The 56301-nt window shown below is 74.3% G+C and carries 55 protein-coding genes and 3 tRNA genes (2 of these 58 running past the window's edge); 20 read left to right on the top strand and 38 right to left on the bottom strand.

Translation table 11 applies throughout. The annotated features are described in order from the left end of the window. The 5 genes from EV384_RS11765 to tnpB all read left to right on the top strand — a co-directional run. Nucleotides 1–1477, top strand: the 3' portion of a protein-coding gene (locus tag EV384_RS11765; protein ID WP_130332875.1) for an MDR family MFS transporter. 143 nt of this gene lie to the left of the window's left edge; 1477 of the gene's 1620 nt are visible here — the last part of the coding sequence; its start codon lies off the left edge, out of view; its stop codon occupies nucleotides 1475–1477. A gap of 4 nt (nucleotides 1478–1481) precedes the next feature. After that, the gene (locus EV384_RS11760; protein ID WP_130332873.1) at nucleotides 1482–1973 is read left to right on the top strand and encodes a universal stress protein; all 492 of its coding nucleotides are present in this window, start codon (nucleotides 1482–1484) and stop codon (nucleotides 1971–1973) included. 43 nt (nucleotides 1974–2016) lie between these two features. Then, nucleotides 2017–2547 (top strand): DinB family protein, encoded by a 531-nt coding sequence (locus EV384_RS11755; protein WP_130332871.1) that lies wholly within the window; start codon nucleotides 2017–2019, stop codon nucleotides 2545–2547. Nucleotides 2548–2655: 108 nt separating this feature from the next. After that, the gene (locus EV384_RS11750; RefSeq protein WP_130332869.1) at nucleotides 2656–3237 is read left to right on the top strand and encodes an IS607 family transposase; all 582 of its coding nucleotides are present in this window, start codon (nucleotides 2656–2658) and stop codon (nucleotides 3235–3237) included. Nucleotides 3238–3242: 5 nt separating this feature from the next. Further along, nucleotides 3243–4589 carry an IS607 family element RNA-guided endonuclease TnpB gene (gene tnpB, locus EV384_RS11745; RefSeq protein WP_130340453.1) on the top strand — a complete coding sequence of 449 codons (1347 nt, stop codon included), beginning with the start codon at nucleotides 3243–3245 and terminating at the stop codon, nucleotides 4587–4589. 59 nt (nucleotides 4590–4648) lie between these two features. Here the strand turns inward: tnpB and EV384_RS11740 are convergent, their stop codons facing one another. From EV384_RS11740 to EV384_RS11730, 3 genes are all read right to left on the bottom strand, one after another. Continuing rightward, nucleotides 4649–5269, bottom strand: a complete 621-nt coding sequence (locus tag EV384_RS11740; RefSeq protein ID WP_130332867.1) for an HAD family hydrolase — start codon at nucleotides 5267–5269, stop codon at nucleotides 4649–4651. Beyond that, nucleotides 5269–8880: a chromosome segregation protein SMC gene (gene smc, locus EV384_RS11735; RefSeq protein WP_130332865.1), complete on the bottom strand. Its 3612-nt coding sequence runs from the start codon at nucleotides 8878–8880 to the stop codon at nucleotides 5269–5271. The genes EV384_RS11740 and smc overlap by 1 nt, the downstream gene beginning before the upstream one ends. A 319-nt stretch (nucleotides 8881–9199) precedes the next feature. Beyond that, nucleotides 9200–9394 (bottom strand): hypothetical protein, encoded by a 195-nt coding sequence (locus EV384_RS11730; RefSeq protein WP_089010688.1) that lies wholly within the window; start codon nucleotides 9392–9394, stop codon nucleotides 9200–9202. Between the two features lie 372 nt (nucleotides 9395–9766). On the opposite strand from EV384_RS11730, the gene EV384_RS11725 reads away from it, so the two are divergent. Continuing rightward, on the top strand, nucleotides 9767–10909 hold the full coding sequence (locus EV384_RS11725; protein ID WP_130332863.1) for a CAP domain-containing protein: 1143 nt from the start codon (nucleotides 9767–9769) through the stop codon (nucleotides 10907–10909). A gap of 110 nt (nucleotides 10910–11019) precedes the next feature. Next, nucleotides 11020–11889, top strand: a complete 870-nt coding sequence (locus EV384_RS11720; protein WP_130332861.1) for an endo alpha-1,4 polygalactosaminidase — start codon at nucleotides 11020–11022, stop codon at nucleotides 11887–11889. 75 nt (nucleotides 11890–11964) lie between these two features. Here EV384_RS11720 and EV384_RS11715 read toward each other — a convergent pair whose 3' ends face one another. From EV384_RS11715 to rsmD, 9 genes are all read right to left on the bottom strand, one after another. After that, nucleotides 11965–14184 (bottom strand): MMPL family transporter, encoded by a 2220-nt coding sequence (locus tag EV384_RS11715; RefSeq protein WP_130332859.1) that lies wholly within the window; start codon nucleotides 14182–14184, stop codon nucleotides 11965–11967. A gap of 234 nt (nucleotides 14185–14418) precedes the next feature. Next, nucleotides 14419–15276: a bifunctional DNA-formamidopyrimidine glycosylase/DNA-(apurinic or apyrimidinic site) lyase gene (mutM, locus tag EV384_RS11710; RefSeq protein ID WP_130332857.1), complete on the bottom strand. Its 858-nt coding sequence runs from the start codon at nucleotides 15274–15276 to the stop codon at nucleotides 14419–14421. After that, a complete protein-coding gene (rnc, locus tag EV384_RS11705) occupies nucleotides 15269–16060 on the bottom strand; it encodes a ribonuclease III (protein WP_130332855.1) in 792 nt (263 codons plus the stop codon). The genes mutM and rnc overlap by 8 nt, the downstream gene beginning before the upstream one ends. Then, nucleotides 16057–17028, bottom strand: a complete 972-nt coding sequence (locus EV384_RS11700) for a phosphate acyltransferase PlsX (protein ID WP_130332853.1) — start codon at nucleotides 17026–17028, stop codon at nucleotides 16057–16059. Before EV384_RS11700 ends, rnc begins: the two co-directional genes overlap by 4 nt. A 111-nt stretch (nucleotides 17029–17139) precedes the next feature. Next, a complete protein-coding gene (rpmF, locus tag EV384_RS11695; RefSeq protein WP_088646032.1) occupies nucleotides 17140–17313 on the bottom strand; it encodes a 50S ribosomal protein L32 in 174 nt (57 codons plus the stop codon). A 5-nt stretch (nucleotides 17314–17318) separates the two neighbouring features. Continuing rightward, nucleotides 17319–17882, bottom strand: a complete 564-nt coding sequence (locus EV384_RS11690; protein WP_130332851.1) for a YceD family protein — start codon at nucleotides 17880–17882, stop codon at nucleotides 17319–17321. Nucleotides 17883–17991: 109 nt separating this feature from the next. Further along, the gene (locus EV384_RS11685; protein ID WP_130332849.1) at nucleotides 17992–18489 is read right to left on the bottom strand and encodes an SPFH domain-containing protein; all 498 of its coding nucleotides are present in this window, start codon (nucleotides 18487–18489) and stop codon (nucleotides 17992–17994) included. A 148-nt stretch (nucleotides 18490–18637) separates the two neighbouring features. Then, nucleotides 18638–19126 (bottom strand): pantetheine-phosphate adenylyltransferase, encoded by a 489-nt coding sequence (gene coaD, locus EV384_RS11680; protein WP_130332847.1) that lies wholly within the window; start codon nucleotides 19124–19126, stop codon nucleotides 18638–18640. Continuing rightward, nucleotides 19123–19686 carry a 16S rRNA (guanine(966)-N(2))-methyltransferase RsmD gene (rsmD, locus tag EV384_RS11675; RefSeq protein WP_130332845.1) on the bottom strand — a complete coding sequence of 188 codons (564 nt, stop codon included), beginning with the start codon at nucleotides 19684–19686 and terminating at the stop codon, nucleotides 19123–19125. Before rsmD ends, coaD begins: the two co-directional genes overlap by 4 nt. Before the next feature lie 353 nt (nucleotides 19687–20039). Here rsmD and EV384_RS11670 point away from each other — a divergent pair, with 353 nt between their 5' ends. Then, nucleotides 20040–21164: an LPXTG cell wall anchor domain-containing protein gene (locus EV384_RS11670; RefSeq protein WP_242624020.1), complete on the top strand. Its 1125-nt coding sequence runs from the start codon at nucleotides 20040–20042 to the stop codon at nucleotides 21162–21164. A gap of 548 nt (nucleotides 21165–21712) precedes the next feature. On the opposite strand, the gene recG is transcribed toward EV384_RS11670, so the two are convergent. After that, the gene (recG, locus tag EV384_RS11665) at nucleotides 21713–23914 is read right to left on the bottom strand and encodes an ATP-dependent DNA helicase RecG (protein ID WP_130332841.1); all 2202 of its coding nucleotides are present in this window, start codon (nucleotides 23912–23914) and stop codon (nucleotides 21713–21715) included. Beyond that, nucleotides 23911–25533, bottom strand: a complete 1623-nt coding sequence (locus tag EV384_RS11660; protein ID WP_130332839.1) for a DAK2 domain-containing protein — start codon at nucleotides 25531–25533, stop codon at nucleotides 23911–23913. The genes recG and EV384_RS11660 overlap by 4 nt, the downstream gene beginning before the upstream one ends. Before the next feature lie 236 nt (nucleotides 25534–25769). Here EV384_RS11660 and rpmB point away from each other — a divergent pair, with 236 nt between their 5' ends. Beyond that, a complete protein-coding gene (rpmB, locus tag EV384_RS11655) occupies nucleotides 25770–25961 on the top strand; it encodes a 50S ribosomal protein L28 (RefSeq protein ID WP_013284551.1) in 192 nt (63 codons plus the stop codon). Between the two features lie 135 nt (nucleotides 25962–26096). Here rpmB and EV384_RS11650 read toward each other — a convergent pair whose 3' ends face one another. From EV384_RS11650 to EV384_RS11635, 4 genes are all read right to left on the bottom strand, one after another. Beyond that, nucleotides 26097–26564 carry a GNAT family N-acetyltransferase gene (locus tag EV384_RS11650; protein WP_130332837.1) on the bottom strand — a complete coding sequence of 156 codons (468 nt, stop codon included), beginning with the start codon at nucleotides 26562–26564 and terminating at the stop codon, nucleotides 26097–26099. 63 nt (nucleotides 26565–26627) lie between these two features. Further along, a complete protein-coding gene (locus EV384_RS11645; protein ID WP_130332835.1) occupies nucleotides 26628–27596 on the bottom strand; it encodes a hypothetical protein in 969 nt (322 codons plus the stop codon). Then, nucleotides 27593–28126 carry an RNA polymerase sigma factor gene (locus EV384_RS11640; protein WP_207232295.1) on the bottom strand — a complete coding sequence of 178 codons (534 nt, stop codon included), beginning with the start codon at nucleotides 28124–28126 and terminating at the stop codon, nucleotides 27593–27595. The genes EV384_RS11645 and EV384_RS11640 overlap by 4 nt, the downstream gene beginning before the upstream one ends. A 55-nt stretch (nucleotides 28127–28181) precedes the next feature. Next, on the bottom strand, nucleotides 28182–29138 hold the full coding sequence (locus EV384_RS11635) for a thiamine-phosphate kinase (RefSeq protein ID WP_130332830.1): 957 nt from the start codon (nucleotides 29136–29138) through the stop codon (nucleotides 28182–28184). Nucleotides 29139–29312: 174 nt separating this feature from the next. On the opposite strand from EV384_RS11635, the gene EV384_RS11630 reads away from it, so the two are divergent. Next, nucleotides 29313–29546, top strand: coding sequence for an Lrp/AsnC ligand binding domain-containing protein (locus EV384_RS11630; protein ID WP_130332828.1), 234 nt, complete (start codon nucleotides 29313–29315; stop codon nucleotides 29544–29546). Continuing rightward, nucleotides 29547–30173, top strand: a complete 627-nt coding sequence (locus tag EV384_RS11625; RefSeq protein WP_165439920.1) for a DUF3515 family protein — start codon at nucleotides 29547–29549, stop codon at nucleotides 30171–30173. A gap of 111 nt (nucleotides 30174–30284) precedes the next feature. On the opposite strand, the gene EV384_RS11620 is transcribed toward EV384_RS11625, so the two are convergent. Further along, nucleotides 30285–31388: a D-alanine--D-alanine ligase family protein gene (locus EV384_RS11620; protein WP_130332826.1), complete on the bottom strand. Its 1104-nt coding sequence runs from the start codon at nucleotides 31386–31388 to the stop codon at nucleotides 30285–30287. Between the two features lie 392 nt (nucleotides 31389–31780). On the opposite strand from EV384_RS11620, the gene EV384_RS11615 reads away from it, so the two are divergent. Continuing rightward, the gene (locus EV384_RS11615; protein WP_130332824.1) at nucleotides 31781–32776 is read left to right on the top strand and encodes a tetratricopeptide repeat protein; all 996 of its coding nucleotides are present in this window, start codon (nucleotides 31781–31783) and stop codon (nucleotides 32774–32776) included. 32 nt (nucleotides 32777–32808) lie between these two features. Then, nucleotides 32809–34059, top strand: coding sequence for an ATP-binding protein (locus EV384_RS11610; RefSeq protein ID WP_130332822.1), 1251 nt, complete (start codon nucleotides 32809–32811; stop codon nucleotides 34057–34059). Nucleotides 34060–34168: 109 nt separating this feature from the next. On the opposite strand, the gene EV384_RS11605 is transcribed toward EV384_RS11610, so the two are convergent. The 5 genes from EV384_RS11605 to EV384_RS11585 all read right to left on the bottom strand — a co-directional run bounded on the left by EV384_RS11605 (nucleotide 34169) and on the right by EV384_RS11585 (nucleotide 39350). Then, a complete protein-coding gene (locus EV384_RS11605) occupies nucleotides 34169–35224 on the bottom strand; it encodes an ROK family protein (RefSeq protein ID WP_130332820.1) in 1056 nt (351 codons plus the stop codon). A gap of 201 nt (nucleotides 35225–35425) precedes the next feature. Further along, a complete protein-coding gene (locus tag EV384_RS11600; RefSeq protein ID WP_130332818.1) occupies nucleotides 35426–36217 on the bottom strand; it encodes a putative protein N(5)-glutamine methyltransferase in 792 nt (263 codons plus the stop codon). A 161-nt stretch (nucleotides 36218–36378) separates the two neighbouring features. After that, nucleotides 36379–37533 carry a cystathionine gamma-lyase gene (locus EV384_RS11595; protein WP_130332816.1) on the bottom strand — a complete coding sequence of 385 codons (1155 nt, stop codon included), beginning with the start codon at nucleotides 37531–37533 and terminating at the stop codon, nucleotides 36379–36381. 7 nt (nucleotides 37534–37540) lie between these two features. Beyond that, on the bottom strand, nucleotides 37541–38548 hold the full coding sequence (locus EV384_RS11590) for an NAD(P)H-dependent glycerol-3-phosphate dehydrogenase (protein WP_130332814.1): 1008 nt from the start codon (nucleotides 38546–38548) through the stop codon (nucleotides 37541–37543). 76 nt (nucleotides 38549–38624) lie between these two features. Next, nucleotides 38625–39350 carry a lysophospholipid acyltransferase family protein gene (locus EV384_RS11585; protein ID WP_130332812.1) on the bottom strand — a complete coding sequence of 242 codons (726 nt, stop codon included), beginning with the start codon at nucleotides 39348–39350 and terminating at the stop codon, nucleotides 38625–38627. A gap of 114 nt (nucleotides 39351–39464) precedes the next feature. Here EV384_RS11585 and cofC point away from each other — a divergent pair, with 114 nt between their 5' ends. From cofC to EV384_RS11565, 4 genes are read left to right on the top strand one after another with little or no spacing between them, the layout of a single operon-like run. Beyond that, a complete protein-coding gene (gene cofC, locus EV384_RS11580) occupies nucleotides 39465–40112 on the top strand; it encodes a 2-phospho-L-lactate guanylyltransferase (protein ID WP_207232294.1) in 648 nt (215 codons plus the stop codon). A gap of 23 nt (nucleotides 40113–40135) precedes the next feature. Beyond that, a complete protein-coding gene (locus EV384_RS11575; protein WP_130332808.1) occupies nucleotides 40136–40333 on the top strand; it encodes a cold-shock protein in 198 nt (65 codons plus the stop codon). A 53-nt stretch (nucleotides 40334–40386) separates the two neighbouring features. After that, nucleotides 40387–42696, top strand: coding sequence for an RNA degradosome polyphosphate kinase (locus EV384_RS11570; RefSeq protein WP_130332806.1), 2310 nt, complete (start codon nucleotides 40387–40389; stop codon nucleotides 42694–42696). Between the two features lie 40 nt (nucleotides 42697–42736). After that, the gene (locus EV384_RS11565) at nucleotides 42737–43618 is read left to right on the top strand and encodes an NUDIX hydrolase (protein WP_130332804.1); all 882 of its coding nucleotides are present in this window, start codon (nucleotides 42737–42739) and stop codon (nucleotides 43616–43618) included. A gap of 15 nt (nucleotides 43619–43633) precedes the next feature. Here EV384_RS11565 and EV384_RS37055 read toward each other — a convergent pair whose 3' ends face one another. From EV384_RS37055 to leuC, 4 genes are all read right to left on the bottom strand, one after another. Further along, complete coding sequence (locus tag EV384_RS37055) at nucleotides 43634–44191, bottom strand: endonuclease/exonuclease/phosphatase family protein (protein ID WP_341273627.1); 558 nt, start codon at nucleotides 44189–44191, stop codon at nucleotides 43634–43636. An 893-nt stretch (nucleotides 44192–45084) separates the two neighbouring features. Further along, complete coding sequence (locus EV384_RS11550; RefSeq protein ID WP_130332798.1) at nucleotides 45085–45753, bottom strand: HU family DNA-binding protein; 669 nt, start codon at nucleotides 45751–45753, stop codon at nucleotides 45085–45087. Between the two features lie 172 nt (nucleotides 45754–45925). Further along, the gene (gene leuD / locus EV384_RS11545) at nucleotides 45926–46513 is read right to left on the bottom strand and encodes a 3-isopropylmalate dehydratase small subunit (protein ID WP_130332796.1); all 588 of its coding nucleotides are present in this window, start codon (nucleotides 46511–46513) and stop codon (nucleotides 45926–45928) included. Nucleotides 46514–46530: 17 nt separating this feature from the next. Further along, the gene (gene leuC, locus EV384_RS11540; protein WP_130332794.1) at nucleotides 46531–47973 is read right to left on the bottom strand and encodes a 3-isopropylmalate dehydratase large subunit; all 1443 of its coding nucleotides are present in this window, start codon (nucleotides 47971–47973) and stop codon (nucleotides 46531–46533) included. A gap of 49 nt (nucleotides 47974–48022) precedes the next feature. Between leuC and EV384_RS11535 the strand changes: the two genes are divergently transcribed. Next, complete coding sequence (locus EV384_RS11535) at nucleotides 48023–48709, top strand: IclR family transcriptional regulator (RefSeq protein WP_013284529.1); 687 nt, start codon at nucleotides 48023–48025, stop codon at nucleotides 48707–48709. A gap of 91 nt (nucleotides 48710–48800) precedes the next feature. Here the strand turns inward: EV384_RS11535 and EV384_RS11530 are convergent. The 4 genes from EV384_RS11530 to EV384_RS11515 all read right to left on the bottom strand — a co-directional run bounded on the left by EV384_RS11530 (nucleotide 48801) and on the right by EV384_RS11515 (nucleotide 50228). Next, nucleotides 48801–48873 (bottom strand) — tRNA-Glu (locus EV384_RS11530). Between the two features lie 162 nt (nucleotides 48874–49035). Continuing rightward, nucleotides 49036–49108 (bottom strand) — tRNA-Glu (locus EV384_RS11525). A 138-nt stretch (nucleotides 49109–49246) separates the two neighbouring features. Continuing rightward, nucleotides 49247–49318 (bottom strand) — tRNA-Gln (locus EV384_RS11520). 106 nt (nucleotides 49319–49424) lie between these two features. Further along, entirely contained in the window at nucleotides 49425–50228 is an 804-nt protein-coding gene (locus EV384_RS11515; protein WP_130332792.1) for a fumarylacetoacetate hydrolase family protein, read from the bottom strand. A gap of 182 nt (nucleotides 50229–50410) precedes the next feature. Between EV384_RS11515 and EV384_RS11510 the strand changes: the two genes are divergently transcribed. After that, nucleotides 50411–51778 (top strand): hypothetical protein, encoded by a 1368-nt coding sequence (locus tag EV384_RS11510; RefSeq protein ID WP_130332790.1) that lies wholly within the window; start codon nucleotides 50411–50413, stop codon nucleotides 51776–51778. Between the two features lie 34 nt (nucleotides 51779–51812). Continuing rightward, a complete protein-coding gene (locus EV384_RS11505; RefSeq protein WP_130332788.1) occupies nucleotides 51813–52679 on the top strand; it encodes a 3-methyladenine DNA glycosylase in 867 nt (288 codons plus the stop codon). A 12-nt stretch (nucleotides 52680–52691) separates the two neighbouring features. On the opposite strand, the gene EV384_RS11500 is transcribed toward EV384_RS11505, so the two are convergent. The 6 genes from EV384_RS11500 to EV384_RS11475 form a co-directional block, all read right to left on the bottom strand. Then, nucleotides 52692–53279 carry a TetR/AcrR family transcriptional regulator gene (locus EV384_RS11500; protein ID WP_130332786.1) on the bottom strand — a complete coding sequence of 196 codons (588 nt, stop codon included), beginning with the start codon at nucleotides 53277–53279 and terminating at the stop codon, nucleotides 52692–52694. A 41-nt stretch (nucleotides 53280–53320) separates the two neighbouring features. Continuing rightward, entirely contained in the window at nucleotides 53321–54343 is a 1023-nt protein-coding gene (locus EV384_RS11495) for an aldo/keto reductase (RefSeq protein WP_242624019.1), read from the bottom strand. An 80-nt stretch (nucleotides 54344–54423) separates the two neighbouring features. Then, nucleotides 54424–54996 (bottom strand): GNAT family N-acetyltransferase, encoded by a 573-nt coding sequence (locus tag EV384_RS11490; RefSeq protein WP_242624018.1) that lies wholly within the window; start codon nucleotides 54994–54996, stop codon nucleotides 54424–54426. Between the two features lie 49 nt (nucleotides 54997–55045). Continuing rightward, nucleotides 55046–55471, bottom strand: coding sequence for an alternative ribosome rescue aminoacyl-tRNA hydrolase ArfB (arfB, locus tag EV384_RS11485; RefSeq protein WP_130332782.1), 426 nt, complete (start codon nucleotides 55469–55471; stop codon nucleotides 55046–55048). A gap of 9 nt (nucleotides 55472–55480) precedes the next feature. Continuing rightward, nucleotides 55481–55783: a hypothetical protein gene (locus tag EV384_RS11480; RefSeq protein WP_130332780.1), complete on the bottom strand. Its 303-nt coding sequence runs from the start codon at nucleotides 55781–55783 to the stop codon at nucleotides 55481–55483. A gap of 126 nt (nucleotides 55784–55909) precedes the next feature. Then, nucleotides 55910–56301, bottom strand: the 3' end of a protein-coding gene (locus EV384_RS11475) for a S1C family serine protease (RefSeq protein WP_130332778.1). The gene runs 466 nt beyond the window's last position; 392 of the gene's 858 nt are visible here — the last part of the coding sequence; the start codon falls outside the window, past its right edge; it ends in the stop codon at nucleotides 55910–55912.

Below are 56301 nucleotides of genomic sequence, written 5' to 3'. Positions count from 1 at the left end.
CATCACCGAGCTGCACGGCGGTCAGTCCGCGTACACCTGGGTGGTCACGTCGACGCTGCTGGCGACCACCGCGACCACCCCGATCTGGGGCAAGCTCGCCGACCTGACCAGCAAGAAGATCCTGGTCCAGCTCGCCCTGACGGTCTTCGTGCTGGGCTCGGTGCTGGCCGGCCTCTCCCAGTCCACCGGGCAGCTCATCGCCTGCCGGGTCCTCCAGGGCGTCGGCGCCGGCGGTCTCACCGCGCTCGCTCAGGTGATCATGGCAACGATGATCGCGCCGCGGGAGCGGGGCCGCTACAGCGGCTACCTCGGCGCGGTGATGGCCGTCGGCACCATCGGCGGCCCGCTGATCGGCGGCGTGATCGTCGACACCGACTGGCTCGGCTGGCGCTGGTGCTTCTACGTCGGCGTGCCGTTCGCCGTCCTCGCCCTGATCGTGCTCCAGAAGACCCTGCACCTGCCGGTGGTCAGGCGCGAAACGAAGATCGACTGGTGGGGCGCCACGCTGATCACGGCGGCCGTCTCGCTGCTGCTCATCTGGGTCACCCTCGCCGGCGACAAGTACGACTGGCTCTCCTGGCAGAGCGCCGTCATGGTGGCCGGCGCGCTGCTGCTCGGCGTGCTCGCCGTCCGGGTGGAGAACCGGGCCAGCGAGCCGATGATCCCGCCGCGGCTGTTCCGCAACCGCACCATCACCCTCGCCGTGGTCGCCAGCATCGCGGTCGGCGTCGGCATGTTCGGCGCGTCGGTCTTCCTCGGCCAGTACTTCCAGATCAGCCGCGGCGAGAGCCCGACCATGTCCGGCCTGATGACCCTGCCGATGATCCTCGGCCTGCTGGTCTCCTCCACGGTCGTCGGCCGGATCATCACCAACACCGGCCGCTGGAAGCGGTACCTGGTCGCCGGCTCGGCCCTGCTGACCGCCGGCTTCGCGCTGATGGGCACCCTCCGCTACGACACCCCGTACTGGCAGCTCAGCGTCTACATGGCGCTGATCGGCATCGGGCTCGGCATGACCATGCAGAACCTCGTCCTCGCCGTGCAGAACACCGTCGGCCCGCACGAGCTCGGCGCGGCCAGCTCGGTGGTCGCCTTCTTCCGCAGCCTCGGCGGCGCGATCGGCGTCAGCGCGCTCGGCGCGATCCTCGGTCACAAGGTCAAGGACTACATCGCCGACGGGCTGGCCGGCCTCGGCATCCCGGCCGGCGGCTCGGGCAGCGGCGGCACCCTGCCGAACGTGCACACCCTGCCCGCCCCGATCCGCACGGTGGTCGAGTCCGCGTACGGGCACGGCGCCGGGGACATCTTCCTGGCCGCCGCCCCGTTCGGGCTGATCGCCCTGATCGCGGTCTGCTTCATCCGGGAGGTGCCGCTGCGCCGGCACAACGACGACCCGCTGACCGCCGAGGTCGAGCGCGAGTCCACCGTCGCCGCCGGCGGCGGGGCCGCCGTGGTCCGGACCGGCATCCGGGACTGACCCGATGAGCACCCCGGTCGATCGTGAGGAGTACGGCCCGGAGGCCCGTCCACTGCCGTTCGAACGCGGCACCGACGGGCCCCGGGTGGTCCTGGTCGGCGTCGACGGCACCCGGACCTCGCTGCGTGCCGCCGCGTACGCGGCGGGGCTGGCCCGCCGGCAGGGCGCCGGCCTGGTGGTGGTCTTCGTCAGCTCCCCCGCCGCCTACACCGGACTGATCTCCGGGGTGGTCGCGGGGGCGGTGCAGCAGACCCACGACGAGCTCGCCGCCGAGCTGCGGGAGCAGTTCCGGCGCGGGGCCGACGAGCTGGGCCTGCCGGTCACCTTTCTCTGCCGGCGCGGGGACGCGTACGCCGAACTCTGCAAGGCGGCCGACGAGTACCGCGCGGACCTGGTCGTGGTCGGGTCGTCCGAGCAGGCCGGGCACCGCCTGGTCGGCTCGGTCGCCACCCGGCTGGTCCGCACCGGCCGCTGGCCGGTCGTCGTGGTGCCCTGATATTCCGTCGCGGCTGTCGGACCCGCCTAGCAGGATGGCCGGCATGACCTGGAGAGCGCCGGAGATCACCCGGACCACCGAACCGCACGTCGCCGACGAGCGGGCCATGCTGGAAGGCTGGCTCGACTACCACCGGCAGACCCTGCTGATGAAGTGCGCCGGCCTGACCGCCGAACAGTTGAAGACCCCCAGCGTGGAGCCGTCGGGGCTGACCCTGCTCGGCCTGGTCCGGCACATGTCCGAGGTCGAGCGCTGGTGGTTCCGCATCCGGGCCGCCGGCCAGCAGCTCGGCGACCTCTACAACACCGAGGCCAGCCCGGACGGTGACCTGGACGACATCGCCGACGCCGACGCGGAGGCCGACTTCGCCACCTTCGCCGCGGAGGTCGAGGCCGCCCGAAAGGCCGCCGCCGACCTGTCGCTGGACCGGACCTTCCTGCGCCTTCGCCGCGACGGCAGCGCCGACGAGATGAACGTCCGCTGGGTCTACGTGCACATGATCGAGGAGTACGCCCGGCACAACGGCCACGCCGACCTGATCCGCGAACGCATCGACGGCGTCACCGGCGACTGACGGCCTGGTCCGCTCCGGATACGGCAGGTCGCGGTCTCCCGGGAAGGGGTTGCCAGCCGCTCGGGATGTGATGAGCTTTAGCGCTCATTGGCGTTCTATAGTCTTCCGGTGAATTTGAAGGAGTGGGCGGCTTCCCAGGGCATCTCGTATGTGACGGCGCGTCGCTGGTACGAGGCGGGGAAGCTGCCTGTTCCCGCCTACCGGGTCGGCCGACTGATCGTGATCGGTAACCCCCTGCCGACCGCGGTCGGCAGGGGGGCGACTGTGGTGTACGCCCGGGTGTCGTCTGCGGACCAGCGCGCCGACCTGGATCGCCAGGTGGCTCGGGTGACCGCGTGGGCCACTGGCCAGAACCTCGCGGTGTCCCGGGTGGTGACAGAGGTTGGCTCCGCGCTCAACGGTCACCGCAGGGAGTTCCTCGCCCTGCTGCGCGACCCGGACGTGACGACGATCGTGGTCGAACACCGCGACCGGTTCGCCCGCTTCGGCGCCGAGTACGTCGAGGCGGCACTCGCCGCGCAGGGCCGCCGCCTGCTCGTGGTCGATCCGGCTGAGGTTGACGACGACCTCGTGCGCGACGTCACGGAGATCCTGACTTCGCTGTGCGCCCGCCTCTACGGCCGCAGGGCCGCCGCGGATCGGGTGCGCCGCGCGGTCGAAGCCGCCACCGCCCAGGATGAGCCGGCGTGAAGACGATGCAGGCGTACCGTTTCGCCCTGGACCTGACGCCGTCGCAGGAGCGGGCAGTGCTGGCGCACGCTGGTGCGGCGCGGGTGGCGCACAACTGGGCGCTCGCGCGGGTCAAGGCCGTGATGGACCAGCGCGCCGCCGAGCGAAGCTACGGGGTTGCCGACGCTGACCTGACGCCGGCGGTCGGTTGGTCGCTGCCCGCGCTGCGTAAGGCGTGGAACGCGGCGAAGGGCGACGTCGCGCCGTGGTGGGCCGAGTGTTCCAAGGAGGCGTTCAACACCGGCCTCGACGCCCTGGCTCGGGCGTTGAAGAACTGGGCTGATTCACGTGCGGGTAAGCGGGCGGGGCGGCCGGTGGGCTTCCCCCGGTTCAAGTCCCGCCGCCGGACCCGGCCGAGTGTCCGGTTCACCACCGGCGCGATCCGCGTGGAGGCGGACCGCAAGCATGTGATGTTGCCCCGGTTGGGTCGACTGAAGACCCACGAGTCGACCCGCAAGCTGACCCGCCGCGTCGACGCGGGCGCTGCCCGCATCCTGTCCGCCACGGTCCGCCGCGACGGCGGACGCTGGTACGTGTCGTTCACCTGCGAGGTGCAGCGCGCTGACCGTGTCCCGACTCACCCGTTCTCGACGGTCGGCGTGGATGTTGGCGTCACACACCTCGCGGTGCTGTCGACCGGCGAGCTGGTGCCCAACCCGCGCCACCTCGACACCGCCGGACGGCGAATGCGACGCCTCGCCCGTCGGATGTCCCGGCGGGTCGGCCCGGACCGACGTACCGGGCAGCGGCCGTCGAACCGGTGGGAGCGGGCGCGCCGCCAGATGACCCGCGCTCACGCCCGGGTGGCCAACCTGCGCCGCGACGGCCTGCACAAGCTCACCACCCGCCTTGCCCGCCAGTACGGCACGGTCGTGGTGGAAGACCTCAACGTCGCCGGGATGCTACGCAACCGGCGACTGGCCCGGCGCATCGCCGACGCCGGGTTCGCCGAACTGCGGCGGCAGTTGGCATACAAGACCGAATGGAACGGCGGCCGGCTAGTCGTCGCCGACCGGTGGTACCCCTCATCCAAGACGTGCTCGGGCTGTGGCGCGGTGAAAACCAAGCTGGCCCTGTCCGAACGCACCTACACCTGCACCACCTGCGGCCTGGTCCTCGACCGGGACCTCAACGCCGCACGAAACCTCGCCGCACTCGCGGCTGAGGTCGACACCGCCGGGAGTGGCCCGGTGGCTGGACGTGGAGCCAACCGTAAGACCCGCCACGGCGGGCCGGTGGCCGCGAAACGTCAACCCGGCACCGCTCCGGCGGGTAAGGCCGGGACCGCCCCGCCGCAAGGCAGGGCTGCGTGAGCGCTTATGAGTGCTCACTTGCAACGGACACCGCGACCCGCCGCGCGCGCGTTCAGGCCTCAGTACGCCAGCGCCGCCCGCAGGTAGCGCAGGTCGGCAGGGCCGCCCCAGCGGTGCGCGGAGAGGCCGGCGACCCGGGCGCCCCGGACCGCCCAGTCCTCGTCGTCGACGAAGAGCACCCGCGATTGCGGGGTCTCCAGGGCCGCACAGGCGGCCTGGAAGTACTCCTTGGCCGGCTTGTTCACGCCGATGACCGAGGAGTTGACCACCACGTCGAAGTCGTCGGTCAGACCGAGGGCGGCCAGGTCGGCGTCGAGCAGGTCGGTCGCGTTGGTGCCCAGCCCCACCGGGACGCCGGCCGCCCGGACCTCGCGGATGAAGGCCAGCACCTCCGGGTCCACCTCGCCCCGGTAGCGCTGCCACTCCTCGACCGCGGCGCGGGCCCGCTCCGGGCTCCCCAGCGACGGGGTCAGCGCGTCGGCCACGCTGGACACCCACTCCGCGTGGCTGACCCGACCGGTCAGCACCGGCTGGAGCCGGCCCCACTGCATGGCGATCTCGCCGAGGACACCCTCGGACAGGCCGTACTCCCGCTCGACGCCGGCGGCCACCGCCGGGTCCCAGCGGCGCAGCACGCCGTCGAAGTCCACCAGGAGCGCCGTCGCGCGTTCCCGAGCCACTAGTCGTTCTCCTCGCCGCGGCCAGGCCGCTCGTCGTCCTCGGCCCGGTTGAGCCGTTGGCTGATCACCTGGGTGACGCCGCTGCGCATGGTCACGCCGTAGAGCGCGTCGGCGATCTCCATCGTCCGCTTCTGGTGGGTGATCACGATCAGCTGGCTCTTCTCCCGCAACTGGGCCAGCAGCGTGATCAGGCGGCCCAGGTTCACGTCGTCGAGGGCCGCCTCCACCTCGTCCATGATGTAGAACGGGCTGGGCCGGGCGCGGAAGATCGCCACCAGCATCGCCACCGCGGTCAGCGAGCGCTCACCGCCGGAGAGCAGCGACAGTCGCTTGATCTTCTTGCCCGGCGGCCGGGCCTCCACCTCGACGCCGGTGGTGAGCAGGTCCTCCGGGTCGGTGAGGATCAGCCGGCCCTCGCCGCCGGGGAAGAGCACGGTGAAGACCTGCTCGAACTCCCGGGCGGTGTCGGCGAACGCGCTGGCGAAGACCTCCAGGATCCGCTCGTCGACGTCCTTGACCACGGTGAGCAGGTCCCGCCGGGTGGCCTTGAGGTCCTCCAGCTGCTCGGAGAGGAACTTGAAGCGCTCCTCCAGCGCGGCGAACTCCTCCAGCGCGAGGGGGTTGACCTTGCCGAGCAGGGCCAACTCCCGCTCCGCCTTGGCGGCCCGCTTCTCCTGCACCGGGCGCTCGTACCGGACCGGCTCGGGCACCGGCAGGCCGTCCCGCTCGGCCGCCGCGACGTCCACCTGGGTGGGCGGGACGAGCTGGGCCGGGCCGTACTCGGCGACCAGGGTCTCCACGTCGAGGCCGAAGTCCTCGGCCGCCTTCGCCTCCAACTGCTCGATGCGCAGCCGCTGCTCGGCGCGGGCCACCTCGTCCCGGTGCACCTGGCTGGTGAGCCGCTCCAGCTCCGCGCCGAGGCGCTTGGCCGCGCCGCGTACCTCCTGGAGCTCGGCCTCGCGGGCGGCGCGCTCCCGGGCGACCGCGTCGCGGTGCTCCTCGGCCCGGGCGATGGACTCGGTGAGCCGGGTCAGGGCCTCGCGGGCGCCGCCGACCACGGCCCGGGCGATCGCCGCGCCGCGGGTCCGGGCCGCCCGGCGGGCCGCCGCGCGTTCCCGCGCGGCCCGCTCGGCGGTCGCCTGCCTGGCCAGGGAGTCGGCCCGGCCGGCGATCGACGAGACCCGCTCCTCGGCGGTACGCACCGCGAGCCGGACCTCCATCTCGTTCTGCCGGGCCTGCGGCACCATCGCGGCGAGCTGGTCACGCTCCTCGGTGGACGGTTCGGCGTCGAGCGGGGTGTCCTCGGCGAGCCGCAGCCGCTCCTCCAGCTCCGCCAGGGCCAGCAGGTCCCGCTCCCGGGCCGCCTCGGCGCGGGCCCGGGACTCGCCCAGCCGGTCCGTCTCCGCCTTCGCGGAGCGGGCCGCGGCGCCCAGCTCGGCGAGCCGGCGGGCGGCCGCGTTGCGGTGGCTCTCCGCCTCCCGCTTGGCGGCGGCGGCGTGCTGCACGGCCTCCTTCGCGGCGGCCACCTCGGCGCGCGCGTCGACGAGCTGCTCACGCAGCTCGGCGCTGGTCCGCTCGGCGGTGAGCCGGTTGGCCCGGGCCTCCTCGACGGCGGCCTGCACCTCGATGTAGCTGGGCGCCTTGGCCGACCCGCCGGCCGCCGCGTACGCCCCGACCACGTCCCCGTCCGGGGTGACCGCGCGCAGCTCCGGGTTGCCGGCGACCAGCTCGGCCGCGGCGGCGAGGTCGTCGACCAGCACCACGTCGCGCAGCGCCCGGTGCACGGCCGGACGGATCTCGGCCGCGCACTCCACCAGGTCGGGCGCCCAGCGGGCGCCCTCGGGCAGCCTGGGGCGCAGCGCGTCGGCCGGCCCGGCCATGCCGGGCCCGGCTGGGCTGCCGACCAGCAGGCCGGCCCGCCCGGCGTCGGAGATCTTCAGCAGCCGCATCGCCTCGACGGCCTCGTCCACCCCGCTGACCGCCACCGCGTCGGCGAGCCCGCCGAGCGCGGCGGCCAGCGCCGCCTCGTGGCCCGGAGTGACGGTGAGCAGCCCGGCCAGGCTGCCGAGCAGGCCGGGCACCTGGTCGGCGCGGGCCAGCAACGCGCCCGCGCCGTCCTTGCGGCGCAGGCCCATGGCGAGGGCCTCCTCGCGGGCCTTCCAGGTGGCAGCGTCCTTCTCGGCGGCGCGTTCGGCGTCGGCGAGGGTCCGCACGGTCGCCTGGGCCCGCTCCTGGGCGGCCACCGCCTCGGCGTGCCGGGCGTCCAGGTCGGCGTTGTCCCGGTCCGCCTCGGTGGACACCTCCTCGACGGCGTCCAGCTCGGCCTGGGCCTTCTCGGCGCGGGCCAGGGCGTCGGCGTGGGCGGCGGCGAGCCGTTCGATCTCCTCGCCGGCGCTGGTGGTCCGCGCCCGCGCGGAGTTGACCTGACCGGTCAGCCGGGCCAGCCCCTCCCGCCGGTCGGCGATCGCCTTGGCGGCGGCGACCAGCTCGCGTTCGGCGGCGGCGAGCTGCCGTTCCAGCTCCTGCCGGTGCTCGACCGCCTCGGCCAGCCGGATCTGATCGTCGGTCAGCGCCGCCCGCAGCTCCTCCTCCTGCTCGCGGACCCGCTGCGACTCGGCCTCCAGCTGGTCCGGGTCGCGGCCGGGGCGCTCGTCGTCGCCGGAGGCGCTGAGGTGGCGCAGCCGCTCCCGGGCGAGCTGCTCGATGGAGCGGAACCGTTCCTGCAGGGCGGAGAGCTTGTACCAGGTGTCCTGGGCGGCGGCGAGCAGCGGCGCGTCCTCGGCGAGGGCGCCCTCCAGCTCGCCGAGCCGGGCCTGCACCTCGGTGTGCTCCGCCTCGATCTGCTCGCGCCGCTCGCGCAGCGCCGTCTCGTCGGCGATCTCCCGGTCCAGTGTGGTGCGCAGCGTGGCCAGGTCGTCGGCGAGCAGCCGCAGCCGGGCGTCGCGCAGGTTCGCCTGGATGGCGGCGGCGCGGCGGGCCACCTCGGCCTGCCGGCCCAGCGGCTTGAGCTGGCGGCGCAGCTCGGCGGTGAGGTCGGTGAGCCGGTTGAGGTTGGTCTGCATCGCGTCGAGCTTCCGCAGCGCCTTCTCCTTGCGCTTGCGGTGCTTGAGGACGCCGGCCGCCTCCTCGATGAACGCCCGCCGGTCCTCCGGCTTGGCGTGCAGCATGCCGTCGAGCCGTCCCTGGCCGACGATGATGTGCATCTCCCGGCCGATGCCGGAGTCCGACAGCAGCTCCTGGATGTCGAGCAGGCGGCAGGAGTCGCCGTTGATCTCGTACTCGCTCTCGCCGGAGCGGAACATCCGGCGGGTGATGGAGACCTCGGTGTACTCGATCGGCAGCGCGCCGTCGGTGTTGTCGATGGTGAGGGTGACCTCGGCCCGGCCCAGCGGCGCCCGCCCGGCGGTGCCGGCGAAGATGACGTCCTCCATCTTGCCGCCGCGCAGCGCCTTGGCGCCCTGCTCGCCGAGCACCCAGGCGATGGCGTCGACGACGTTGGACTTGCCGGAGCCGTTCGGACCCACCACGCAGGTGATCCCGGGCTCCAGCTTGAGCGTCGTCGCGGAGGCGAAGGATTTGAAGCCCTTCACCGTCAGGCTCTTGAGATGCACCTTCTCGATCCTTGTCCGGTGGCCGCCGTACCGTCGCCGGCTGCGCGGACCTGGTGAACCCGCAGACTAACCCGGGGGCCGGGGCACCCCGGTACGCGACCCACCCCACGCCGGTCGCGCCCCGATCCGCCGGGAGTGTTCGCCAGTGGCGAGAATTACAAGATCGCTATTCGCGTTCCGCGCCCCGTCGCGCATTCCCGGGCGATTCACAAGATCGAGAAAGCGGCGCGGAAATGGGTGCGGACAGAACTGCGCGCCGGCACTTGAGTGTCGGCGCGCGTTTTTGTGTGGTGCGATTCAGTTTTCCGACAACCGGAGATCAGGTGAGCGCCGGCTCGGCCAGTCGGAGGAGGTCGTCAGCCTCCGCCGCAGCCGCCGCAAGCCGATCGTTCTCGGCGCGCAGGCGCGTGATCTCGAACTCCAGTGCCTGAACCCTGGCACGCAGTCGGGTGACCTCGTCGAGCAGGCGCCGGTCGGGCGCTGCACCTACGTGGCCGTAGAGGGCCTTCGCCATGCTGACTCCTTGATATGCGCTGCCGGAAAGGCCGGCCAACGCGCGCCCATGGTGTTCGCGGCTGTCATCCCAGCGATATGCGGGCATGACCGGGCGCGACTGGCGACACCTACATATTGAGCCGAAAACCCCTCCTTCGTCAAGTTCTCGCAGGCCGTAGATCATCTCCACGTCGACCTGTCCACTTGTCGGGGGGCTGCCACAAGGCGCGGACACGCTCTGTCCGGACGACTTAACTGTACGCCCGGGATTGTGTGAACGCCTCCGCCCGGCTGTCCGCTTCGCCTTAACTCTTTCTTAGCCACGTTGCCGCAGCTCGTGGCCCACCCGTACGGTCAGCCCGGCCCGCAACCGACCCGTGGAGGCGAAGGCGTGTACCGCTGGACCGACCCGACCGACCCGGACGACGCTCACCGGCGTCCCGAGCCGCCGACCGACCACCCCCCGGCGTGGCTCACCGACCGGCCGGAGCCGCGGTCGTCGTACCTCTTCGGCGACGAGCCGGAGGAGCCCGTCGACGCCTGGCGGGAACAGCCCACCGAGCGGTGGCAGGCCGACCGGACCGGTGAACTCCCCTTCCCGGTCGCGCCGTTCGAGCGGTCGGACGCCCTCCCCGCCGACCGCACGGGCGAGCTGCCGCGGGTCGCCCCGTTCGAGCCGGCCGGCCACCACCCGGGTGGCCACCCCTGGCTCGACGGGACGGCCCCGGCGGACCTGACCGCGTTCCGGGCCGCCCCCGCGGCGAGCCCCGGCGGCTCCCGCGAGGGGCGGCACCGGCAGGCCCGGCGCTTCCCCCGGCCGCTCCTGATCGGTGGGGCCGCCGCCGCGGCGACCCTGGTGGTGAGCCTGGGAGTGGGTGCCCTGATGCTGCCGGGCAGCGACCAGCGGACCGACCCGACGTCCGTCGACGACACCGTGGCCGCCGCCCCCGCCGTGCCGAGCACCGAGGGCGCCCCCGGTGACGCGCTCGCCCCGGCCTCCCCCACGGTCAAGCCGAGCACCGCCCGGCCGAGCCCCTCGGCCAGCCGGACGGCCACGCCGAAGCCCAGCCGCACCACCGCCCCGTCCCGGCAGCTCGACCGCGCCCCCGCACCGAGCCGCAGCACCGCCACCACCACCTCGACCGGCCGGATCAGCGCCGAGCTCCAGGAGGTGGTCGACCTGGTCAACCGTGAGCGGGCCAAGGCCGGCTGCAAGGCGCTCAGCATCGACGACAAGCTGATGCTGGCGGCCCAGCGGCACAGCCAGGACCAGGCCGACCACAAGACCATGTCGCACGACGGCAGCGACGGCAGCGACGTCGGGGAGCGGCTCGACCGGGTCGGCTACGCCTGGCGGGCGTACGGCGAGAACGTCGCCTGGAACCAGCAGACGCCGGCCGCCGTGATGGACGCCTGGATGAACAGCCCGGGGCACCGGGCCAACATCCTGAACTGCTCCTTCACCGAGATCGGCGTCGGGGTGGCGCGGAGCAACGGGCCGTACTGGACGCAGGACTTCGGCACCCCGCGCTGAATGCGAGTCGTGACCGGGTCCGTGCTCGTTTGACCGGGTGAGGTACGCCGGGGCCAGACCGGCGTACCGGCAGGGGCGGCGGGGTGCCGCCCGCGACCCGGGAGCTGCCGATGCGGATCCGGCCGGCCCGGCCCGCACCGTGGGTCCGGCCAGCGCGCGCGCTCCGGCGCGGACTGCGCCGGACCCTGCCGGCGCTGGTGCCGCTGCTGCTGCTCGCCCCGGCGCCCGGCTGCCACCCCGAACTGGTCCCGCCCGGGGCGCCCACTCCCTGGCCGACCGAGTCGGCCCGCCGGTGGCAGTGGCAGTGGCAGCTCAGCGGCCCGCTCGACGTCAGCGTCGAGGCGGACGTCTTCCTGCTCGACCCGGTGCGGACCACCTCGACCGAGACCGCGGCGCTGCGCGCCCGGGACCGCCGGCTGATCTGCCAGGTCCGGGTCGGCACGTACGCCGGCACGGACCCGGACGCCAGCCGCTTCCCGACGGCCGTCCGCGGCGCCGCCGTGGCGGGCCGACCGGGCAGCCGGTGGCTGGACATACGGCAGTGGGACGCGCTGAGGCCGGTGCTGGCCGACCGGTTCCGGCTGTGCCGGGGCAAGGGCTTCGGGGCGGTGGCGCTCGCTGATGCCGACGGCTACCTGCACCGGCCCGGCCTCCCGCTCGACTTCGACGACCAACTGCTGTTCAACCGGCGGCTGGCCACCCTCGCCCGCTCCCTCGACCTCTCCCCCGGCCTGGTCAACGACCTGCCGCAGGTCGCCGCGCTGGCACCCGACTTCGACTTCGCGGTGAACGAGGAGTGCGTCCGGCGGCGGCAGTGCGCGAAGCTGCTGCCCTTCGCCGACGCCGACAAGCCGGTCTTCCACGTCGAGTACGCCGGCAGCCCGACCGAGTTCTGCGTGACCACCGTCGGGTACGGGTTCGCCTCCATCCGCAAGGACCCCGACCTGGACGCCTGGCGGGAGAGCTGCCCGCTCCCCTGACGGGCCGGGCGGCCTCGCCCGGGCCGGGAACGGGATGAGGGGCCCCGGTGACCGGGACCCCTCCGCACCTCGCCCTCAGCGGGCGCCGACCAGCTCCGGCGCCGGGGTGGGCGGGTCGGCCGGCGGGGTCGCCGACCGGCCCCGCAGGAAGCGGGGCGCCCACCAGTTCGCGTCGCCGAGCAGGGTCATCAGGGACGGCAGCACCACCGCCCGGATGATCGTGGCGTCCAGCAGGATCGCCGCGGCCAGACCGATGCCGAGCTGCTTCATGTCGATCGTGCTGAGCGAGGCGAAGATCGCGAAGACGCCGACCATCACGACCGCCGCGCTGGTCACCACGCCCGCCGAGGAGCTGATCCCGTACGCCACCGCGTCCCGGTTCGACATGCCGTTGCGGATGCCCTCCCGGATCCGGCTGACCACGAAGACGTGGTAGTCCATCGAGAGGCCGAAGAGCACCACGAAGAGGAAGAGCGGCAGCCAGGAGACGATCGCCCCCATCGAGGTGAAGCCGAGCAGCCCCTCCGCCCAGTCACCCTGGAAGACCAGGACCAGCAGCCCGTACGCGGCCCCGGCGGAGAGCAGGTTGAGGATGATGGAGGTGAGCGCGATCACCACCGACCGGAACGTCCAGGCCATCACCAGGAAGGTCAGCGCCAGCACGAAGCCCATCACCACGGGCAGCTTGTCCTTGACGTGCGCGGCGTAGTCCTCGCTGTCGGCGACGCCGCCGCCGATCGCGTACTCGACGCCCGGGATGCCGCGCAGCGCGGCGGGCGCCAGGTCGTCGCGGAGCTCGTGCAGCGAGCGGGCCGCCTCGTCGGTGCGGCTGGCGTACGGGGTGGCCACCTCCAGCACCGAGACCCGCCGGTCCGCCGACACCTTGATCTCCGGACCGTCCCCCTCGGCCGGCGCGAAGAGCGGGCCGGCGGCGGCCCGCCCGGCCAGGTCGGTCAGCGCCGCCCGGACCTGGTCGGCCTGCTCGGCCGGCGCCCGCACCGCCACCGTGTGGCTGGTGCCGGTGCTCGGGAAGGCGGCGGTGAGCCGGTCGTACGCCTGCATGGCGGGCGTGGTCCGGGGCAGGTCCTCCATGCCGGGGAACTTCAGCTTCATGCCCAGCGCCGGCGCGGCCAGGGCGAGCAGCAGCCCCACCGAGACGACCAGGGTGGCCAGCGGCGCCCGCAGCGCCGGCTTGAGCACGGCCGACCAGAACCGCGGCGTAGCCCGCTCCCCGTGCCGCCCGGCACGCGGCGCCGTGAGTCGCCAGAGCAGCGGCACCCGGGGCCGGTCGACCCAGCGGCCCAGCTTGGCCAGGAACGCCGGGAGCACGGTCAGCGAGCCGGTCACCGCGACCGCGACCACCAGGATCGAGCCGACGGCGAGCGAGGAGAAGACCGCGTCGTTGGCGAGCAGCAGACCGGCCATCGAGATGATCACGGCGAAGCCGGAGACCACCACGGCGTGCCCGGATGTCTCCGCCGCGATCTCCACCGCGTCCAGCCTGGAGCGGCCCCTGGCCCGTTCCTCGCGCTCCCGCCGGACGTAGAAGAGCGAGTAGTCGACGCCGACGGCCATGCCGATCAGCAGGATCACGCTGGCCGTGGTGTCGGTCGCCGGCACCAGGTGCGAGGCGAGGGTGGAGAGCCCCATCGCCGCCGCCACCGAGGAGAGCGCGAGCAGCACCGGCACGCTGGCGGCGATCAGCGCCCCGAACGCGATGATCAGGATGGCCAGGGTGACCGGCAGGCTGAGCAGCTCGGCCCGCTTGAAGTCCTTGCCCAGAGTGTCGTCCAGCGCCTTGTTGATCGACGGCCCGCCGACCTGCTCGATCCGCAGCTGGGGGTGCGCCTCCTGGACCTTCGCGGTCGCGTCCCGCAGCGGCTGCACCCGGTCCGACGCGGTCCCCGGGTCGCCGGACATGGTGATCGGCACCAGCAGCGCGCCGCCGTCGTGCGACGGCATCGGCGCGCCCACCGAGGCGACGCCGGTGACCTGGCGCAGCCGCGTCGCCGTGTCGTCGGCCGCGGCCTTCGCCGCGGTCCGGTCGAGCACCCCGGCGCGGGGCGTGATCAGCACGTTCTCCACCGCGGGCTCGTCGAAGTTCCCGCCGTCGACGATCAGCTGGGCCCGTCCCGCCTCGCCGATCGCCATGTCCTCGTCGGTCGCCTCGGTCAGGCCGGCGGCGTTCCCGCCGACGAAGCACACCGCCACGAAGACCACCCAGAGTGCGATGGCCCGCCACGGATGCTCCGCACTCCACCGCGCCAACCGCACCGTCACCGGTCGCCTGCCCATCTCCGGTTCCCCCTCCACGCGCCGGTCCAGTACCGACCGTGCTGACGCTAGGCACCGGAGGAGGCGCGGACATCGGGGAACGGCCCCGGCTCGTCCCCGATCTGGCGAGCACCGGCCGGCCGGCCCGGAACGGGTCGGCCAATCGGACAGAAGGGGCTTTTCAGGGTACGACCCGGGGACGCGCCGGGAGCGGCCGGACGAGGCACACCGGCGCAACCCCGAACCGCCTCGGGGTCATCCCCGGAGGGCGCCCCGGGGCCGCGGCTGGCAGCGCGGGCAGCTGTACGACGAGCGGTTCATGAACGCCTCGCGCCGGATCGGCGCCCCGCACCGCCGGCAGGGCTCGCCCTCCCGACCGTACGCGTTCAGCGACCGGTCGAAGTAGCCGCTCTCGCCGTTGACGTTGACGTACAGCTCGTCGAAGCTGGTGCCGCCCTGCTTGATCGCCTCACCGAGCACGTCCCGGACGTGTTCGAGCAGCCGCTGCGCGGCCGGGCCGGTCAGCGCGTCGGTGGGGCGGGCGCCGTGCAGCTTCGCCCGCCAGAGCGCCTCGTCGGCGTAGATGTTGCCGACCCCGGAGATCAGGGTCTGGTCGAGCAGCGCCCGCTTCACCTCGGTACGCCGCCGGCGCAGCGCCGCCACGAACTCGGCGTCGGAGAACTCCGGGTCCATCGGGTCCCGGGCGATGTGCGCGATCTCGACGGGCAGCTCCGCGCCGCCCTCCGACACGGAGAGCCCGCCGAACGTGCGCTGGTCGACGAAGCGCAGCTCCGGACCGTCGTCGGCGAACCGGAACCGGACCCGCAGGTGCAGCTCGTCGGCCGCGCCGACCGGCTGGAGCAGCAGCTGGCCGGACATGCCGAGGTGGCCGATGAGCGCGTCGCCGCTGTCCAGCGGCAGCCAGAGGTACTTGCCCCGGCGCCGGACGTCGGTCACCGTCCGGCCGGCCAGCACGTCGGCGAAGTGCCCGCCGCCCGGGGTGTGCCGGCGCACCGCGCGGGGGTGGCGCACCTCCACCGAGGTGATCCGGCGGCCGATGACCCACTGGGCCAGCCCCTGCCGGACCGTCTCGACCTCGGGCAGCTCAGGCACGGCCGGCGCCCGCCTCGGCGGTCTCACTCCCGGCGTCGCCCGGCGCGCCGTCGCCGGCCGCCGCGTCCGCCTCGGCCTGCTCGGTCAGCATCCGCCAGGCCGACTCGGCGGCCCGCTGCTCGGCCTCCTTCTTGCTCCGGCCCTCGGCGCCGCCGTACCGGTTGCCGGCCACCACCACCCAGGCCGTGAAGGTCTTCAGGTGGTCCGGGCCGGTGCCCTCGATCCGGTACTCCGGAACGCCCAGCCCCAGCGCGGCGGTCAGCTCCTGCAGGCTGGTCTTCCAGTCCAGGGCCGCGCCCCGGCCGGCCGACTCGGCCATCAGCGGGTCGAAGAGCCGGTGGATCACGATCGCCGCCGTGTCCAGGCCGTACTGGAGGTAGATCGCGCCGAGCAGCGCCTCCAGGGTGTCCGCCAGGATGCTCGCCTTGTCCCGGCCGCCGGTGCTCTCCTCGCCCTTGCCCAGCAGCAGGTACGCGCCGAGCCCGTCCGGCCCGAGGCCGCGGGCCACGTCGGCGAGGGCGCGCATGTTCACCACGCTGGCCCGCAGCTTGGCGAGCTGCCCCTCGGGCAGGTCCGGGTGGTTCTGGAAGAGCGCCGTGGTGATCACCACGCCGAGCACCGAGTCGCCCAGGAACTCCAACCGCTCGTTGGTGGGCAGGCCGCCATTCTCGTACGCGTACGAACGGTGAGTCAGCGCGCGCTCCAGCAGTTCCGGGTCGAGCGAGACCCCGAAGGCCGCCTCCAGGTGACCGATGGGAGCACGCCGCCGCTTGTCGTTGGTCATTGCACTACCTCGTTGCTGTGTGCGGGATCCTGCGGAATGCCGTCGAGCAGGCCGGAGATCAGGTCGGTGGCCCCCCGCCGCCACAGGTGGGCGGCGAGGGCGATGCCGGAGGCGACGTCGTCGGGCCGGGCCGCGCCGTGGCACACGACCACCGTGCCGGCCACGCCGAGCAGGGCGGCCGCCCGGGGGGCGCCGCCGCTGGCAGGGGGACCGCCGGCCATCGCGTACGCGCCCTCGATCGCCTTGAGCAGCACGTTACCGGTGAAGCCGTCGGTGACCACCACGTCGGCGCGGACGCCGAGGGAGACGTCGTACCCCTCGACCAGGCCGACGTAGCGGGCGCCGCAGGGCAGCGGCGTCGCGGCCAGCACGGGGTCGGCGGCCCGGCGCAGCCGGTCGCCCTTGCCCGCCTCGGTACCGACCGAGAGCAGGCCGACCCGGGGCTCGGCGACGCCGTGCGCCACGGCGGCGTAGGCCGCGCCGAGGACGGCGTGCCGGGCGAGGGTGGCCGGGCGGGGCTCCAGGGAGCCGCCCACGTCGAGGAGGACCACCGGGCCGGCGACCGCGGGCAGGGTGGCCACCAGGGCCGGCCGGCGGACGTCGGACCAACGCCCGAAGCCGAGCGCGGCGGCGGTGACGGTGGCGCCGGTCGAACCGGCGGAGACGAGCGCGTCCGCGAGCCCCTCGCGTACCGCGTGGACGGCGGCGCGGACGGTGCTGTGCTCGCGGGCGGAAGTGGGGTCGTCGGCCATGCCGACCGCGGTCCGGACCGGCCGGACCGCGATCCGGGCGCGCTGCGCCGGATCGAGGGCGTCGATCAGCCCGCCGGCGACCTCGGTCGGACCGACGAGCAGCAGATGCAGGTCAGGGTCGGCACGCACGGCCCGCAGAGCGCCGTCAACCACGACGGCGGGAGCGTCGTCCCCGCCGAGGAGGTCAACGGCGATCCGCGCGGTGCCCGGCTCCACCGGAACGCCGGCCGCTGCACGGCCGGCGGCTGAGGGAGCCGGGGCACCGGGCGTTTGCCAGGGTGCGCGCGCCGCCCGACCCGCGGTCGGGGGCGTCACTCGGCGTCCAGGTCAGACCTCGAGAACCTGGCGGCCGTTGTAGGTGCCGCAGACGGAGCAGGCGGCGTGCGGCAGCTTCGGCGACTTGCACTGCGGGCAGGCCACGGTCGCGACCACGGCCGCCTTCCAGTTCGCCCGGCGGGACCGGGTGTTGCTGCGCGACATCTTGCGCTTCGGGACGGCCACGGTTCTTACTCCTCTGTACGGGTCAGTTGCGACAGGCCCGCCCAACGCGGGTCGATCTGCTGATGGCTGTGATCGGCCGGCAGATCGTCCCAGTGCACCCCGCATTCGGGGCACAGCCCTGGGCAGTCCTCCCGGCAGAGCGGGTTGGTCGGCAGTGTGAGCACCACCGCGTCCCGCAGCGCCGGCTCCAGGTCGATCAGATCGTCCTGCATCCGGCCCACCTCGTCCTCGTCGGTCGTGGTGTCCGTGGTGCTGTTCTCGTACGCGTACAGCTCCTGGACGTTCACGACCATCGAGTCGTTGATCTCACGCAGGCAACGGCCGCACTCGCCCTTGACGGGGCCACTGATGGTCCCGGAGACGAGCACGCCCTCGGACACCGACTCCAACCTCAGGTCGAGGTCGAGGTCCGCGCCCTCCGGCACGCCGATCAACTCCACGCCGAGGTCCGCCGGTGCCGGCACGACCCGCTTGACCGTACGCAACGCACCAGGCCGACGCGGCAGGTCCCTCGTGTCGAGGACCAGCGGCGACCTGGGGTTGAGTGATGAAGGCGAGTGTTTGGGCATAGTCAGACTCCGGCCGGTGAGAGGCCGACAAAAAAGGTTACCTGGACGAGCACCCGACCGTCGAACCGGGGGCGGGGCGCACCCCGCCTGTCGGCTGCCGGGGTGCCGCTCAGAAGGGTAGCGGGCGATCCGCCTCGTCGCCCGCGAAGGTGCCGATCTCCCGCAGCGCGTGCATCTTGTCCCGGCCGCGCTCTATCGAGGCGAGCGCCCTGGTGAGGAACTGCTCGAAGTTGGCCAGGGCGGTATCGACGTAGTCGTCCACCTCGTCACGGAGGCGCTGGGCCTCGGCGCGGGCCTCGGCGATGATCCGGGCGCCCTCGTGCTCCGCGGAGACCGTGATCTCGTTCACCGAGACCAGGCGGGCGTGTTCCGCCTCACCCTCGCTGATGATCCGGTCGGCCTCCCGCTTGCCGGCCTCCATGATCTTGTCGCGCTCCTCCAGCAGCGCGGCGGCCCGGCGCAGGTCGGCGGGGAGTTCGGCGCGCAGCTCGTCGAGGGCGCCGATCATCTCGCCCCGGTCGACCATGCAGTTGTTGCGCGACATCGGGACGGAGCGGGCCTGCTCCACCAGGGCGATCAGTTCGTCGATGCGATCGAGCGGGTCCACCGGTACCTCACTCCTGTCGTTCTTCGGCCGACCTACATGATGCGGGCTGCGGCCGGGTTCCCGCTCCACCAATGATGTCGTGCGCGGGCGACAGGTGGCCCATCCGCGCCGGCCCGGCGCGTCGCGCCGGGCCGCCCGGGCGGTCGGGTCAGCCGGGCTGCCCCGGGGTCAGCCGGGCGCGCAGCTGCTCGCGGACCACGTCCGGCACGTGCGACGAGATGTCCCCACCCCACTTGGCGACGTCCTTGACCAGGCTGGAGGAGAGGAACGAGTAGAGCGGGTTGGTCGGCATGAAGAGCGTCTCCACGCCGGCCAGGCCGATGTTCATCTGGGCCATCTGCAGCTCGTAGTCGAAGTCGCTGACCGCCCGCAGGCCCTTGATCAGCACGCTCGCCCGCTGGGCCCGGCAGAAGTCGACCAGCAACCCGCGGAACGACTCCACCCGCACGTTGTCGTACGAGGAGGTCACCTCGCGGAGCATCTCGATCCGCTCCTCGACGGTGAACAGGCCCTGCTTCGCCTGGTTCATCAGCACGCCGACAATCACCTCGTCGAAGAGCCGGCTGGCCCGGCCGATGATGTCGAGGTGTCCGTTGGTGACCGGATCGAAGGAGCCGGGACAGACCGCACGTCTCATGATCGGCGACCGTACCAAAGGGTGGTCTCGCCGTAACGGCGGCTGCGCTCCGCCGTGACGCCCTCCACCCAGGTGACCGGTCCGGTGCGGCTGGACCGCTCGACGACCACCAGGGCGTCCGCGGCCAGCCAGCCGCCGTCGACCAGCGCGGCAAGCATCGCGGTGATCTCCTCGTCCGGTACGGCGTAGGGCGGGTCGGCGAAGACCACGTCGTAGGGGTCACCGTCGGGTCCGGCCGCGAGCACGGTGGCCACCCTGCCGGTGACCAGGCGGGCGGCCGGGGCGGCCCGCAGCGCGGCGACGTTCTCCCGGATCACCCGGGCGGCCCGGGGGTCGGACTCGACCAGCAGCACGTGCTCGGCGCCCCGGGACAGCGCCTCCAGCCCGACCGCGCCGGAGCCCGCGTAGAAGTCGGCGAAGCGGGCCCCGACCAGGTCCATCTCGGCCTGGACCGCGCTGAACAGGGCCTCCCGGACCCGGTCGGAGGTGGGCCGGGTGCTGGCGCCGGGCGGCGCGGCGAGGCGTCGGCCGCCGAGCGTCCCGGCCACGATCCGGGTCACCGTCTGCTCCTGCACATGGTGCTGACGCTACGCGACGGTCGAGCGGGGCGAACCACCGAACGATGACCGGCGGGGCGGAGCGGATGTCGTGATCTGCCCGACACGGAGAGTCCATCAATGATCTCAAATGGACAACATCATCGTTAAGTGGCCTCGCGGCCGTCCCGGATTCACAACTCATCGATAAAGTCGCCCGGCGTGCCGCGCTCCGCAACCGGCACGCAGCGCCGGGAGGGCGCCGGAACAGGTCTTGCCGGACGGCAGGTGGTGATCGTTCCGCCTCCCGGGGCCATCCCCGAAATCCCTCGTCAGGAGAAGGCGTGAACCGTCTCAAATCCCCGTACCGCCATGTCATGGCGGTGACCGCAAGCGCGCTGATCGGCATCGCCGGCGCCCTGACTCTGGCCAGCCCGGCCAGCGCGCACCACAGCGAGGTCAAGGTCACCGCGCAGTGCGACACCGCCGCCGGCGAGTGGGTCACGACCTGGACCGTCAACAGCTACGCCCCCGAGGGCGTGAACAACTACCAGTTCACCAAGGCCGAGGCCACCAGCGTGGTGAACGGGAACGCCACCCCGTTCACCATCGACGGCATCGCGGTGAGCGAGGGCGACACCTACCCGCACAGCGTGTCGGAGCCCGTGGTCGGCAAGGCCCGCCTCTCGGGCGACGCCACCGAGGCCTCGCTGACCGTGAAGGCGCGGTGGGACAACGGGTACAACGAGAAGGACGACAGCAGCGCGTCCATCAAGTTCAGCGAGAGCTGCGACAAGGTGGTGACCGCCCCGCCGGCTGCCGCCAACCCGAAGGCCACCGTGACCGCGGACTGCGAGGGCGACGTCGCGGTGAAGCTGGAGAACGGCGCCGAGGCCACCAAGGACGCCGCGTTCACCGTCACCGGCACCGACGGCTTCACGAAGACCGCGACCGTCGCGGCCGGCAAGGACACCACGATCACAGTGCCGGCCCGCAACGCCGCCAAGATCACCGTGACCGAGGCCGGGCAGAAGGCGCCCATCTTCGACGACAAGCCCGCCGAGGCCAAGGACTGCGTCGAGCCGGGTGAGCCGATCGGCAGCTACCAGTCCACCTGCGACGCGCTGATCTTCCAGATCGAGAACCCGAAGGACGGCAAGACCGTCACCGTCACGCTCACTCCGAACAAGGGCGACGCGCAGACGTTGGTCGTGAAGCCGGGCGAGACCAAGACCGCGACGTTCAAGGCCTTCGAGGGGCTGACCGTCGCCCCCAGGGCCGACGGCCTGGACGACGCCTCGCCGGTCGCCTGGAAGAAGCCGACGAAGTGCACCCGTTCCAGCCCCAGCGCGCCGCCCGAGGGTGGTGGCGCCGGTGGGCCGACGCTGCCGAAGACCGGTGCGCCGGCCGGCCTGATCGCCGGCGGCGCGGCGGCGCTGCTGGCGGCCGGCGCGGTGCTCTTCGTCGTGGCGCGACGTCGTCGGGTCCGCTTCACCGCCTGATCCACCGCAACTGACGAGGGCGCGTCGACCAGTCGGTCGGCGCGCCCTCGTGCTGTCCCCGTCCGTGCCGTCGCCCGCCACGGCCGCACCGCCGGCCGCACTGTCGCGCCGCTGCGACCGACGCACTGCCCGCCGCACCGCCGGGCCACCGCACTCGCCGAGCCGGCCGGTCAGCTCGTCGACCACGGCGGCGTTCCCGGCGCGCGGGTGCGGTCCACGCTCGCTACGAACCTGATGTTGTAAACGAATCACCTGGACGGCGCGCGCCCTGAGTCGTTGACGTCATCAGCTCCACAGGAGCGCACCACCCACACCGGTCCGCTACCCACGCCGCGCGGCCCCCGCCGCCCCGCTCGGCCCCCTGCCTGGCCGCCCGCAGCCGTCACCCGCACCGCCGACGTACGAGTGTCCGGGATGGTATTCCACTCCGGATCGCGGAGCTGGCGGTTTCCTCGCCGCCGCGACACCGCCACGTCGCGGAGGTGGGGTGAAGCTCGCGCGCCGAGTCCGCCCGTGACGGAAGGGGTGGGGCGGGCCGACGGGGGCGCTCAGCCCTTCTCCAGGTACTCCGCGCGTTCCTCGTCGACCAGGGCGGCGACCGAGGCGGCCAGCGCCGGATGCCGGGTCAGCTCCGGGTCCTCCTCGACCAGGGCGATCGCCTCGGCCCGGGCGTCCCGGATCAGGTCGGCGTCCCGCAGCAGCGACAGCAGCCGCAGGTGGGAGCGGCGCCCGGACTGGGTCGCGCCCAGCACGTCGCCCTCCCGGCGCTGCTCCAGGTCCAGCTCGGCGAGCTTGAAGCCGTCCGTGGTGGAGGCGACGGCGTCCAGCCGCTCCCGGGCCGAGGAACCCTCCACCGCCTCGCTCACCAGCAGGCAGAGTCCGGCGGCGGAACCACGGCCCACCCGGCCGCGCAGCTGGTGCAGCTGGGAGACGCCGAACCGGTCCGCGTCGAGCACGATCATCACGGTCGCGTTCGGCACATCGACGCCGACCTCGACCACGGTGGTGGCCACCAGCACGTCCAGGTCGCCGGCGGCGAACGAGCGCATCACCGCGTCCTTCTCGTCGGCGGGCAGCCGGCCGTGCAGCACCCCGATCCGCAGCCCGTGCAGCGGGCCCTCGGCGAGCAGCGGGGCGACCTCGGTCACGGCGAGGGGCGGCCGCCGCCCGCTGTCGTCCTCGCGCGGCGGCTCCTCCTCGGACGCGGGGCCCTCACCGATCCGCGGGCAGACCACGTACGCCTGGTGGCCGGCGGCGACCTCCTCGCGCAGCCGGCGCCAGGCCCGGTCGAGGAAGGCGGGCTTCTCCGCGGCCGGCACCACGTGCGAGGCGATCGGCGAACGGCCCTGCGGAAGCTGGGAGAGGGTGGAGATCTCCAGGTCGCCGTAGACGGTCATGGCGACCGTGCGCGGGATCGGGGTGGCCGTCATCACCAGCACGTGCGGCGGCTGGTCGGCCTTGGCGCGCAGCGCGTCCCGCTGCTCCACGCCGAAGCGGTGCTGCTCGTCGACGACCACCAGGCCCAGGTCGGCGAAGTCGACCCCCTCGTAGAGCAGCGCGTGGGTGCCCAGCACGATGCCGGCCCGGCCCTCGGCGACCTCGGCCAGCGCCCGCCGCCGGGCCGCCGCGCCGAGCGAACCGGTGACCAGCTCCACCCGGGTGGCGCCGTCGGCGGCGCCCAGCTCGCCGGCCCGGGCGAGCGGGCCGAGCAGGTCGAGCATGCCCCGGTAGTGCTGGGCGGCGAGCACCTCGGTCGGGGCGAGCAGGGCCGCCTGACCACCGGCGTCGACCACCTGGAGCATGGCCCGCAGCGCGACCACCGTCTTGCCCGAGCCGACCTCGCCCTGCAGCAGCCGGTGCATCGGGTGCGCGGTGGCCAGGTCGGCGGCGACCTCCGCGCCGACGGTCCGCTGGCCGGGCGTCAGCTCGTACGGCAGCCGGGCGTCGAACGCGTCGAGCAGCCCGGCGGCCCGCGCCGGCCGGGACTTCGCCGGCCAGTCGGCCGCCCGGTGCTTGCGTTGCACCAGGGTGAGCTGCACCGCGAACGCCTCGTCCCACTTGAGCCGGCGCCGGGCCCGGTACAGATCCTCCTTGCTGGACGGTCGGTGGATCTCGCGCAGCGCGACGTCGATGCCGACCAGGTTGCGGGCGGCCCGGACGGTCGCCGGCAGCGGATCCTCCGGCGGGGTGAAGGTGTCCAGCACCACCCGCACGCAGCGGGCGATCACCCAGGTGGGCACCGCGGCGGCGGCCGGGTACACCGGGATGAGCGCGCCGGCGAACTCCTCGACCTCCTCGTTGGCCGCCGCCTCGCCGTCACCGCCCTCCCCGAGCAGGACGTACTCCGGGCCGTTGAGCTGCCGCTTGCCCCGGAACTCGGTGACCTTGCCGGCGAACAGCCCCCACCGGCCGGGGCGCAGCTCCCGCTCCCGCCAGGCCTGGTTGCCGAAGAAGGTGAGGGTGAGCAACCCGCCGGAGCCGTCGCCGACGGTCACCTCCAGCAGGTTGCCCCGCCGCTGCCGCATCGGCCGGACCGCGGTGCGCTGCACCTGGGCCAGGACGGTCACCTGCTCGCCCACGTCCAGCGAACGGATGTCGGTGTGCTCGCCGCGCTCGTCGTACCGGCGGGGGAAGTGGTAGATCAGGTCGCCCGCGGTGTGCAGGTCCAGATGGCTCGCCAGGGCCTTCGCGGTCTTCTCCCCGACCAGCTTCTTCAGCGGCGTGTCCACCGTGGACGGCTCGCTCGTCATTCCACCCCCACCAGCAGCGGATAGTGCGGCTGCCCGCCCTCGTACGCCTGCACCTCGACGAACGGCCAGGCCCGTTCCACGTGCTCGCGTACCCGGTCGGCCAGCCCGGCCGGGGCGTCCGCCCCGCAGAGCAGGGTGACCAGCTCGCCGCCGCCGCCGAGCATCCGGTCCACCACGGCGGTGCAGGTGTCGACCAGGTCCGCGCCGATCAGGTGCACCTCCCCCTCGACCAGCGCCAGCACATCGCCCGGCCGGCACGGCCCGGCGACGGTGAGCGCCTCCCGGCTGGCGTGGCAGACCTCGGCGTACCGGCAGGCGCCGGCCGCCTCGGCCATGGCGATCACGTCGTCCTCGAACCGCCGGCCCGGGTCCCGGACGGCGAGGGCGGCCAGCGCCTGCACCGGGGACCGGGTCGGCACCACGCTGACCTTGACGCCGAGCCGGTGGGCCTCCTTGGCGGCGGCGCTCGCCACCGACTGGGTGTTGGGGTCGTTGGGCAGCACCACCACCCGGGCGGCGCCGGTGGCCCGGATCGCGTCCAGCAGCTCGCCGGTGGACGGGTTGCCCGGCACCACGGTGGCGCCCTCCGCGCCGAACAGCTCGGCGATGCCGGCGCCGGCCGCCACCACCACGGCCGCCCGACCGTCGGACAGCAGGGCCGGCGGGCGGGCGGCCGGCGCCACCTGGTCGGCGAAGCGGGTCACCGAGATCCGGTGCGGCCGGCCGGCGACCACCCCCGCCTCGACCGCGGCACCCACGTCGTTGACGTGCACGTGCACGTTCCAGGTGCCGCCGCCGGGACCGCCGTCGCCGACGATCACCAGCGAGTCGCCCAGCGCGTCCAGCTCGGCGCGCAGCCGCGCCACCGCCTCGGCCCCGGCGTCGAGCAGGAACTGCACCTCGTACGCGTACTCCGGGGAGCCGGTCTCCCGGACGGCCGTGGCCGGCGGACGGACCGCGGCCGGCGCGGGCGCCGGCTCCTGCGGGCTCTCCCCGGTGATCACCTCGACCAGCGCGTCCAGCAGCACGCAGAGCCCGCGCCCGCCGGCGTCCACCACCCCGGCCCGGGCCAACGCCGGCAGCTGCTCCGGGGTGCGGGCCAGCGCCCGCGCCGCCCCGCCGGCCGCCGCCCGGGCCACCACCCGCAGGTCGTCGCTGTCCTCCTGCTCGGCCGCGCGCGCGGCGGCGGCGACCACGCTGAGCAGGGTGCCCTCGACCGGCCGGGCGACCGCCCCGTAGGCGGCGGTGGCCGCGTCGGCGAGCGCGGCGGCGAGCTGGCGGCCGCGGACCGCCGGCGCGGCGGCCAGCGCGTCGGCGAAGCCGCGCAGGATCTGCGACAGGATCACCCCGGAGTTGCCGCGGGCCCCGAGTAGCGCCCCCCGGGCCATCAGCCGCAGCGCGTGCCCGTGCGGGGTGTGGCCGTCGTCGGGGAGGGTGTCCAGGTCCATCGCCAGCGCCTGCTGGGCGGAGGTGAGGGTGAGCACCAGGTTGGTGCCCGTGTCGCCGTCCGGGACCGGGTAGACGTTGAGGTCGTCGATCTCACCCTGGTGCCGGCGCAGGGCGGCCAGCCCGCTCGCGCACCAGCGGCGCACCGCGGCGGCGTCGAGGGTGTCCAGCACGGCGAGAAGCCTACTGGCGCGCACCGACAGACGCCGGGGTCGGCCGGCCCCCACCGGCGTGTCCACCGGCCCGGCCCGCCGGCCGGCCCGCCTCCGGCACCGGTACGCTGGGCAGGCCCGAGCCGCCGCCGACCGGGCCGGTTGGGCGTACCGGCGGGTCATCGGGTAACCTGACCAGGTTGCCCGGGCAGCGCCTGGCGGCGACCTCATGAACGTTTCAATCCCAGGAGTATCCCGTGGCTAGCGTGTGCGACGTCTGTGGCAAGGGACCGGGCTTCGGCCACAACGTGTCCCACTCGCACCGGCGGACCAACCGCCGCTGGAACCCGAACATCCAGTCGGTGCGTACCCCGGCCGGTGGCGGCACCACCAAGAAGTTGCAGGTCTGCACCTCCTGCATCAAGGCCGGCAAGGTCACCCGCGCCTGACGCGGTAAGCCTCCAGCTTCACGTACCACCCAGCACCGGCGGGCCGTCACGGTCCGCCGGTTCTGTCGTGTCCGGGCACGGTGACGCCGGCCGGGTGCGCGACGACCGAGGCGCCACGCACCCGCCGGACCAGGTTCAGAGGGTGCGGCCGAAGGAGAGGCAGCCGGGGGCGTCCTGGTAGAAGCCGAAGTTCGGGATCCGCTCGTACCCGGCCGAGGTGTACATGGCGATCGCCTCGGGCTGCTTGTCGCCGCACTCCAGGATGATCCGCTTGCGGCCCTGCTCCCGGGCCGACCGCTCGACCGCGGCCAGCACCGCCCGGGCCACGCCCCGACCCCGGGCCACCGGCGCCGTGTACATCCGCTTCAGCTCCGCCGCCTCCCCGTCGTCGCCGTGGCCGCGCCAGCCCCCGCAGCCCACCGGCTCCCCGCCGAGGTAGGCCACCAGGAACGCGCCGGCCGGCGGCTCGAACTCCGCCGCGTCCACCGGGGTGTCGTCGCCGCTGCCGCCGTACCGCTCGCCGAGGTCGGCCAGGGCCGCCCGGATCAACGCCTGCGACTCGGGCGCGTCGAAGCGCTGCGCCCGGATCTCGATCTCACTCACGGATGAAGGGTACGACCGCGGCCGGCCCGGGACCGGGGCCGGCCGTCCCCGTTCGGTCGCAGATCACTCCGTCCGGTTGGTGTCCGGTACCACCGCGAACGTCCAGCGGGTCTCCTGGACCGAGGTGGGCCCGCCGCTCGGCGCCGGCGCGCCGGGGCCCGGCCCCTGCCGCTGGACGTCCCGTTTGCCGATGACCCGGCCGCTGCCCTGGTCGAACAGGAGCGCGGCCGTGCCGCCGGACGTGTCGGTCGTTAGCCCGACAGCCCAGCAGCGCCGGCCGTCGACGGTGACCTCCGACGCGACGAGGCCGTCCAGGTCGGCGATCAGCCGGTAGAGCCCGACCCGTAGTTCGGGCGAGAGTCGGGGTTCCGCCCGGGACAGCAGGCCCGCGAGGATCGCGATGACCTCCCACTCCCGTTCGGGGCGCGAGTCGGTAAACGCGCCGAACGACTCCTTGCCCAGCTGGGCGAAGAGCGCGGCCGGCTCGGTCGGCGCGCGGGCCAACCAGCCGGGGGTCGGGAAGTACCAGTTGCCGCCGGCCGCGACGATGTTCCGGTTGTCCTCCGCCGTACTGCCCGGCTTGTCTGGTCCGTCGACGGAGGTGTCCGTGCCGTCGACCCGCACACGGAGCGGCATGACCGTCTGGCCGTCGAACCAGGTCTCGGTTGTGCCCGGAACGGCCCGGCCCGGCCGCTGGGTGTTCTCGGCCCGAACGTACAGGAGCTGCCCCGGGGGCACCTCGACCGGCTCGATCCGGGCGGCCTTGTCGATCAGCCGGTCCATCACCTGCCGCGGGTTCAGCGGCGCGGGCGGCGTCCGATCGGGGGCGAACAGGGTCACTGCGCCGACCACGAGCGCGGCGACCACAGCGGCGGCGGTCACGGGGACCAGCCAGCGGCGTGACCGCAGCCGGCGGTCGGAAAGCCGGTGGATGATCGTGTACCAGGTACGGCTGACCGACTCGTCGGTCGGTTCCGGCCGGCCGGGCGGCAGGTCCCGGACCGCCACCAGGTCGGGTTCGGTGCGGCTCATCGGGCGTCTCCTTCGGCTGCCAGGGCGGCCCGGACCTTGGTCCGGGCCCGGTGCAGGGCGGACTGGACCGTGCCCAGCGGGATGTCGAGGGCGGCGGCGATCTCGGCGTACTCCAGCTCGGCGACGGCGTAGAGCAGCAGCACGTCGCGCTGTCGCTGGGGCAGCCCGGCGAGCACCCCGGACAGCCGGGCCACGGTCCGCGCCGCGTCCACCCGCTCAGCGGTCCGCCGGGACGGGCCCTCGGTAGCCGACTCGTCCCGGGCGGTCAGCCGCAGTGCCCGGACCTCCACCCGACGGTGCCGCCGCAGCAGGTTGGTGGCGATGCCGTAGAGCCAGGGCAGCAGCTCGCCGCGGCTGCGGTCGTACCGGTCCCGGCGCTCGTAGGCCACCAGGAACGTCTCCGCCACCACGTCCTCGGCGAGCTGCTCGCCGACCCGGCGGGTGCAGTACCGCAACAGGTCGCGGGCGTACCGGTCGAAGAGGCCCGCCAGGTCAGCGGGGTCCGCCCCGGAGGTGGCTGTCGTGGGCATGGTCATACCCGTACTTGCCGGGACCGCGGCGCCATGTTCCCGGCGGGCGGCACCGTCAGCGGAAGTGGTCCCAGCCGGCCGGCCCGGCGTACGCCACGCCGTCCACGGTCACCCCCGCCCCCTCGGTCACCCCCGTCCCCTCGGCCACCCGCCCGATCGGCCGCCACCGCTCCGGCAGCGCCACCGCCGGCGGGAAGGTCGCGGCCAGGGCGTGGTCGTCGCCCCCGGTGAGGATCCAGGCGTACGGGTCGACGCCGAGCGCCTGCGCCGCGTCCCGCATCTGCCGGGGCACCTCGAAGGCGTCCCGCCGCAGGTCGACGGCGACTCCGCTGGCCTTCGCCACGTGGCCCAGGTCGGCAAGCAGCCCGTCCGACACGTCGATCATGGCGGTGGCGCCGAGCGCGGCGGCCTCCGGGCCGGCCGGATAGGGCACCTCGGGCCGCCGGAACGCCTCCACCAGCAGCCGGGGCGTCCGGAAGCCGCGGGACAACACGGTGTAGCCGGCCGCCGCCCAGCCGGTCCGCCCGGCCAGGGCCACCACGTCGCCGGGCCGCGCCCCGGAGCGGACCACCGGCGGCCGGTCCGCCAGGTCGCCGAGGGCGGTGACCGCGATGGTCAGCGTGGGACTGGCGGACATGTCCCCGCCGACCACGCTCGCGCCGACCCGGGCCGCCTCCGCGCCCAGTCCGTCGGCCAGCTCCTCCGCCCAGCTCGTGTCGAGATCCGCCGGCATGCAGAGGGCGACCAGCAGCGCGGTCGGGGTGGCGCCCATCGCCGCGATGTCGGCCAGGTTCGCCGCCGCCGCCCGGTGCCCCACGTCCCGCGCGGTCGACCAGTCCCGGCGGAAGTGCCGCCCCTCGACCAGCACGTCCGTCGAGGCCACCACCCGCCGGTCCGGCGCCGCCACCACCGCCCCGTCGTCACCGGGGCCGAGCAGGCAGCTCTCCCCGTACGTCAACCGGGCGGTGACCCGGTCGATCAGCCCGAACTCCCCGACACCCGCGACCGTCATCGCCGTCCCCTCGTCGCATCCACTCGTCCCACACCCGGGCCACCCGGCAGTCTGCTCCGGCGGGCGTGCCCTCGCTCACCGCGTCCAGCCGGCGACCGATAGGGATCAGGCCTGCTCCGTAAGGTAGTTTCACCCTTCGGGCCGCCCCAGGCGGCGACGGACGGAGGTCGAGTCGTGGTACAGGCGTACATCCTCATCCAGACCGAGGTCGGGCGGGCGCGTGACGTGGCCGGTCTGATCGCGGACCTTGCCGGCGTGGTGCGGGTCGACGCCGTCACCGGGCCGTACGACGTGGTCGTCCTCACCGAGGCGAACAGCGTCGACGAGCTCGGCAAACTCATCGTCAGCAAGGTGCAGCTGGTGCCTGGCATCACCCGCACCCTCACGTGTTCGGTGGTGCGCCTGTAAGTGGACGAGATCACTGTCTCCCCCGCTCCCGAGGAGTCCCGCCCGGCCGACGAGGCGCCGCGCGCGGACCGGACCACCCGCCGTGCCGCGCTGGTGGCCACGCTGATCGCGCTGCCGGTGACCGTGGCGGTGGCCGGCTTCACCTTCGCGAAGCTCGCCCCGGACGAGCCGGCCGTCGCGCCGCGCCCCTCGGCGACCGCCGCCCGGCCGCAGTCCACCGCCGCGGTCGAGCTGCCCGCCCCGACGCTGGCCGAGCGGCCCGCGACGGTCTGCCGCGCCCTGGTGTCGCAGCTGCCGGAGCGGGTACGCGACCTGGCCCAGCGGCCGGTCACCGCCGGCCCCGAGCAGAACGCCGCGTACGGCGACCCGGCGCTGACCGTCGCCTGCGGTGGCACGCCGCCGATCGTCCAGCCCACCGACGAGGTGTGGTCGGTCAACAAGGTCTGCTGGCACGCGGTGCAGGAGGCCGACGCCACCGTGCTGACCACCGTCGACCGGGAGACCCCGGTCCGGGTCCGGGTGCCCCGGCAGTACGAGCAGCCGCTGCAGTGGGTCAGCCCGATCTCCGACACCATCGTCGCCGCGGTCCCCTCGGCGAAGTCCGCTCCCGCCGGCTGCACCGCCTGACCCGCGCGCCGCGGGCTCCCCGCGGCATCCGCCCAGCTTGCCGGACGGTGCCGCCTCCCGGCACGGGGAGGCGGTGCCGTCGCTGCTGTGGCGAGCCCTCGACCGGGCCGGTCAGCGGCCGGCGTGGCGGTGCAGGGCGGTACGGATCAGGCGGTTGACCAGCTTCGGGTACTCCAGGCCGCTGGCCGCCCACATCCGCGGGAACATCGACGTCGGGGTGAAGCCGGGCATCGTGTTGATCTCGTTGAGGTAGACGTCCAGCTCCGGGGTGACGAAGAAGTCGACCCGGGCCAGGCCGGAGCAGTCCAGCGCGGTGAAGGCCCGGGTGGCGTACTCCTGGACCTGCCGGGTGACCCGCTCGGGCAGGTTGGCCGGGACGTCGTACTCGCAGACCTCGTCGGCGTAGATGTACTTCGCCTCGAAGTCGTACCAGCCGTGGTCGCCCACCATGCGCACCTCGGCCAGCACGGACGCCTCCGGCGCGCCGCCGGCCTCGCCCTCCAGCACGCCGCACTCGATCTCCCGGCCGACGACCGCGGCCTCGACCAGCACCTTGGTGTCGATCTCGCGGGCCGTGGCGACCGCCGCGTCGAGCTGCGCCCAGTCGTCGACCTTGGTGATGCCGAAGGACGAGCCGGCGCGGGACGGCTTGACGAAGACCGGCAGCCCCAACCGCTCCTTGTCCGCCTCGCTCAGCGTCATCCCGTTGCGCAGCACCACGTACGGGCCGACCGGGATGCCCTCGGCCACGCAGAGCTTCTTGGTGAACTCCTTGTCCATGGCGGCGGCGGAGGCGAAGACGTTCGCCCCGACGTACGGGATGTCGGCCATCTCCAGCATCCCCTGGATGGTGCCGTCCTCGCCGTACGCCCCGTGCAGCACCGGGAAGACCACATCCACGTCCGCCAGCGCGCGCGGGCCCTCGGTCGGGTCGAGCACCATCAGGCCGCCCGCGGTCGGCTCGGCGCGCAGCACGAGAGCGGTGCCGGCGGCGGCGGTGATCTCCGGCAGCTTGCGCGCCTGGATCGACAGCTGGCTCGGGTCGCCGCTGGTCAGCACCCACTGGCCCTGCCGGGTGATGCCGACCGGCACCACCTCGAACTCGTCCGGGTCGAGGGCGCCCAGCACGCTGCCGGCGCTGACGCAGGAGATGCCGTGCTCGGGGCTGCGTCCGCCGAACACGATCGCCACACGGGTCTTGCCTGGGGTGGTCACTCGAGGTCACCTCTTCGCTCGCGACTGCGGCTGGCCGTGCTCGCCGGTGGCGCTCACCCGATTGACCTTACTGTGCGTTGCGAGAACCCGAAGCCGATACCCGGTGAGCCCAGCCGGGGCAGCGCAACCGGTCAACTCATCGTATACGGGGAGTAACCGCCGCTCGGGGCATCAGCCCGTCACGCCCGCCACTAGGGTGATGGGCCGGACGACGGAGGTGGACCACGGGACCGCAGGAGAGCCGCGTCGAGCGCGCGCGGGCGCTGCTGGCGGTCGGCCGCTGGGCGGACGCCATCGTCGAGCTGACCGCCGTCCTGCGGGACCGGCCGGACGACGTCGACGCGCTCTGCCTGCTGGCCCAGTGCCACAGCCTGGCCGGCGACGGCCACCGGATGCGCGACGCCGCGGACCGCGCCCTGGCGGTCGCACCCGACCATGAGTGGGCGCTGCGGCTGCGCGCCCACGCGTTGCTGACCCTGAAGCGCCGGCGGGCCGCCACGGCCGCCGCCCGGGCCGCCGTGGCGGTCGCACCCCAGGAGTGGCGGACCCACGCGACGCTGGCCGAGGTGCTGGCCCGACGGCCGGGCGTCTGGTCGTCGGTCCGGGCCCGGGTCAGTGCGGACACCGTGCTGCGGCTGGCGCCGGAGGAGGCGGAGGCGCACGTGGTCGACGCCCAGGTCCACCTGCGGACCGGCGACCTCGCCGCCGCCCGGCACGCCTGCCGGCGGGCCCTGGCGCGCGACCCGGCGAACCAGGCCGCCCTGCACAACCTGGCGCTGGCGGATCTCGCGGGCGAGCGGACGGGCCGCGCGGCGCGGGGCTTCACCGCCGCGCTGGCCGTCGCGCCGGACAACCGCTTGTCCGGTACGGCGCACGGGCGCAGCGCCCGAGCCGTGCTGTGGCGGCTCTTCGACGTGCTGGCGGCGGCGACCCTGGCCCACATGGTGCTCCTCCAGGTGGCGGGGGCGGCGCTGGGCCCGTGGCGGCGCGGCGCGGCGCTCACCTCGGCGGCCCTCCTCCTGACGGCCTTCGGCTGGCTGAGCCTCCGCCGGTGGCGGGCGCAGCCCGCGGCGGTGCGGTGGCGGCTGCGCGCGGAACGCCGGGAGGCGGCGGTGGCGCTGTGGCCGGTGCTGGTCGTCGCGGCCGCGGTCGGGCTGACCGTGCACGCCTGGCGCCCGCCCCCGGATTCCTTCGCCGAGCAGGTCGGCGCGCTCGCGGCGGCGATCGCGTTCGGCACCTTCGCGATCCGCTGCCGTAACCTGCTGGCCCGACTGGCCCGCGTCACCCTCGTCCGGCTGGGCCACCACACCGGGCTGGCCGCGTACCGGGTCTGGGCGGGGATCCGGGGACGCGCCGGGCGGCCGGCGGCGGGCCGGGCCGGAGGGTGAGCGGGGTGGCGGCGCACTACGCTCCTCGTCCTATGAGCGCCGATCCCCTCATCGACAGCCTGCTGGCCGCCCTCGACGCCCGCCCGGACGACCTGCCCCTACGCCTGCACCTGGCCGGGCTGCTGCTGGACTCCGGCCGGAGCGCGGAGGCGATCGCGCAGATCGGGCAGGCGCTCGCCCGGGACCCGGGCAACGACCAGGCGCAGGCCCTGATGCAGCGGGCGCTGGGCGGGCCCGCGCCGGAGGCGGCGGCGCCGGCCGCGCCGCGCGCCGCCTCCGGCGAGCCGCCGGCGCCCGGGGACGACCCGCTGGCCGCGTACGAGCAGGAGCTGGCCGACGTCGTGCCGCCGCGCTTCGCGCGGGCCGGCGACGAGCCGGAACCGGTCGTGGGCGAGGCCGACCGGGTGTACGACGTGGAGGCCTCCACGGTCCGGCTCGCCGACGTGGGCGGCATGACGGCCGTGAAGGAACGCCTGGAGCTGGCCTTCCTCGGCCCGCTGCGCAACCCGGAGCTGCGCCGGATGTACGGCAAGAGCCTGCGCGGCGGGCTGATGCTCTACGGCCCGCCCGGCTGCGGCAAGACCTTCCTCGCCCGGGCGGTGGCCGGCGAGATGGGCGCGAAGTTCCTCTCGTTGTCCATCGTCGACGTGCTCGACATGTGGATCGGCAACTCGGAGCGCAACCTGCACGAGCTGTTCGAGGCGGCCCGGCGCAACGCGCCCTGCGTGCTCTTCCTCGACGAGGTCGACGCCCTGGGCCACAAGCGCTCGCAGGTCTCGTCGAGCTCGATGCGGACGCTGGGCAACCAGCTGCTGGCCGAGTTGGACGGCATGGAGGGCAACAACGAGGGGGTCTTCGTGCTGGCCGCGACGAACACCCCGTGGGACGTGGACCCGGCGCTGCGCCGGCCGGGGCGGCTCGACCGGGTGGTGCTGGTGCTGCCGCCCGACGCCGAGGCCCGCGCGGCGATCCTGGAGTACCACCTGCGGCAGCGGCCGATCGCCAACATCGACCTGCGCAAGGTGGTCGCGGCGAGCGAGGACTACTCCGGCGCCGACCTGGCCCACCTCTGCGAGACCGCCGCCGAGTTCGCGATGGCCGACTCGGTACGCAGCGGCGAGGTCCGGATGATCGAGCAGCGGGACCTGGAGCGGGCGCTGAAGGAGGTCCGCCCCTCGACCCGGCCCTGGCTCTCGACCGCCCGCAACGTCGCCATGTTCGCCAACGAGGGTGGCGTCTACGACGACCTGGTGGCGTACCTGAAGCGGCGCAAGCTGCTCTGACGGCTCAGCCGACGCTCTCCCGGACGGGCGGGCGTCGGCCCACCGCGATCACCTTGACCCGCTGCCGGCCGGCGGGCCGTGGCGTGGGCGTTCAGCTCGGTCGCGGTGGTCAGCCGGCGACCACCGGGCCGGCCGCCGGTGCCCCCGCGCGCAGGGTCTCCAGCGCCGCGATGGCCACCCCGCGCGCCCCGGCCATGTCCCGGTCGGGCACCAGCGCGAAGGTGGCGACGGCGGCCTGCTCGGCGCGGAGCACGGCGTGCTCCGCGACCGTGGCGAGGAACCAGTCGCGGAACTCGGGCGCCGCCTCCACCACCCCACCCCCGACGAAGTACGCGTGCGGGTCGGTGAAGTTGGCCGCGATGGTGAAGAGCCGGCCCAGCGCCATCGCCTGCTGGGCGAAGACCTCCCGGGCCAACGCGTCGCCGCGCTCGCCGTATCCGCGGACGAGCTTCGCCGCCCGGCCCGGCTCCTCGGCCGCGAGTGGATGCCCGGGATACCGGCCCAGCCAGTACGGCAGCAGGTTCCGCTCGATCGCGGTCAGCGAGGCGACGCTCTCCGCGTCCCCGCTGAAGCCGCAGGCGCAGGTGGGCACCGACTGACGGGGCGCGAGCAGGCCGTCCAGCGGGATGTGCACGTGCCCGAACTCCCCCGCCATGCCGGCGGCCCCGGCGACCACCCGACCGCTCTCCACCACCCCACCGCCGAGCCCGGTGCCGACGATGGCGGCGACCGAGGAGCGGCGCAGCGCGTCCGCGCCGAAGTGCACGTGGTGTGCGTAGAGGGCGGCCGCGTTGCCGTCGTTGTGGTAGATCACCGGGAGGCCGAGCCGGCGCTCCAGCGCGCCGCGCACGTCGTAACCCCGCCATTCCGGCTGCGAGAAGTTGGTCGAGCCGCGCGACGAGATCACCCCGGTGGCGCTCGCCGGCCCCGGGGTGTCCAGGCCGACCGCGCGGACCAGCTCGCGGGGCACGCCGGTCAGCGCCAGCACCCCGTCCAGCGCCCGGGCCAGCGCCTCGATCGCCGCGTCGGGGCCGGCCTGCACCTCACTCGGTATCTCCACCAGCCCGTCCACCAGGAACCGGCCGTCGACGGTCAGGACGGTCGCGTTGTTGCTGTTCCCGCCGTTGTCGAGACCCACCACCACCGGCACGCCCGCGCTGCCCACCCCGCCACCGCCCTCCGCCGAGCCCGTCCCGACCTGAGGCTAGTTCCACGTTCACCGTCCCGCCATTCCCCGGTGACCCGACCTCGCCGGCCCACCACGCCGCGCACCACACCGGACGGACAACGAGCGGACCGCGACCGACCCCCCGGCGGGCGGCGGGCGGCGGGCCGGCGGCGACCGCGAGCCGACGCCGTGGCCCGCTCAGCCGGGTCGGCGCGCGGTGACGGCGGTGGCGTCGAGGTCCTCGTCGCGGACGACCGTCGGCGCCAGGCCGAGGGTGGCGAACGCCGCGCAGAGCGCGTCGACCTGCCCCTCGCTGATCTCCACCACCAGGTGCCCGCCCGGGGCGAGCCACTCGGCCGCGCCGGCAGCCACCCGGCGCAGCACGGCCAGCCCGTCCACGCCGCCGTCGAGCGCCACCGGGGCCTCGTGCAGCCGCGCCTCCGACGGCATCAGCGCCACCGCCCCGCTCGGCACGTACGGGGCGTTCGCCAGCACCAGGTCGAGCCGGCCGCGCCACTCCGGCGGGACCGGCGCGAACAGGTCGCCCTGGAACACCGGCACGCCCAACGGGGCGAGGTTGCGTCGGGCACAGGCCACCGCTGCCGGGTCGACGTCGGCGGCGGCCAGCCAGCGGGGCGCGAGCCGGGCGTGCAGCACCAGGGCGGCGGCGCCGGAGCCGCAGCAGAGGTCCAGCACGGCCGGCGCGGGACCGGCCAGCGCCGTGGCGGCGGCGACCAGCAGGGCGGTCCGCCCCCGGGGCACGAAGACGCCGGGATCGACGACCACCCGCAGGCCGCAGAACTCGGCCCAGCCGAGCAGGTGCTCCAACGGCAGGCCGGCGACCCGGCGGTCGACCAGGTCGGCCAGCGCCTCGGCCGAGTCGGCGGCGTCGATCAGCAGCTCCGCCTCGTCCTCGGCGTAGACGCAGCCGGCGGCGCGCAGCCGACGGACGAGGGCTGGACGGTCGGGAAAGAACGGGGATGGTGCCATGGGAACCTCCGGGAACGCTCGTCGGCGCTCCCGGCGTCGCCTACTTCCCGGGCGACGCGGACGCGGAGGGGAGCGCCGGTCCTGTCTGGTGGATCGGTCTCACCTCCTCCGGTCGGGGCCCGCTCGGGGCCGGGACGGCTCAGGGCCGGGGTCACGATAGCTCAGCCGGCGACCGCCGCGCCGCCCGGCGCGGCCCGGCCGCCCCCGGCGCTCGCGTCCAGCGCGGCGGCGACGTCGGCCACCAGGTCGGCGGTGTCCTCCACGCCGCAGGAGAGCCGGACGAAGCCGGGCGCGGTGTCGTCGCCCCACTGGGCCCGCCGGTCGGCGGTGGTGTGCAGGCCGCCGAACGAGGTCGCGGCGGCGACCAGCCGGGCCGCGTCGAGGAAGCGGGCCACCCGGTCGGCGTCCCCCAGGTCGAACGAGAGCACCCCGGGCATCCTGCGCATCTGCACCGAGGCCACCGGGTACGCCGGGTCGCCGGGGAGCCCGGGCCAGCGCAGGCCGGTCACGTCGGCGCGGTCGGCGAGCAGCCGGGCGAGCGCCTCGGCGTTGGCGGACTGCCGGGCCAGCCGCAGGTCCATCGTCGCCAGGGACCGGTGGGCCAGCCAGGCGTCGAAGGCCCCCGGCACGGCGCCGGTGGTGGTCCGCCAGGCGGTGACCGGCTCCAGCAGCTCGGCCGAGCGGGTCACCACGTAGCCGAGCAGCAGGTCGGAGTGCCCGGTCAGCGCCTTGGTGCCGGAGGCGACCACGACGTCGGCGCCGAGCTCCAGCGGTCGCTGCCCGAGCGGGGTGGCGGTGGTGTTGTCCACCGCGACCAGGGCGCCGGCGGCGTGCGCCCGGGCGGCGAGCGCCGGCACGTCGGCCACGTCCAGGCCCGGGTTCGCCGGGGTCTCCAGCAGCACCAGCCGGACGCCCTCGAACGACGGGTACGGCCCGGCGGTCGGCACGAAGCCGACGCGGACGCCGATGCCCTGCAGCGTGCTCGTGGCGAAGGCGCGGACCGGGAAGTAGCCGTCGGCGGGGAGGAGCACGGTGTCGCCGGGGCGGAGCAGGGCCAGCAGCAGCCCGGTGATGGCCGCCTGGCCGCTGGCGAAGACCCGGCAGTCGCCGCCCTCCAGCTCGCCGATCGCCGCCTCCAGCAGCCGGCGGGTCGGGTTGTCCGGCCGCCCGTACCCGTTCGGCGTCGCCGCCGGCCCCTGCCACGGGTCCAGGTGGTACGGCGCGGCGAACACCGGTCCCGGCAGGAACGGCTCCCCCGGCGTCGGCGCGGGCAGCCCGGCGTGCACACAGCGGGTGCCGTCGCGGAACTCGGTCATCGCCGCCTCACTCGTACGACTCGGGCTTGGCGGTCCGGCTCATCAGGGCGTCCACGGCCAGCCGCGGGTCCATCCCCTCGTGGCAGATCCGCTCGATCTGCTCGGTGATCGGCATCTCCACCCCGTGCGCCCGGGCCAGGTCGCGGATGGCCAGGCAGCTCTTCACGCCCTCGGCGGTCTGCCGGGTCGCGGCCTGCGCCTGCTCCAGCGTCTCGCCCCGGCCGAGGTGCTCGCCGAAGGTGCGGTTGCGGGCCAGCGGCGACGAACAGGAGGCGACCAGGTCACCCATGCCGGCCAGGCCGGCGAAGGTGATCGGGTCCGCGCCGAGCGCCACGCCCAGCCGGGCGGTCTCGGCCAGCCCCCGGGTCATCAGCATCGCCCGGGTGTTGTCGCCGAAGCCCATCGCGGTGGCGATGCCGTACGCCAGGGCGATCACGTTCTTGACCGCCCCGCCCAGCTCGCAGCCGATCACGTCGTCGTTGGTGTACGGCCGGAAGTACGGCGTCCGGATCGACGACTGGACCAGGGTGGTCCGCCGGGAGTCGGTGCCGGCGACCACGGTCGCGGCCGGCTGCTCGGCGGCGATCTCGGGGGCCAGGTTGGGCCCGGAGACCACCACCACCCGGTCGGCGGGTACCCCGGCGGTCTCCGTGATCACCTGGCTCATCCGCTTGGTGGTGCCCAGCTCGATCCCCTTCATCAGGGAGACCAGCGTGGCGTCGGGGTCGAGGTGGCCGGTCCACTGGGCCAGGTTGCCGCGCAGGGTCTGCGACGGGACGGAGAGCACCACGATCTCGGCCCCGGCGATGGCCTCCTCGGCGTCCCCGGTCGCGGTGACCCGGTCGGGCAGCCGCACGTCCGGCAGGTAGTCCGGATTGTGCCGCTGGGACCGGATCGCGTCGGCGACCGCCCGCCGCCGGGCCAGGATCGTCACGTCCCGACCGGCATCGGCGAGGATCTTGGCGAACGCGGTGCCCCACGACCCGGCGCCGAGCACCGCCACGTGGCCGGTCATGCCGTCGCCTCCCCACGCTCGACGCCGCCGAGCGGCACCACGACACAGACGGGCGGCACCACGGCGCTGAGCGGGTTCATTCGGTCCCCTCGGGAGTACGCGGACGGGCGGGACGTTCCCACAGCGGCGGGGGTGTGCCGCCGCGGATCTCCACGACCATGTCGCGCAGCCGCAGCATGATCGTGTCGGTCATCTCCTCCAGCACCGCCCGGGTCGGCGTGGCGCCCGCCCAGCGGCTCAGGTCGACCGGCGGGCCGGCGACCACGGTCACCGGGATCCGGGGCCGCAGGCCGAACCGGGTGGTCCGCGGGTCGAACAGCCGCTCCGGCCCCCACATCGCCAGCGGGATCACCGGCGCGCCGGTGGCCAGCGCCAGCCGGGCCGCCCCGGTCTTGCCCTTCATCGGCCACAGCTCGGGCTCCCGGGTGGTGGTCCCCTCCGGGTAGATCACCACCGCGCCGCCCTCGGCCAGGGCGGCGACCAGCTTGTCCAGCGACTTCACCGCGTCCACGGTGCCGCGCTCCACCGGGATCTGCCGGCACCGGTGCAGGATCCAGCCGATCACCGGGACCCGGAACACGCTGGCCTTGCCCAGGAACTGCGGCCAGCGCCCGGCGTCGTGGATGAAGTGCGCGGCCACCAGCGGGTCGGCGTGCGAGATGTGGTTCGGCACGATGATGATGCCGCCGGGGCGGCTCAGCTCCTCCGCGCCCCGCCAGGTGCGCCGGGTCCAGACGGTCATCACCGGCTTGACCAGCAGCACGGCGAACCGTTGCCAGAATCCCAGCCTTCGCCGTCCCACCGTGCCTCCTCGTCGTGCCCCGACCCGCGCGCCCACGTCCCGCGACGAAATCATGCCTGCTCGCCCCGGGTCCGGCCAGTGAGGGTACCGCCGCCCGACTGGCAGGATTGTCACGTGGCTGAGCCGACCTGGACCGTGGTGGTGCCGGTGAAGCGTCTCCCGGCGGCGAAGAGCCGCCTGCGGGGCGCGCTGCCGGCCGTACCCCATGAGGAGTTGGCGCTGGCCCTGGCGGCCGACACGGTCCGCGCGGTGCTGGCCTCCCCGGCGGTGGTCGAGGTGCTGGTCGTGACCGACGACACCCGCGCGGCGGCGGAGCTGGCCGCGGCGGGCGCCCGGATCGTGCCGGACACGCCGGACGCCGGGCTGAACGCCGCCTTCCGGCACGGCGCCGCGGCCGCCGGCCGGCACGCCCGGGTGGCGGGCCTCACCGCCGACCTGCCGGCGCTGCGCCCGGCCGAGCTGACGGCGGCGCTCGCCGCGGTCCCGGCCGGCCCGCCGGGGGTACGCCGGTTCGTGGCCGACGCCCCGGGCGGCGGCACGGTGCTGCTCGCGGCCCCGGCGGGCGTGCCGCTGGAGCCCCGGTTCGGGGTGGGCTCGGCGGCCGCGCACGCGGCGAGCGGCGCGCTGCCGCTGGCCGGCGACTGGCCCAGCCTGCGCCGGGACGTGGACACCGCGGACGACCTGGCCGCCGCCGCCCGGCTCGGCCTCGGCCCGCGCACCGCGGCGCTCCTCGGGGCCGACGCCGCCGCGGCCCCGGCCTGACCCGCCGGGTGTACGGTGCTGGCATGCAGGGCACGGTGGCCACCTACGACGCGTCGACCCGCAGCGGCGTGCTGCTCCTCGACGACGGCACCGAGCTGGCCTTCCCGGCCCGCGCCTTCGACGCCTCCGGCCTGCGCCTGCTCCGCCTCGGCCAGCGGGTGCGCATCGACGTCGATGCGACGGGCACGGTGATCCGGGTGACGTTGCCGACCATGGCCTGATCACCCTGGCGAAGTTCATTTTGCGTTAACCGGAATCGGGTGATTATGAGCGGGTGAGCACCCCTCGCAAGCACCCCGACCGCCCGCCGCACGCCACCGACCCGGCCGAACCCCGCAACGGCGCCCGCACCCGCGACGCCGACGGCCGCTTCCGCACGGTCCGCGCCCCCGAGGAGACCCCGCTCCGGGACCCCGGCACCGACGCCGCGGCCGCCTCGGCCGGGCTGGACGAGGTGCTCGACCCGGTCACCGGGCCGGAGCACCGCCCGCCGACCGGCGCCGAGCCGCCCCCGGCGCCGCCGCTGCCCGAGGACCGCTTCCTCAACCGGGAGGTCTCCTGGCTCGACTTCAACGCCCGGGTACTGGCGCTGGCCGAGGACCCGCGCACCCCGCTGCTGGAACGGGCCAAGTTCCTGGCCATCTTCGCCAGCAACCTGGACGAGTTCTACATGGTGCGGGTCGCCGGGCTGAAGCGCCGCCTCTCCGCCGGCCTGCCGGTGCGCGGCGGGGACCGGCTGCCGCTGCGCACCCAGCTGGAGCTGATCGCGGAGAAGACGGCCGACCTGGTCTCCCGGCACGCCGCCTGCTTCGTCGACGACGTGCTGCCGAAGCTGGCCGCCGAGGACATCCGGGTGCTGCGCTGGAGCGAGCTGGACGACGCCGAGCGGGAACGGCTGCGCACGTACTTCCGGGAGCACATCTTCCCGGTGCTCACCCCGCTCGCCGTCGACCCGGCACACCCGTTCCCGTACATCTCGGGGCGGTCGCTCAACCTGGCCGTCGCGGTCCGCGACCCGGACGGCGGCTCGGAGCTCTTCGCCCGGGTGAAGGTGCCCAACAACGTGCCGCGCTTCGTCCGGGTGGCCCGGGACCTGCCGGGCGTGCGGTTCCTGCCGGTGGAGGACCTCATCTCGGTGCACCTCGGGCAGCTCTTCTCCGGCATGCAGGTGGTGGAGTGCCACCTGTTCCGGGTCACCCGCAACGCCGAGGTGGAGGTCGACGAGGACCGCGACGAGGACCTGCTCCAGGCCCTCGAGCGGGAGCTGGCCCGGCGCCGGTTCGGCCCGCCGGTACGCCTGGAGGTCGCCGCCTCGATCTCCGACCACATGCTCGAGCTGCTCGTCCGTGAGCTGGACATGGACGGCCACGACGTGCTGCGGGTCCGCGGCCTGCTCGACCTCTCCGCGCTCTGGCAGGTGTACGGCGAGGCCGACCGGCCCGACCTGAAGGACCCGCCGTTCGTGCCGGCCACCCATCCCCGACTCGCCGAGGGCGAGGTGCCGCGCAGCGTCTTCGCCACCCTGCGGGACGGGGACGTGCTGGTGCACCACCCGTACCACTCGTTCGCGACCAGCGTGCAGCGCTTCGTCGAGCAGGCCGCCGCCGACCCGGACGTGCTCGCCATCAAGCAGACCCTCTACCGCACCAGCGGCGACTCCCCGATCGTGGACGCGCTGGTCGACGCGGCCGCCGCCGGCAAGCAGGTGGTGGTGCTGGTCGAGCTGAAGGCCCGCTTCGACGAGGTGGCCAACATCGGCTGGGCCCGCACCCTGGAACGCGCCGGCTGCCACGTCGTCTACGGCCTGGTCGGGCTGAAGACGCACTGCAAGACCGCCCTGGTGGTCCGCCAGGAGGGCAATCAGATCCGCCGCTACTGCCACATCGGCACCGGCAACTACCACCCGAAGACGGCCCGGCTCTACGAGGACTTCGGCATGCTCACCGCCGACCCGGAGATCGGCGCCGACCTGACCGACCTGTTCAACGTGCTGACCGGGTACAGCCGGCAGACCGCGTTCCGGCGGCTGCTGGTGGCCCCGCAGGGCATCCGCAGCGGCCTGATCGAGCGGATCGAGCGGGAGATCGCGCACGTCCGGCTCGGCATGCCGGGCCTGGTGCAGTTCAAGGTGAACGCGCTGGTCGACGAGGAGATCACCGACGCGCTCTACCGGGCGTCGCGGGCCGGCGTGCACGTGGACCTGCTGATCCGGGGCATGTGCACGCTGCGGCCCGGGGTGCCGGGGCTGTCGGAGAACATCCGGGTCCGCTCGATCCTGGGCCGGTTCCTGGAGCACTCGCGGGTCTTCCGGTTCGGCAACAACGGCGACGCCGAGTTCTGGATGGGCTCGGCCGACCTGATGCACCGCAACCTGGACCGCCGGGTGGAGGCGCTGGTGCAGGTGAGCGACCCGGTCGCCCGGGCCGAGCTGGACCACGTGCTGACCGCCGCGATGAGCCCCGAGGTGGACGCGTTCGACCTGGCCGGGGACGGGAGCTGGACCCGGCGTACCGGCACCGACGAGGCACCGCTGACGCATCTGCAGGAGTTGTTGCTGCGGCGGGTCGGCGGGACGGCCGGCTGAGCGGCGCACGGTACGCACCGGCCGGGCTTACGGTGGGCGGATGACGGACGAGGAGCCGGCGGGCATCCGGGCGGCGGGCGGGGTCGCCTGGCGGCCGGGCGCCGCCGGCGTCGAGGTCTGCCTCGTGCACCGGCCCCGGTACGGCGACTGGTCGCTGCCCAAGGGCAAGCTGGAGCCGGACGAGCACCCGCTGCGGGCGGCGGTCCGCGAGGTGGCCGAGGAGACGGACGTCTGGGCGGTGCCGCAGGTCCGGCTGCCCACCGTCCGCTACCGCAGCGAGGGCCGTCCCAAGCGGGTGGACTACTGGTCGATGCGGGCCGTGGCCGAGGGCGGATTCCAGCCGGAGACCGAGGTGGACGAGGTGTGCTGGCTCCCCGTCGACGAGGCGGTACGGCTGGTGAGCTACCCGCACGACGCCGAGGTGCTCGCCGCGTTCGCGGCGCTGCCGCCGGTGACCGGCACGGTGCTGCTGGTCCGGCACGGGCACGCCGGCAAGCGGGGCACCTGGTCCGGGCCGGACACCGGCCGGCCGCTGGACGCCACCGGGTGGGCCCAGGCCCAGTCGCTGGCCGAGCTGGTGGCCCTGGTCCGCCCGGCACGCCTGCTGTCCGCCTCGGCCCGCCGCTGCGTGCAGACCCTGGACCCGGCCGCGGCCCTGCTGGACCTGCCGATCGAGGTGGTCGGCGACTTCGACGAGCCGAAACCCGGCCAGCAGCCGGACGAGTGCGCGCTGGCGGCCGCCGCGCAGCTCGCCGCGCTGGCCGCCGCCGGGGAGCGGGTCGCGGTGTGCAGCCAGGGCAAGGTGTTGCCGGGCGCCCTGGAGCGGCTGGCCGGGCGGGTCGACGACTTCACCACCCCGAAGGGCGGTGGCTGGCTGCTCGCCTTCACCGGTGACCGCCTGCTCGCCGCCGACCGGCTCTGAGTCGCCCGGCGGCGGTCAGGGCAGGGTCAGGGTGACCGCGACCGGCAGGTGGTCGCTGGCGGTGCCCGGCGGCGCCAGCACGTCGGCGGCGGTGACGCCCGGCGAGACGAAGACGTGGTCGATCTGCTCGCGCGGGTCGTCCGCGGGGCTGGTCGGCAACGGCCGGGCGGAGGCCAGCGCGTCCAGCAGGCCGGCGTGGGTGAACTCGGTGAACGCCGGCTCGCCCGGCTCGGTGTTCAGGTCGCCGGCCAGCACCAGCGGACGGCCGGCGGCGTACCGGGTGGCGAAGGCGGCGACGTGGCGGGCCTGGGTCACCGGACCCTTGCCGGGCGGCCGTTGAGCAGCCAGCCGCGGTCCACCTCGCTGAGCACCACCACGTCCGGCCGGCTGCCGATGACCGCCCGGGCCAGGCCGTCCAGGTCGAGCCGCCCGTCCAGCCCGAAGCCCATCCGGGTGTTGTACGGCACCACCCGTACGCCACCCGCCGCCGCGGCCCCTCCCTCGGCCGCCGGCAGCGGACGGTGGATCCCGGCGGCCACTCCGGTCAGCAGCATGAGCCCGATGACCGTCCACGCCAGCGCCGTTGGCGTGAGGACGGACGTGGCGGCGGGTGGCCCGGCGGCCGCGACCACCGCCACGAGCACCGCCAACGCCACGGGCACCCAGCCGTTCGGGTACCCGAGGTCGTAGGCCGCGTAGTAGGCGACCGCCGCGACGGCGAAGACCAGCATCCCGCCGACGGCGGCGTAGCCGCGCCGCCCGGGCACAGTCGAGCCATCGCCCGCGCCGGTCTCGGGGCCGCTGCCGGTGCCGGTGTCCATGTCGGTGTCGGTGTCCGGGCTCGCGTCGGCGAGGGCGAGACAGCCGCCGAGACCGCCCGCGGCGAGCAGGAAGGCCGGTCCCAACCAACCGGGCCGGCCGGCGGCGAAGAGCGCCGCCCCGGCCAGCAGCGCCGCCGGCCAGAGCACCCGGCCCAGCCACCCCGGTGGCCGGCTGAACGTCGCCACCAGGAACAGCCCCACCGCGAGCACCGGCAGGGCCGGCCCGGGCTCCGGCGGAAAGCCCAGCCCGGGGAAGTCCGGCGATCCGTGGCGGTAGGACGCGGCGGCGTTCCACACCGCCGGGGAGAGCGCCAGCTGACCGGCCAGCAGCACCGCCGGCCCCGCGAGCAGCCAGGCCCGCACGCCTCCGGAGCCGCCCGATGACGCTGCCGTCCGGGCCGGCCGGGCGGCGAGGGCCTGCGCGGCCAGGAACGCCCCGGCCAGCAGGGCGCTGAGCGTCCACGCCGGCCAGCCGCCCCGCCAGACCAGGTCCTCCGTGCCGAGCAGGGCGTGCCCGACGGCAGCGGCGACCAGCCCGAGGCCCAGTGCGTGCGGCCCGGGTCGCCGATCAACGGCGGCGGCGCCGCGGTCGTACGCGACAAGGGCGCCCACCACGACGGTGGGCGCCCTTGTCGGTCGAGCCGGTCAGCGGCGGGCCGCCGCCTTCTTGGCCGGAGCCTTCTTCGCGGGCGCCTTCTTGGCCGCCGTGGTCTTCGCGGCCGTGGTCTTCTTGGCCGCCGTGGTCTTCTTCGCCGCGGCGGCCTTCTTCGCCGGGGCCGCCTTCTTCGCCGGGGCGGCCTTCGCCGCGGCGGCCTTCTTCGCCGGGGCGGCCTTCTTCGCCGGGGCGGCCTTCTTCGCCGGGGCCGCCTTCTTCGCCGGGGCCGCCTTCTTCGCCGGGGCGGCCTTCGCCGCGGCGGCCTTCTTCGCCGGGGCCGCCTTCTTCGCCGGGGCCGCCTTCTTCGCCGGGGCGGCCTTCGCGCCGGCGGCCTTGGCGGCGGCCGCGGCGATCTTCTTGGCGGCGGCCGTGGCCTTCGGCACCTTGCCGCTGGCCACCATCTCCTTGAATCCGGCGCCGGCGCGGAAAGTCGGGACGGAGGTCTTCTTGACCTTCACCGCCTCGCCGGTCCGCGGGTTGCGCGCTGTTCGGGCGCCCCGGACGCGCTTTTCGAATGCTCCGAATCCGGTGATTGCCACCTTCTCGCCCTTGGTGACCGCCCCCTGGACCTCAGCGAGGACCGCGTCGAGCGCGGCCGTTGCCGTCTTCCGGTCCCCCAGGCGAACGGCGAGCGCCTCAATGAGCTCGGCCTTGTTCACGACTTCCTCCCGATTGTGCAACTGACTCGACGCGAGCCATTCTGCGCGCACGGTATGCCCTGTGCTGCCGCTACACAAACATTCGGTGGAAAAAAGCCCTTGTGTCGTAACGGATTCGCCCCCACCGGGCGGGCCGGTGGGGGCGAAAACCGATGTGCGGTCGGGCGTCCGGCTATGCCACCGAGGGCAGGAACGACGGCCGGGACGCCTCGAAGGCGCTGATCTCGGCGGAGTGCCGGAGGGTGAGTCCAATGTCATCCAAGCCCTCCATCAGCCGCCAGCGGCTGTGGTCGTCCAGCGGGAACGCCCAGGTGGCGTCCCCCGCCCGGACCTGACGGGCGGTGAGGTCGACGGTGATCGGGGTGGTCGGGTCGGATTCCACCAGATCCCACAGTTCCTCGACGGCTTTCAATTCCAGCTCCACCGGGAGGAGGCCTTCCTTGAGCGCGTTGCCGCGGAAGATGTCGCCGAAGCGGGGAGAGACCACGGCGCGGAAGCCCCAGTCCCGCAGCGCCCAGACGGCGTGCTCCCGGGAGGAGCCGGTACCGAACTCGGGGCCGGCGAGGAGAATCGACGCACCGGAATGGACGGGATCGTTGAGCACGAATGCCGGGTCCTCCCGCCACGCGTTGAAGAGCCCGTCCGCGAAACCGGTCCGGGTCACCCGCTTGAGGTACACGGCGGGGATGATCTGGTCGGTGTCCACGTTGGAACGGCGCAGCGGCACGGCGGTGCCGGTGTGGGTGGTGAACTTGTCCATCGCGAGCAGCTGCCCTTCTACAGGTCGGCGGGGGCGGCCAGCCGGCCGGCCACGGCGGTGGCGGCGGCGACCGGCGGGGAGACCAGGTGGGTACGCCCGCCCCGGCCCTGGCGGCCCTCAAAGTTGCGGTTGGAGGTGGAGGCGGAGCGCTGGCCCGGCGACAGGGTGTCCGGGTTCATCCCGAGGCACATGGAGCAGCCGGCGAAGCGCCATTCGGCGCCGGCGTCGGTGAAGACCTTGTCCAGCCCCTCCGCCTCGGCCGCCTCCCGCACCGCGGCCGAGCCGGGAACCACCAGCATCCGTACGCCGTCGGAGACCCGGTGTCCGCGCAGCACGTCGGCGGCGGCGCGCAGGTCCTCCAACCGACCGTTGGTGCAGGAGCCGACGAAGACCACGTCGACGGCCAGGTCGCGCAGCGACGTGCCCGGGGTCAGGTCCATGTACGCCAGCGCCCGCCGGGCGGCGGCCCGCTCGGACTCGGAGACGAACTCGTCCGGGTCCGGCACGGCCGAGCCGAGCGGCGCGCCCTGGCCGGGGTTGGTGCCCCAGGTGACGAACGGGGTGATCCGGCTGGCGTCCAGGGTCACCTCGGCGTCGAAGGTCGCGCCCTCGTCGGTGGGCAGCGTCCGCCAGTAGTCGACCGCCGCGTCCCAGTCCGCGCCCTGCGGCGCGTTGGGCCGCCCCTTCAGGTACGCGAAGGTGGTCTCGTCCGGCGCGATCATGCCGGCCTTGGCGCCCCACTCGATGGACATGTTGGCGATCGTCATCCGCCCCTCCATGGAGAGGTTCCGGATCGCCTCGCCCCGGTACTCGACGATGTGGCCGCGCCCGCCGCCGGTGCCGACCTGGGCGATCAGGGCGAGCACCAGGTCCTTGGCGGTGACCCCCGGGGCGAGCTGGCCGGTGACGTTCACCGCCATCGTCTTCGGCCGGCTCTGCGGCAGCGTCTGGGTGGCCAGCACGTGCTCCACCTCGCTGGTGCCGATGCCGAAGGCGAGCGCGCCGAACGCGCCGTGGGTGGCGGTGTGCGAGTCGCCACAGACGATCGTCATGCCGGGCTGGGTGAGGCCGAGCTGCGGACCGATGACGTGCACGATGCCCTGGTTCTCGTCGCCCAGCGGGTGCAGCCGTACGCCGAACTCGGCGCAGTTGCGGCGCAGCGTCTCGATCTGGGTGCGGGAGGTGGGGTCCGCGATGGTGAGCAGGTCGCCGCGCCGCTCGCGGAACGCCGGGTCGGCGTACCCGGTCGGGGTGTTGTGGTCCTCGGTCGCGATCGTCAGGTCGGTACGGCGGACCCGGCGGCCGGCCAGGCGCAGCCCGTCGAAGGCCTGCGGACTGGTGACCTCGTGCAGCAGGTGCAGGTCGATGAAGAGCAGGTCCGGCTCGCCCTCGACGGATCGCACCAGGTGCGCGTCCCAGACCTTCTCGGCCAGGGTCCTCGGTTGAGTGACTCCCACCATCTGGACATCCTAAATTCTGGGAGGTAAGTTTCGGCTTGTGGGACACAGTATGAGCGGTGTCGGCGTTCTCGACAAGGCGGTGGTCATCCTGGCCGCCTGTGTCGACGGCGCCAGCCTGGCCGAACTCGTTGAACGCACCAAGCTGCCCCGGGCCACCGCGCACCGGCTGGCACAGGCGCTGGAGATCCACCGGATGCTGGTCCGGGACACCCAGGGGCGCTGGCGCCCGGGGCCCCGGCTCGGCGAACTGGCCAACGCCGCGCCGGACGTGCTGCTGACCGCGGCGGAGCCGCTGCTCGCCGCGCTGCGCGACGCCACCGGCGAGAGCGCGCAGCTCTACCTGCGCCGGGCCGACGAGCGGATCTGCGTGGCCGCCGCCGAGCGGGCCAGCGGCCTGCGGGACACCGTGCCGGTGGGCTCGGTGCTGCCGATGACGGCGGGCTCGGCGGCGCAGATCCTGCTCGCCTGGGAGCCGCCGGAGGCGGTGATGCCGCTGCTGCCCCGCTCGAAGTTCACCGGCCGCACCCTCGCCGAGGTACGCCGCCGCGGCTGGGCGCAGAGCGTCGCCGAGCGCGAGGCCGGCGTGGCGAGCGTCTCGGCCCCGATCCGCGACCGCACCGGTCGGGTGATCGCCGCGATCAGCATCTCCGGCCCCATCGAGCGCCTCGGCCGCCGCCCCGGCGAGCGCCACGCCATGGCCGTGGTGAGGGCCGGCCAACGCCTCTCCGGCCTTTGATCCCCTCCCTTCCCCCTCGGCGAGTTGAGGCGGGCGGGGGTGGGGAAAGGCGAACGGCCCGCCTCGGGTGTGAGGCGGGCCGTTCGATCTGTAGCCCCGACCGGATTCGAACCGGCGCTACCGCCTTGAGAGGGCGGCGTCCTGGGCCACTAGACGACGGGGCCAGGCACTTTTCCTGCTTCACCGCCCTGACGAGCGGTGTGGAAGTAGTCTAGCGGCACCGGCTGCCGGCGCCGAAGACAGGGTGGCACCACCGACCACGGGAGACCGGCGGCCCGGACACGAAGAAGCCCGCCCCACCGAGGTGGGACGGGCTGTCAGCACTGTAGCCCCGACCGGATTCGAACCGGCGCTACCGCCTTGAGAGGGCGGCGTCCTGGGCCACTAGACGACGGGGCCAGAACTTCTTGCTTCCTCACTCTGGTGGTGAGGAAGCTGCACTCTATCAGAGCTCACCCGGCCGCCCCTCGCGAGGAGGGACGGAGCGGAACTCCGCCAGAATCCAGCGACCGGGATTCTCGCGAACCCGCGGCTGCGCTGGGGTACCAGGACTCGAACCTAGACTAACTGAACCAGAATCAGTCGGGCTGCCAATTACCCCATACCCCATTGGCCCCTTGCGGCGCCGGGGATGAACTTTACCCTCCCGGTGCCGACAGGCCAAATCCAACCCCCCGAACCGCCTGTGACCTGCGGAAACGAGGCGTCGGACGCATCAGGCGACCGGTACCACCGGGTTGGTGAGTTCGCCGATCCCCTCGATCCGCACGGAGACCGTATCCCCCTCGGTGAGCGGGCTAACCCCCGCCGGGGTGCCGGTCAGCACCACGTCGCCGGGGAGCAGCGTCATCACGTGCGAGATGTACGACACCAGGGCCGGCACGTCGAAGACCATGTCCTTGGTCCGGCCGAGCTGGCGTACCTCCATCTCCTCGGGATTGCGGCCCACCTCACACCGGATCTCCAGGTCGGAGACGTCCAGCCCGGTGGTGATCCACGGACCGATCGGGCAGAACGAATCGAAGCCCTTGGCCCGCGTCCACTGCCCGTCCGAGCGTTGCAGGTCCCGGGCGGTGACGTCGTTGGCGCAGGTGTAGCCGAAGATCGCCCGCTCGGCGGCGGCCCGGTCGGCCCGGCGCGCGCCCGGGGCGCCGATCACCACGGCCAGCTCGGCCTCGTGCTCGACCTGCTTGGAGAAGATCGGCAGCCGGATCGCGTCGCGCGGCCCGATCACCGAGGTGGACGGCTTCAGGAAGAGCAGCGGCTCCTTGGGCACCTCGCTGCCGTGCTCGGCGGCGTGCTCGGCATAGTTGCGGCCCACGCAGACCACCTTGCTGGGCAGGATCGGCGAGAGCAGCCGGACGTCGGAGAGCGCCCACCGGGCGCCGGAGAACTTGACCTGGCCGAACGGGTGCCCCTCGATCTCGGCGATGGTCAGGCCCTGCGACCCGGCCCCCGGCTCGCCCTCGACGACCCCGAACGACATTCCCTTGGCATGAGCAAAACGAGCGATACGCACCCGGCCAATCTATCCCCGACCCCGGCCGCGTCATGCCGCGTGCGACCAGCGGCACGTCGGCGGGTCGGATCGGGCGGCCGGCGGCAGGGTACGCGGCCGGCCGGCCGGCCGGGCGGGATTGCCGACTTCGTACCCGCCCGGCGGTCCCGGCCCCATAGCTTCGGATCCGGAGGTTCGTTCGTATGCCTGCATCGAGACGACACCACAGAGCCCTCGCAGTGATCGTGAACTGCCTCGGCGTCCTCGCCGCCGTACCGGCGCTGCCCGCCACGGCACCCCGGGCGGCGGCCGCACCCGCACCCGGCGCACCGGCACCGGCAGCGGCAGCGGCGACACCGGCCGCGCCGACCGCCACCGGGATGCCCGCGGCGCCGCCCGCGGCGCCGCCGACCTCGGCGGCGACGGTCCCGCGGCCCATCCCACCGGTCACCGTGCGGGTGGCGCCGGCCGGCACGCCGTTGCCGGCGTACCGGATCGACGTGCGCAACGCCGGGAGCAGCATGGTCGAGACGACGGTGCGGCAGGAGCTGCCGGCCGGGACGTCCGCGACCACCGTCACCGCCGGTGGCCGGGCCAGCCGCCAGATCGGGGCGTCGGCCGCCGGCGAGGTGACCTGGCGGCTCCGGCTGCCGGCGCGGAGCACCACCACCCTGAACACCGCGCTCAGAATGACCGCGCCGGGCCGCCCGGTGACGGCGCCGGCCTGCGCGTACGGCACCGACGGCACCCGGCCGTACGACTGCGCCACCGCCACCTGGAACGCGGCCCCGGTACCGGTGACGAAGGTGACCGCGGCGCCCGCCTGGCGCCGGCCGCCGGTGCTGCTCGCGGCGCTGGCCGCGTTCCTGGTCGTCACCGGCGGCGCGCTCTGGTGGTGGTGGCAGCGCCGCCGGCAGCGCTCCGGCGCGGCGCCGACCATGGCCGGGCCCTCCCCGGTCGGCCGGACCGGTGGCCCGGCGGGCGGCGGCACCCTCTACCCGCGCGCGGCGCTGCCCACGCCCGCCGGGGCGCGGCGCCGCCGACCGCCGATCTGGCTGCTGGTGGGGGTGGCGGCGGCGGTGCTGGCCGGCGTGGTCGGCGCGGCGGCCTGGACTGCCACCCAGCGGGTCGCCGCGATCGACACCACCAAGCAACCGACCAGCGGGGCCTGGATGGGCCAGAGCGTCACCGGCCCGGTCGGCGTGCCGCTGCGCGAGACGGCGTTCGAGTTCACCGTCTACCGCGTCACCTGCGCGACCGCCGGCCAGCCCATCGCCATCGGCAGCCGGCAGTGCCAGGCCACCGTCGGGGTGCGCAACCTCACCCCGGAGCAGCAGACCTGGCACGGGCAGTTGCAGCGGGCGTACCTCCCGGGGGGCAACTGGGTCAGCACCGACGAGACCGCGACCCGGGTCGCCAACCTCGGGCGGGACGTCTTCGCCCAGCCGGTCGCCGCGGGCAGCCGGGTGGTGCTGCCGCTGGTCTTCACGGTGAACGGCAGCCAGCCGCCGAAGCAGTTGGAGCTGCGCAGCGGGGTCTTCTCCGCCGGGGTCCGGGTGGACGTGCCCTGACCGGCGGGCGGGCGGCGGTCGTACCCTGGGGTCCGTGACCGCCGCCCTCGCCCCCGCCGCCGCGCTCGACCTGGCCGACTGGCAGGCCCGCCGGCGGGCGCACGAGCAGCGGGTGGACGCCTGGCTGGCGCCGCACCTGGCCCGCCGGCGCACCGGGGTGAAGCATCCGGTGGAGGACTTCCTCTTCACGTACTACTCGCACCGCCCCGCCCAGCTGCGCCGCTGGCACCCGGGCGCCGGGGTGGTGCTGCGCGGCGCGGACCAGGTCGAGTTCGGCCGGGACTACCGGGCCACCGCCGCCGGCCTCACCCTCGACACCGATCGGGTACGCGCCCGACGCGCCGAGTCGGTCGACTGGATCCGGACGCTGCTCGGGGCGACCGCCGGCCGCCCGGCGCACCTCGGCTGCTTCGGCATGCACGAGTGGGCGATGGTCTACCGGCAGACCCAGGACGAGGTACGCCACAACGCCTGGCCGCTGCGGCTCAGCCCGGCCGCGACGGCCGCCGTCGTCGAGGAGCGCGGCGTGCGGTGCAGCCACTTCGACGCGTACCGGTTCTTCACCGCGCCGGCCCGGCCGCTGAACCTGCTCACCCCGACCCGGGAGAGCCAGCACGCGTTGGAGCAGCCGGGCTGTCTGCACGCCAACATGGATCTTTACAAGTGGGCCTACAAGCTCTCCCCGCTGGTGCCGAGCGAGCTGGTCGCGGAGTGCTTCGCGCTGGCCCGGGAGATCCGCACGCTGGACATGCGGGCCAGCCCGTACGACCTCGCCGACCTCGGGTACCCGCCGGTGCGGGTGGAGACCCCGGAGGGCCGGGCGGAGTACGCCGCCGCGCAGCGCGGTTTCGCCGAACGGGCCGGCACGCTGCGGGCCCGGCTGCTGGCCGCGCTCGACTGACCGACCGTCCGTTCAGCGCGCCCCGAGCCCGCGCAGCAGCACATCGATCACCGCGGTGAAGTCGTCGTCGAGGGCCGGGTCGGCCCACTCCGCGACGTGCGCCGGGTGGTGGAACCGGGCGGTGGCCTGGAGCAGCGTCCGGCCGGCCCGGTCCGCGTCGTCGGCGACGAGGTCACCGGCGGCGACCCCGTCGGCGACGATCAGGGCGAGCTGCCCGGCCAGGATGTCCAGGTGGCCGGTGACCACACCACGGGCGGCGGTGGCGATCCGATGGAACGTGTCGAACAGCTCGGGGTCCTCCCGGGCCATCCGCCGCTTGGTGCCGCTCAGCTCGCGCAGCCAGCGCCGCAGCCGGGCCGGCGCGGGCTCCGCGGACCCGGCGATCTCGCCGAGCGGGGTGGAGACCCGGGCCAGCCAGCGTTCGGCCACCGCGTCCCGCAGCGCCACCTTGCTGGGGTAGTACCGGTAGACGCTGCCATGGCTGACGCCGAGGGCCCGGGCCACGTCGACCACGGTGGCCTTGGTCGGCCCGTACCGCCGGATGGTCTCCTCGGCGACATCGAGGATCCGCTCCGGGCTGAGCCCACTGGTGTCGGTCATCCGCCCAGTCTCTCCCACCGGCGCGGTCGCCTCCGGCGGGGTCATCGCCGGCCCGCACCCCGCTCGCTGTCCAGCATCGACATCTGGAAGGCGTCGTAGCGGGTGCCGGCGACCGCGTCGGCGGGCACCGCCGCCTCGATGGCGGCCAGGTCCTCGGCGGTCAGCCGCAGGTCGAGCGCGCCCAGGGACTCGGCGAGCCGGTCCCGGCGACGGGCGCCGACCAGCGGCACGATGTCGGCGCCGCGGGACAGCACCCACGCGATGGCGACCTGGGCGACGGTGGCGCCCCGCTGCTCGGCGATCCGCCGCAGCGAGTCGACCAGCGCCAGGTTGCGGTCGAGGTTGTCGCCGGTGAAGCGGGGCAGGCGGGCCCGGAAGTCGGTGGCCGCCCGGTCGGCGGACCAGTGGCCGCTGATCAGGCCGCGGGAGAGCACGCCGTACGCGGTGATGCCGACGCCCAGCTCCCGCGCGGTGGGCAGGATCTCGTCCTCGATCCCCCGGGCCACCAGCGAGTACTCGATCTGGAGGTCGGCGACGGGGTGCACGGCGACGGCGCGGCGCAGGGTCTCCGCGCCCACCTCGGAGAGGCCGATGTGCCGGACGTGCCCGGCCTGGACCAGCTCGGCCAGGGTGCCGACGACGTCCTCGATCGGGATCTCGGGGGTGATCCGGGCGGGGCGGTAGATGTCGACGTGGTCGGTGCCGAGCCGGCGCAGCGTGTAGGCGAGGAAGTTCTTGATCGCGGCGGGGCGCAGGTCGACCCCGTTCCAGCCGCCGTCGACGTCGCGCAGGGCGCCGAACTTGACGCTGATCAGCGCCTCGCCGCGGTCACGGGCCCGCAGCGCGTCGCGGAGCAGCAGCTCGTTGTGGCCCATGCCGTAGAAGTCGCCGGTGTCGAGCAGGGTCACGCCGGCGTCGAGCGCGGCGTGGATGGTGGCGATGCTCTCCGCCTCGTCGGCGGGGCCGTAGAGGTCGGACATGCCCATCAGGCCGAGGCCGAGGGCGGAGACGGTCGGCCCGGTGGAGCCGAGGGTACGGGTCTGCATGGGGCCGCTCTCGAACATGACACTCAGCCTACAACATTCAGATGACAGATTCCAGATTCTGTCATTCGCCGGATCGCCGGGGGCATGCCGGCGCCCGGTCAGCGGTGCGGGTGGCCGCGGTGTGCCGCCCACTCGGGGGCGAGGATCGACATGACGGTGGCGTCCACCCAGTCGTCGCCGTCACGCAGCACCTGCCGCAGCACGCCCTCCGCGACGAAGCCGACCTTCTCGTAGACGCGGCGGGCGCGCGGGTTGAAGGCGAACACCTCCAGCGAGATCCGGTGCAGGTCGAGCCGCTCGAAGCCGTACCCGATAACGAGCCGGACCGCCTCGGTACCGAGCCCGCGGTCGCGGCCGGCGGGACCGATCAGGGTGCGGAAGTTGCAGCTCCGGTTGTGGCCGTCCCACTCGTTGAGGACCACCTCGCCGACGCAGACCCCGCTCGCCCGGTCCACTACCGCGAGGTCGAGCCGGTCGGTCTGCGCGTTGCGGCTGCCGTACCAGGCGCGCAGCCGTCCGAGATCGACGTCCCCCGGCGGGCTGCCGGTGAGCCGGGCCACCTCCGGGTCGGCCAGCACGGCCTGGAAGGCGGCGACGTCGTCGTCGGCGAACGGCCGCAGCAGCACACGTTCGCCGGTGAGGGTGGGCTTGACGGAGAAGTCGACGGGCACGCGGCGCATTGTCGGCGGTGACGGGGACCGCCCGCACGCCGTTTTCCGGTCAGTCGCCGTCGACGCGGCGTTCCCGTTTGCGCTGCGACTGGCGCTTCTTCTCGGCCAGCCGCCGTTCCTTGGCGCCCCGGGACGGGCGGGTGGGGCGGCGCGCCTTCGGCGGCGGGGCGGTCGCCTCCCGCAGCAGAGCGGCCAACCGCTCCCGGGCGGCCTCCCGATTGGCCAGCTGCGCCCGGTGCTCGCTGGCCGCGACGGTCAGCACCCCGTCGACCAGCCGGCCGGCCAGCCGCTCCAGCGCCCGGGTGCGCAACGCCTCGGGCACGCTGGGCGAGGCGGCCAGGTCGAAGCTGAGCTCGACCCGTGAGTCCGTGGTGTTGACGCCCTGCCCGCCCGGCCCGGAGGAGCGGGAGAAGCGTTCCCGCAGCTCCCCGTTGGGAACCACCAGCCGGTCGTTCACCCGCAGTCCGTCGTCCACTCCCCGAGGCTAGCGCCCGGCGCGGCGGGTCGGGGTCGGGGTCACGGTCGGCGTAGGCACGGGACCCGCCCGCTCGTGGTCCGAGCTCGTGGCCGCGTACGCGGCCGCGCCGACGAGCAGCAGCGCGATCACCCCGACCTTGGTGAGGACCGCGCGGATCGCCACCCAGGCGGTACGGCGGGCGCCCGGCACCGAGTTCTTGATGGTCCGGTAGTCCGTCCAGCCGCGCTTCGCGCGGGCGTACGCCGCGCCGACTCCGCACCCGATCAGCAGGCCCATCAGCAGGAGGGCCGCGATGACAGCTTGCTCCACCCACGCCAGTATCCATACTCAGCGTAATATTTCCATGGCCCGATGGTCCCACGCCGGATATCCGACAGTTCTCCCGATCCGGGCCGCTGGCGGGCGCGCCGCCGCACCTCAGCGCCGCGCGGGCGGTCAGCCGCCCTTGCCGATGATGGTGTCGGCGGTCTGCTGGACCTGGTCGATCGGGATGGCGAACCCGATGCCGATCGAGCCGTTGCCGTCGATGGTGGCGATGGCCGTGTTCACCCCGACCACCTCGCCGCGGGCGTTGACCAGCGGACCACCGGAGTTGCCCGGGTTGATCGAGGCGTCGGTCTGCACCGCCGTGTGCCGGCCAGAACCGATCCGCACCTGGCGGTTCAGCGCGCTCACGATGCCGGCGGTCACCGTGCCGGACAGCCCCAGCGGGGAACCCACCGCGAGCACCGGCTCGCCGACCCGGACGGAGTTCGGCTTCGCCAGGGGCAGCGGCGCCAGCCGCGCCGACGCGGGCACCTTCAGCACAGCCAGGTCGCTGCGCGGCT

Origin of the sequence: Micromonospora kangleipakensis (assembly GCF_004217615.1) — a bacterium.
GTDB classification, from domain to species: Bacteria; Actinomycetota; Actinomycetes; order Mycobacteriales; family Micromonosporaceae; genus Micromonospora; species Micromonospora kangleipakensis.
This window is presented reverse-complemented; position numbering and strand designations above follow the sequence as displayed.

Coding starts and splice junctions, on each gene's coding strand:
- EV384_RS11760 (WP_130332873.1), top strand. CDS start 1,482: ATGAGCACCCCGGTCGATCGTGAGGAGTACGGCCCGGAGGCCCGTCCA.
- EV384_RS11755 (WP_130332871.1), top strand. CDS start 2,017: ATGACCTGGAGAGCGCCGGAGATCACCCGGACCACCGAACCGCACGTC.
- tnpB (WP_130340453.1), top strand. CDS start 3,243: ATGCAGGCGTACCGTTTCGCCCTGGACCTGACGCCGTCGCAGGAGCGG.
- EV384_RS11730 (WP_089010688.1), bottom strand. CDS start 9,394: ATGGCGAAGGCCCTCTACGGCCACGTAGGTGCAGCGCCCGACCGGCGC.
- EV384_RS11720 (WP_130332861.1), top strand. CDS start 11,020: ATGCGGATCCGGCCGGCCCGGCCCGCACCGTGGGTCCGGCCAGCGCGC.
- EV384_RS11715 (WP_130332859.1), bottom strand. CDS start 14,184: ATGGGCAGGCGACCGGTGACGGTGCGGTTGGCGCGGTGGAGTGCGGAG.
- rnc (WP_130332855.1), bottom strand. CDS start 16,060: ATGACCAACGACAAGCGGCGGCGTGCTCCCATCGGTCACCTGGAGGCG.
- EV384_RS11690 (WP_130332851.1), bottom strand. CDS start 17,882: ATGCCCAAACACTCGCCTTCATCACTCAACCCCAGGTCGCCGCTGGTC.
- coaD (WP_130332847.1), bottom strand. CDS start 19,126: ATGAGACGTGCGGTCTGTCCCGGCTCCTTCGATCCGGTCACCAACGGA.
- EV384_RS11670 (WP_242624020.1), top strand. CDS start 20,040: ATGGCGGTGACCGCAAGCGCGCTGATCGGCATCGCCGGCGCCCTGACT.
- recG (WP_130332841.1), bottom strand. CDS start 23,914: ATGACGAGCGAGCCGTCCACGGTGGACACGCCGCTGAAGAAGCTGGTC.
- EV384_RS11645 (WP_130332835.1), bottom strand. CDS start 27,596: ATGAGCCGCACCGAACCCGACCTGGTGGCGGTCCGGGACCTGCCGCCC.
- EV384_RS11640 (WP_207232295.1), bottom strand. CDS start 28,126: ATGCCCACGACAGCCACCTCCGGGGCGGACCCCGCTGACCTGGCGGGC.
- EV384_RS11635 (WP_130332830.1), bottom strand. CDS start 29,138: ATGACGGTCGCGGGTGTCGGGGAGTTCGGGCTGATCGACCGGGTCACC.
- EV384_RS11615 (WP_130332824.1), top strand. CDS start 31,781: ATGCGCGACGCCGCGGACCGCGCCCTGGCGGTCGCACCCGACCATGAG.
- EV384_RS11610 (WP_130332822.1), top strand. CDS start 32,809: ATGAGCGCCGATCCCCTCATCGACAGCCTGCTGGCCGCCCTCGACGCC.
- EV384_RS11600 (WP_130332818.1), bottom strand. CDS start 36,217: ATGGCACCATCCCCGTTCTTTCCCGACCGTCCAGCCCTCGTCCGTCGG.
- EV384_RS11595 (WP_130332816.1), bottom strand. CDS start 37,533: ATGACCGAGTTCCGCGACGGCACCCGCTGTGTGCACGCCGGGCTGCCC.
- EV384_RS11590 (WP_130332814.1), bottom strand. CDS start 38,548: ATGACCGGCCACGTGGCGGTGCTCGGCGCCGGGTCGTGGGGCACCGCG.
- EV384_RS11575 (WP_130332808.1), top strand. CDS start 40,136: ATGCAGGGCACGGTGGCCACCTACGACGCGTCGACCCGCAGCGGCGTG.
- EV384_RS11565 (WP_130332804.1), top strand. CDS start 42,737: ATGACGGACGAGGAGCCGGCGGGCATCCGGGCGGCGGGCGGGGTCGCC.
- leuD (WP_130332796.1), bottom strand. CDS start 46,513: ATGGACAAGTTCACCACCCACACCGGCACCGCCGTGCCGCTGCGCCGT.
- leuC (WP_130332794.1), bottom strand. CDS start 47,973: ATGGTGGGAGTCACTCAACCGAGGACCCTGGCCGAGAAGGTCTGGGAC.
- EV384_RS11535 (WP_013284529.1), top strand. CDS start 48,023: ATGAGCGGTGTCGGCGTTCTCGACAAGGCGGTGGTCATCCTGGCCGCC.
- EV384_RS11510 (WP_130332790.1), top strand. CDS start 50,411: ATGCCTGCATCGAGACGACACCACAGAGCCCTCGCAGTGATCGTGAAC.
- EV384_RS11500 (WP_130332786.1), bottom strand. CDS start 53,279: ATGACCGACACCAGTGGGCTCAGCCCGGAGCGGATCCTCGATGTCGCC.
- EV384_RS11495 (WP_242624019.1), bottom strand. CDS start 54,343: ATGTTCGAGAGCGGCCCCATGCAGACCCGTACCCTCGGCTCCACCGGG.